General features: G+C 70.2%; 42 protein-coding genes and 1 pseudogene (1 of these 43 only partly in view). 15 read left to right on the top strand and 28 right to left on the bottom strand.

Annotation, left to right across the window (positions count from 1 at the left end):
- Positions 1-110: 110 nt before the first annotated feature.
- Positions 111-1,085, bottom strand: a complete 975-nt coding sequence (locus tag ACWCQM_RS35745) for a TetR/AcrR family transcriptional regulator C-terminal domain-containing protein (protein ID WP_450919231.1) — start codon at positions 1,083-1,085, stop codon at positions 111-113.
- Between the two features lie 158 nt (positions 1,086-1,243).
- Here ACWCQM_RS35745 and ACWCQM_RS35740 point away from each other — a divergent pair, with 158 nt between their 5' ends.
- From ACWCQM_RS35740 to ACWCQM_RS35730, 3 genes and pseudogenes are all read left to right on the top strand, one after another.
- A complete protein-coding gene (locus ACWCQM_RS35740; protein ID WP_450919230.1) occupies positions 1,244-2,344 on the top strand; it encodes an FAD-dependent monooxygenase in 1,101 nt (366 codons plus the stop codon).
- 54 nt (positions 2,345-2,398) lie between these two features.
- Positions 2,399-2,947: pseudogene (locus tag ACWCQM_RS35735) on the top strand (GNAT family N-acetyltransferase).
- 219 nt (positions 2,948-3,166) lie between these two features.
- On the top strand, positions 3,167-3,526 hold the full coding sequence (locus ACWCQM_RS35730) for a hypothetical protein (RefSeq protein ID WP_450919229.1): 360 nt from the start codon (positions 3,167-3,169) through the stop codon (positions 3,524-3,526).
- 35 nt (positions 3,527-3,561) lie between these two features.
- On the opposite strand, the gene ACWCQM_RS35725 is transcribed toward ACWCQM_RS35730, so the two are convergent.
- The 9 genes from ACWCQM_RS35725 to ACWCQM_RS35685 all read right to left on the bottom strand — a co-directional run bounded on the left by ACWCQM_RS35725 (position 3,562) and on the right by ACWCQM_RS35685 (position 15,418).
- Positions 3,562-5,130 (bottom strand): type VI secretion protein, encoded by a 1,569-nt coding sequence (locus ACWCQM_RS35725; protein WP_450919228.1) that lies wholly within the window; start codon positions 5,128-5,130, stop codon positions 3,562-3,564.
- Between the two features lies 1 nt (position 5,131).
- Positions 5,132-6,550, bottom strand: a complete 1,419-nt coding sequence (locus tag ACWCQM_RS35720; protein ID WP_450919227.1) for an ATP-binding protein — start codon at positions 6,548-6,550, stop codon at positions 5,132-5,134.
- An 18-nt stretch (positions 6,551-6,568) separates the two neighbouring features.
- On the bottom strand, positions 6,569-8,119 hold the full coding sequence (locus ACWCQM_RS35715) for an SCO6880 family protein (protein ID WP_450919226.1): 1,551 nt from the start codon (positions 8,117-8,119) through the stop codon (positions 6,569-6,571).
- A complete protein-coding gene (locus tag ACWCQM_RS35710; RefSeq protein WP_450919225.1) occupies positions 8,116-9,438 on the bottom strand; it encodes a hypothetical protein in 1,323 nt (440 codons plus the stop codon). Before ACWCQM_RS35710 ends, ACWCQM_RS35715 begins: the two co-directional genes overlap by 4 nt.
- Complete coding sequence (locus tag ACWCQM_RS35705; RefSeq protein WP_450919224.1) at positions 9,428-10,294, bottom strand: hypothetical protein; 867 nt, start codon at positions 10,292-10,294, stop codon at positions 9,428-9,430. The genes ACWCQM_RS35710 and ACWCQM_RS35705 overlap by 11 nt, the downstream gene beginning before the upstream one ends.
- Positions 10,295-10,478: 184 nt before the next feature.
- Complete coding sequence (locus ACWCQM_RS35700) at positions 10,479-10,787, bottom strand: hypothetical protein (RefSeq protein ID WP_014047394.1); 309 nt, start codon at positions 10,785-10,787, stop codon at positions 10,479-10,481.
- A 356-nt stretch (positions 10,788-11,143) separates the two neighbouring features.
- Positions 11,144-11,782 (bottom strand): DUF402 domain-containing protein, encoded by a 639-nt coding sequence (locus ACWCQM_RS35695; RefSeq protein WP_450919223.1) that lies wholly within the window; start codon positions 11,780-11,782, stop codon positions 11,144-11,146.
- Entirely contained in the window at positions 11,779-12,732 is a 954-nt protein-coding gene (locus ACWCQM_RS35690) for an oxidoreductase (protein WP_450919222.1), read from the bottom strand. The genes ACWCQM_RS35695 and ACWCQM_RS35690 overlap by 4 nt, the downstream gene beginning before the upstream one ends.
- Before the next feature lie 106 nt (positions 12,733-12,838).
- A complete protein-coding gene (locus ACWCQM_RS35685; RefSeq protein WP_450919234.1) occupies positions 12,839-15,418 on the bottom strand; it encodes a polysaccharide lyase family 8 super-sandwich domain-containing protein in 2,580 nt (859 codons plus the stop codon).
- 143 nt (positions 15,419-15,561) lie between these two features.
- Between ACWCQM_RS35685 and ACWCQM_RS35680 the strand changes: the two genes are divergently transcribed.
- Positions 15,562-16,137: a hypothetical protein gene (locus tag ACWCQM_RS35680; protein ID WP_450919221.1), complete on the top strand. Its 576-nt coding sequence runs from the start codon at positions 15,562-15,564 to the stop codon at positions 16,135-16,137.
- An 80-nt stretch (positions 16,138-16,217) separates the two neighbouring features.
- Here ACWCQM_RS35680 and ACWCQM_RS35675 read toward each other — a convergent pair whose 3' ends face one another.
- The 3 genes from ACWCQM_RS35675 to ACWCQM_RS35665 are packed head-to-tail and all read right to left on the bottom strand — an operon-like array spanning position 16,218 to position 17,518.
- Positions 16,218-16,445, bottom strand: a complete 228-nt coding sequence (locus ACWCQM_RS35675; protein WP_450919220.1) for a DUF397 domain-containing protein — start codon at positions 16,443-16,445, stop codon at positions 16,218-16,220.
- Entirely contained in the window at positions 16,438-16,626 is a 189-nt protein-coding gene (locus ACWCQM_RS35670) for a DUF397 domain-containing protein (protein ID WP_450919219.1), read from the bottom strand. Before ACWCQM_RS35670 ends, ACWCQM_RS35675 begins: the two co-directional genes overlap by 8 nt.
- A gap of 10 nt (positions 16,627-16,636) precedes the next feature.
- Positions 16,637-17,518 carry a helix-turn-helix domain-containing protein gene (locus ACWCQM_RS35665; protein ID WP_450919218.1) on the bottom strand — a complete coding sequence of 294 codons (882 nt, stop codon included), beginning with the start codon at positions 17,516-17,518 and terminating at the stop codon, positions 16,637-16,639.
- Positions 17,519-17,687: 169 nt separating this feature from the next.
- Here ACWCQM_RS35665 and ACWCQM_RS35660 point away from each other — a divergent pair, with 169 nt between their 5' ends.
- Positions 17,688-18,152, top strand: a complete 465-nt coding sequence (locus tag ACWCQM_RS35660; protein ID WP_450919217.1) for an ATP-binding protein — start codon at positions 17,688-17,690, stop codon at positions 18,150-18,152.
- Between the two features lie 69 nt (positions 18,153-18,221).
- Here the strand turns inward: ACWCQM_RS35660 and ACWCQM_RS35655 are convergent, their stop codons facing one another.
- Positions 18,222-19,796 carry an adenosine deaminase family protein gene (locus tag ACWCQM_RS35655; protein WP_450919216.1) on the bottom strand — a complete coding sequence of 525 codons (1,575 nt, stop codon included), beginning with the start codon at positions 19,794-19,796 and terminating at the stop codon, positions 18,222-18,224.
- A gap of 82 nt (positions 19,797-19,878) precedes the next feature.
- Positions 19,879-20,505 (bottom strand): histidine phosphatase family protein, encoded by a 627-nt coding sequence (locus ACWCQM_RS35650; RefSeq protein WP_450919215.1) that lies wholly within the window; start codon positions 20,503-20,505, stop codon positions 19,879-19,881.
- 207 nt (positions 20,506-20,712) lie between these two features.
- On the opposite strand from ACWCQM_RS35650, the gene ACWCQM_RS35645 reads away from it, so the two are divergent.
- The 6 genes from ACWCQM_RS35645 (at position 20,713) to ACWCQM_RS35620 (ending at position 28,907) form a co-directional block, all read left to right on the top strand.
- Positions 20,713-21,096, top strand: coding sequence for a hypothetical protein (locus ACWCQM_RS35645; protein WP_450919214.1), 384 nt, complete (start codon positions 20,713-20,715; stop codon positions 21,094-21,096).
- Positions 21,093-22,865 (top strand): alpha/beta hydrolase, encoded by a 1,773-nt coding sequence (locus ACWCQM_RS35640; RefSeq protein WP_450919213.1) that lies wholly within the window; start codon positions 21,093-21,095, stop codon positions 22,863-22,865. The genes ACWCQM_RS35645 and ACWCQM_RS35640 overlap by 4 nt, the downstream gene beginning before the upstream one ends.
- A 101-nt stretch (positions 22,866-22,966) precedes the next feature.
- Positions 22,967-23,422, top strand: coding sequence for a hypothetical protein (locus ACWCQM_RS35635; protein WP_450919233.1), 456 nt, complete (start codon positions 22,967-22,969; stop codon positions 23,420-23,422).
- A 115-nt stretch (positions 23,423-23,537) separates the two neighbouring features.
- Positions 23,538-24,527 (top strand): bifunctional lytic transglycosylase/C40 family peptidase, encoded by a 990-nt coding sequence (locus tag ACWCQM_RS35630; protein ID WP_073743486.1) that lies wholly within the window; start codon positions 23,538-23,540, stop codon positions 24,525-24,527.
- 305 nt (positions 24,528-24,832) lie between these two features.
- Entirely contained in the window at positions 24,833-25,564 is a 732-nt protein-coding gene (locus ACWCQM_RS35625; protein ID WP_450919212.1) for a phosphatase PAP2 family protein, read from the top strand.
- 391 nt (positions 25,565-25,955) lie between these two features.
- Complete coding sequence (locus ACWCQM_RS35620; protein WP_450919211.1) at positions 25,956-28,907, top strand: tetratricopeptide repeat protein; 2,952 nt, start codon at positions 25,956-25,958, stop codon at positions 28,905-28,907.
- A gap of 8 nt (positions 28,908-28,915) precedes the next feature.
- Here the strand turns inward: ACWCQM_RS35620 and ACWCQM_RS35615 are convergent, their stop codons facing one another.
- Positions 28,916-29,095 carry a hypothetical protein gene (locus ACWCQM_RS35615; protein ID WP_450919210.1) on the bottom strand — a complete coding sequence of 60 codons (180 nt, stop codon included), beginning with the start codon at positions 29,093-29,095 and terminating at the stop codon, positions 28,916-28,918.
- A 153-nt stretch (positions 29,096-29,248) separates the two neighbouring features.
- Here ACWCQM_RS35615 and ACWCQM_RS35610 point away from each other — a divergent pair, with 153 nt between their 5' ends.
- Together ACWCQM_RS35610 and ACWCQM_RS35605 are read left to right on the top strand one after the other, a co-directional pair.
- Complete coding sequence (locus ACWCQM_RS35610) at positions 29,249-30,136, top strand: hypothetical protein (RefSeq protein WP_450919232.1); 888 nt, start codon at positions 29,249-29,251, stop codon at positions 30,134-30,136.
- Between the two features lie 99 nt (positions 30,137-30,235).
- Positions 30,236-30,448: a hypothetical protein gene (locus ACWCQM_RS35605; RefSeq protein ID WP_198959595.1), complete on the top strand. Its 213-nt coding sequence runs from the start codon at positions 30,236-30,238 to the stop codon at positions 30,446-30,448.
- Positions 30,449-30,511: 63 nt separating this feature from the next.
- Here ACWCQM_RS35605 and ACWCQM_RS35600 read toward each other — a convergent pair whose 3' ends face one another.
- A complete protein-coding gene (locus ACWCQM_RS35600; RefSeq protein ID WP_450919209.1) occupies positions 30,512-30,859 on the bottom strand; it encodes a metal-sensitive transcriptional regulator in 348 nt (115 codons plus the stop codon).
- Positions 30,860-31,080: 221 nt separating this feature from the next.
- Here ACWCQM_RS35600 and ACWCQM_RS35595 point away from each other — a divergent pair, with 221 nt between their 5' ends.
- Both ACWCQM_RS35595 and ACWCQM_RS35590 read left to right on the top strand, forming a co-directional pair.
- The gene (locus ACWCQM_RS35595; RefSeq protein ID WP_073743490.1) at positions 31,081-31,701 is read left to right on the top strand and encodes a DUF47 domain-containing protein; all 621 of its coding nucleotides are present in this window, start codon (positions 31,081-31,083) and stop codon (positions 31,699-31,701) included.
- 5 nt (positions 31,702-31,706) lie between these two features.
- On the top strand, positions 31,707-32,705 hold the full coding sequence (locus ACWCQM_RS35590) for an anion permease (RefSeq protein WP_450919208.1): 999 nt from the start codon (positions 31,707-31,709) through the stop codon (positions 32,703-32,705).
- A gap of 141 nt (positions 32,706-32,846) precedes the next feature.
- Here ACWCQM_RS35590 and pstB read toward each other — a convergent pair whose 3' ends face one another.
- The 11 genes from pstB to mshD all read right to left on the bottom strand — a co-directional run.
- Entirely contained in the window at positions 32,847-33,623 is a 777-nt protein-coding gene (gene pstB, locus ACWCQM_RS35585; protein ID WP_073743492.1) for a phosphate ABC transporter ATP-binding protein PstB, read from the bottom strand.
- A gap of 37 nt (positions 33,624-33,660) precedes the next feature.
- Complete coding sequence (gene pstA / locus ACWCQM_RS35580) at positions 33,661-34,749, bottom strand: phosphate ABC transporter permease PstA (RefSeq protein WP_450919207.1); 1,089 nt, start codon at positions 34,747-34,749, stop codon at positions 33,661-33,663.
- Positions 34,746-35,738, bottom strand: a complete 993-nt coding sequence (gene pstC / locus ACWCQM_RS35575) for a phosphate ABC transporter permease subunit PstC (protein ID WP_450919206.1) — start codon at positions 35,736-35,738, stop codon at positions 34,746-34,748. Before pstC ends, pstA begins: the two co-directional genes overlap by 4 nt.
- 127 nt (positions 35,739-35,865) lie before the next feature.
- On the bottom strand, positions 35,866-37,002 hold the full coding sequence (gene pstS, locus ACWCQM_RS35570; protein WP_450919205.1) for a phosphate ABC transporter substrate-binding protein PstS: 1,137 nt from the start codon (positions 37,000-37,002) through the stop codon (positions 35,866-35,868).
- Between the two features lie 509 nt (positions 37,003-37,511).
- Positions 37,512-37,925, bottom strand: coding sequence for an NUDIX hydrolase (locus tag ACWCQM_RS35565; RefSeq protein WP_450919204.1), 414 nt, complete (start codon positions 37,923-37,925; stop codon positions 37,512-37,514).
- Complete coding sequence (locus tag ACWCQM_RS35560) at positions 37,922-38,911, bottom strand: CHAD domain-containing protein (RefSeq protein WP_450919203.1); 990 nt, start codon at positions 38,909-38,911, stop codon at positions 37,922-37,924. Before ACWCQM_RS35560 ends, ACWCQM_RS35565 begins: the two co-directional genes overlap by 4 nt.
- Entirely contained in the window at positions 38,898-41,144 is a 2,247-nt protein-coding gene (locus ACWCQM_RS35555; protein WP_450919202.1) for an RNA degradosome polyphosphate kinase, read from the bottom strand. Before ACWCQM_RS35555 ends, ACWCQM_RS35560 begins: the two co-directional genes overlap by 14 nt.
- Before the next feature lie 281 nt (positions 41,145-41,425).
- On the bottom strand, positions 41,426-42,409 hold the full coding sequence (locus ACWCQM_RS35550) for a hypothetical protein (RefSeq protein ID WP_450919201.1): 984 nt from the start codon (positions 42,407-42,409) through the stop codon (positions 41,426-41,428).
- On the bottom strand, positions 42,406-43,299 hold the full coding sequence (locus ACWCQM_RS35545) for an ABC transporter ATP-binding protein (protein ID WP_450919200.1): 894 nt from the start codon (positions 43,297-43,299) through the stop codon (positions 42,406-42,408). The genes ACWCQM_RS35550 and ACWCQM_RS35545 overlap by 4 nt, the downstream gene beginning before the upstream one ends.
- Positions 43,299-43,706, bottom strand: coding sequence for a GntR family transcriptional regulator (locus tag ACWCQM_RS35540; RefSeq protein WP_450919199.1), 408 nt, complete (start codon positions 43,704-43,706; stop codon positions 43,299-43,301). Before ACWCQM_RS35540 ends, ACWCQM_RS35545 begins: the two co-directional genes overlap by 1 nt.
- A 119-nt stretch (positions 43,707-43,825) precedes the next feature.
- Positions 43,826-44,282, bottom strand: the final stretch of a protein-coding gene (gene mshD, locus ACWCQM_RS35535; RefSeq protein WP_450919198.1) for a mycothiol synthase. It continues 473 nt past the right edge of the window; 457 of the gene's 930 nt are visible here — the last part of the coding sequence; its start codon lies off the right edge, out of view; the stop codon is at positions 43,826-43,828.

Below are 44,282 nucleotides of genomic sequence, written 5' to 3'. Positions count from 1 at the left end.
TACTGCAGGGGGGACCCTGTGGGAGAGTAGGACGCCGCCGAACAAATATTACGGACTAGCCCCGTGCCCTTGTGGCACGGGGCTTTTCTGCGTTTACAGGCCTGTGAGGACTACGCGGGGGGCCTTCCCTCGATGACGGGGGCCAGGCCGTCGAGGAGGGCCTTGAGGCCGAGCTCGAAGAGGGTGTCGAGGTGGAGGTCGTAGCCGTCGTCGAAGGAGGAGACCACCTTCGCGAAGGTCGGGAAGCGGCCCGATTCGACCAGGCTCCGGAGGGCGTCGCCGCGGCTGTCCATCCACTGGTCCTCGTCCTGGCCGGTGGTCGCCGCGGCGTGTGCCTCTCGTTCCAGGTGGACGGCCAGCCCTTGTACGTGGCTGTAGAGCAGCACGTGGATGTCGAACAGCGTGGTGGTGTCGAGGCCGTGGCCGTCGAGGGCGCTGAGCGACCATTCGCCGTGGACCATCAGGTTGGGGAGGAGCAGGGGGCGGGTGAGGGACGAGAGCTGGGCGAGCCAGGGGTGCCGTCGGTGCAGGGTCCACAGCGTGCGCGCACCGAGCTCCAGGCGGGCGCGCCAGCCGTCCGGAGCCGTGGCGGGGTAGAACTGTTCGCCGAACGCGGCGTCCGCCATGAGCAGGATGAGTTCGTCCTTGCCGGTCACGTACCGGTAGGGCGACATGGCGGCCACACCGAGCCGGGCGGCGATGCCGCGCATGGAGAGCGCGGAGAGCCCTTCGGCGTCGGCGATGTCGACTGCGGTGCGCACGATCCGTTCCAGTGACAGGTCCGGCTCGGCGGATGGGCCGGGAGGCGTGGTGGTGGGCGTGGCGGGCCGCTTCCCGCGAGTCGGGGTGGTGGGAGTAGCGACGACGGTGCCGGCCCGCGGCTTCGTCTCGACGATGCCTTCCAGCCGGAGCTGCGTCAGGGCTTTCGTGGCGGTGGCGAGTGCGACGCCCCACTCCCTGGCGATGTGGCGGGTCGAGGGGACGCGTTCCCCCGGGCCCAGTTCGCCCTGCTCGACGCGTCGGCGGATCTCGGCCGCGATGCGGAGGTACGGCGGCTGCCCTGAGCCCTCTGTGGCGTGCGTCACGCGGTCTCTCCTTCTCTGCCTGTACTAGTGCAGCCGGTACCGGCGACGACTCCGTCCGCGCGTGAACTGTCCTAGTGCAGACGAGGAAATCACCTGGTGGCGGCTGCGATGCGTACGCCGTACGTTCGGTTGAGCACATCGTACGAGGGGAGATTCTGATGCGCACTGTTCTCATATCCGGTGGCGGTATCGCCGGACCCGCTCTGGCTTACTGGCTGCACCGCCACGGCTTCGAGGTCACGGTCGTCGAGCGGGGACCGGGGGTGAGGCCCGGCGGGCAGGCCGTGGACGTCCGGGGTGTCGCGCTCGACGTGGTCGAGCGGATGGGCCTGCTCGCGGAGGCGCGGCGGGTGCGTACCCGCATGCGCGGCATGTCGGTCCTGGATCCCGAGGGGAAGGAGACCGAGCGCTCCACGGAGATGGCCCTCAGCAGCGGCCGGCTGGACAGCGACGACATCGAGCTGCTGCGCGAGGACCTGGTGCGGATGGTCTTCGAGTGCACGCGGGGGGACGTCGAGTACCTCTTCGGGGACACGATCACCGCACTAGACGAGGGCGCCACCGGTGTGCGGGTGGACTTCGCCCACGCGCCGTCCCGCACCTTCGACCTCGTCGTCGGGGCGGACGGCCTGCACTCGACGGTACGACGCCTGGCGTTCGGTCCCGAGGAGCGCTTCGCGCACCATCTCGGCAGCTATCTTTCGGTGTTCAGCGCGGACAACTTCCTCGCCCTGGAGGACTGGCAGGTGTGGCTGCGCGACGGTGACGTCGGCTTCGGCATCATGTCCGTCCGCGACAACGCGGAGCTGAGGGTGGCGTTCGGATTCGAGTCCGGCCCGCTGCCCCGGGATGCCGACGCCCTCCGCCGCACCATCACGGAGCGGCTCGCGGCGCTGCGGTGGGAGGGGCCGCGGCTGGCCGAGGCGGCCCGTAACGCCACTGACTTCTACTGCGACGCCATGGCGCAGATCCGGATGGACCGCTGGTCGCAGGGCCGGGTGACGCTGCTCGGTGACGCCGGATACTGTCCTTCGCCGCTCTCGGGGCAGGGCACCAGCCTGGCGCTCGTGGGTGCCCATGTCCTGGCCGGCTGCCTGGCCCAGGCCTCCGGCGACCACACGGCCGCCTACGCCCGCTACGAGGAGCGGATGCGTCCCTTCGTCGCCCTGAACCAGTCGCTGGCCACCGAGAACCCCGGTGGCCCCGCAGCCGAGGACTCCGTGGCGCACGCCAAGAACGCCCTGGCGCTGGACGGCTGACGGGCAGGCGTATCTCGTTTGCCGAGGCACTGCCCGCACGGGCACGATCTGCGGATGGACTATGCTGTACGGGCGGTGCGGGCGGATGAGTGGCTGCGGGCCAAGGAGATCCGGCTGGAGGCCCTGGGGGACCCGATGGCGCACCTGGCCTTCCGGGAGACCTACGAGAGCTCCGTGGCCAAGCCTGACGCGTTCTGGCAGGACAGGACGGCGCAGGCCGCCAAGGGTGAGCACGTCTGTCAGTTCATCGCGGAGGCGGCCGACGGCGAGTGGGCGGGGACCGTGTCGGTGCTCGTCGAGCGGCAGGCGGGAGTGCCGGGCTTCGGGGAGGCGGCCGAGGCCGATTAGACCCACCTGGTGGGGGTGTACGTCAGGCCGGGGCACCGGGGGCGTGGGGTCGTGGACGCGCTGTTCCGGGAGGCGATCGAGTGGTCGTGGTCGCTGGGCGGTCCGCCGGTGGAACGGGTGCGGCTCTACGTCCACGAGGCCAACGCGCCCGCCGCGGCGTCCTACCGCCGGATCGGTTTCGTCCCCACCGGAGCTACGCTCCCGGTGGAGAGCGACCCGCCCTCCCTGGACCTGGAGTTCGAGCTCCGCCGCTAGAGCTCGTCGTCGCCGGGGGAGTCGGCAGGCCGTGGCGGTGTCGTCCTGTCGTGCGAAGGTTGTGCCATGGAACCTTCGGCAGTCCGTGGACTCGCTCTGCCCGCTCGACTGACGTCCCTCATCGGACGTGACCTCTGGCGACACCCGGGCGATTCGGCGTTGAGGGAGGTCATCCCATGGTTCGAGGACCCGCTTGCCTTTGTGAGGGACCCGGAGCAGATGGAGTTCGCGTCCCGGTCGCTGGACATGTTCGCCGACGATCCGCACTCCGGCTACTTCGCTGTGGGACGCGGCAGCCGGGCGGAAGCCCCGCTCGACCTGCCGTGGCTCGATGCCGATCAGGCGGTTCTGATCGCCATCACTCGTCGTCCTGGCGACGACGGTGCCTTGGCGCTCGACTACCGCACCGATCCTTCCGACCCACGGGTCGTCGGTAGTGACTTCTGGACGAACTCCCAGGTGTGCGAATGGCGGGTCGTGGCACCTGCCTTCTCGTCCTTCGTCACCAGCCTGGGCCTCTGGAGGGCACCGGCGGAGGACTGCGAAGTCCGCCGCGGGGCATCCGGGACGCGGATGTGATCGCTTCGAGCCCCGCAGTGTCACCGTGCCGCCGGTCAGAGCCGTCCGGCCGCCGGCAGGCGCTCCTGCCAGCGGGCGCGTGCCTGTTCCTCGGAGCGGAGCAGCACGAGTGCGGGCATTCCCTGGTCCTGGCCCGTCGACAGCAGCTCCGGGAGCTGGGGAAGCGGAGCGACCGCGGCGACGTCGTCCAGGACGAGTGTCATTGGTGGGTCGAGCCGACCGTCGGTTGACCGTGCGGCCATGCGGCGGCCGTGCTCGACCACGTGTGAGGCGAGTGCGGTGAGCAGGGGCATCGCACCGGGGTGGTGTCGGGGATCCTCGATGGGCTCACCGACCACATACAGCGTTCCCCCTTCGCGTGCAAAAGATTCCAGTACGAGCGCATCGGCTCGGTGGGGTGTGCAGGCCTCGCGGATGTGGACCGAGGCGAGGGCCGCGAAGGCACGCACGGTCAGTTCCTGGGCGATCTCCCGGCGTTCGGGATAGGCGGTGAGCGCCGACTCCAGCAGTCCTGCGAGCCCGGAGGCGGCCTTGGGATGGGTGCGCAGCAGGCGTACCGGTTCATGGGCGCCGGATCCGGAGGCCCAGCGGTGGACCTGGCGGAAGGGGCGGCCGTCCACGGCCGCGGCGTGCAGCCAGCACTGCAGGAGGGTCTGCGCGGTGTCGGCCATCGCCGCGTCCGCCTTGGCGAGGGGGCGTACGGGGGTGAGGAGCGCGGCGGCGCGTGACGCGGCCGTGGCGGGGTCCTCGCAGCCGGCGGTGGGGGACCAGTGGAGGCGGCCGGGGGTGTCACAGAGGTGGCCGGGGTCGTAGACGAGGACGGGGCCGAGCTTGCTGCGGGCGTCCTTCGTCTCGGCCCAGACGCTGGGGTCGGAGGTCACGACGAGCGCGGGGCCCTCGGCGTCGTGGATGGCCTGGACGACGGCGGGGCGGCGGGTGGCGGAGGAGCCGTACAGGACGTGCGGGACGCGGGGCGTGGGGACGACGGGCGCCGCCGCCTCCTGCTCGTGTCCGGTCACGAGGGTGGACGCCTCGGCCCGGGGTGCCGCCAGGAGGGGCGCTTCCAGGGGCGTTGCATCCGCCGGGATCGCCTTTGCCGGGGCCGGGGCCGGGGCCGGGGCGGGTACGGGAGCGGGCGTCGGGTGGGCTTCGACGGGCCGGGGGTCCCTGGGTGTGCGTACGGCTTCCCGGTGGAGTTCCCTGTCGGGTTCGTACGGGTCCGAGGGGGCGTTCCTCCGCTTCCGTACGAGGCGCCAGCGGGTGACCACGCCCGCCACGAACACGGCCAGGACCAGCAGCACCATCGTCTCGCCGATGAACAGGCCCCAGAACAGGCCGTATCCGGAGAGCTCGCCCGGCGGGGTGTCGGGCCAGGCGCCCGGCAGGTCGGTCGGGTCGCCGGCCAGGGCACGGAGGGCCAGGGGGGTGCGCGCGAAGGTCACACCGTCCGGCCAGGCCCCGTGCGCGAACAGCCCCGCCAGGCCGGTGGCCGTCCAGGCCATGACCGTCAGCCCGAACAGGAAGGCCAGCAGGCCGATCAGCAGGCCGTCCGGGATGCCGCCCTCGCTGCCGCGCCGTGCATCGGATGGTGCCTGGCGTGCCATGTCATGCCACCGTTGACTCGGACGACTCGTTCAGCCGTTGCTGGTGCTCGATCCGTGCCGCTCTCTGCTCCGCCTCCAGCTCCGCGGCTCGTACGTCCTCGGGGAGCAGGTCCGTCGCGGAACCCTCGGTCATTGCACGGTCGGTGAAGACGAGGGGGCGTTCCGCCTCGGTGATCAGGTGTTTGACGACCTGCACGTTGCCGTTGACGTCCCATACGGCGATGCCCGGGGTCAGGGTGGGGATGATCTCGACCGCCCACCTGGGCAGGCCGATGACCTTGCCGGTGGCTCTGGCCTCGTCGGCTTTCTGGGCGTAGATCGTGCGGGTCGAGGCCATCTTCAGGATGGCCGCCGCTTCCTTCGCCGCGGCCCCGTCGACGACGTCGCTGAGGTGGTGGACGACGGCCACGAAGGACAGCCCGAGCCGTCGTCCGAACTTCAGCAGGCGCTGGAAGAGCTGGGCGACGAAGGGCGAGTTGATGATGTGCCAGGCCTCTTCGACCAGGAAGATGCGCTTCTTCCGGTCGGGCCTGATCCAGGTGTGCTCCAGCCATACGCCGACGATCGCCATGAGGATCGGCATCGCGATGGAGTTGCGGTCGATGTGCGAGAGGTCGAAGACGATCAGCGGGGCGTCGAGGTCGATGCCGATGGTGGTCGGGCCGTCGAACATGCCGCGGAGGTCACCGTCGACGAGTCGGTCCAGGACGAGGGCGACGTCCAGGCCCCAGGCCCGTACGTCGTCTATGTCGACGTTCATCGCCTCGGCGGACTCGGGCTTCGGGTGGCGCAGTTGTTCCACGATGTCCATCAGGACCGGCTGGCGCTGGGTGATGGTCTCGTTGACGTACGCGTGCGCGACCTTGAGGGCGAAGCCGGAGCGCTCGTCGAGGCCGTGGCCCATGGCGACTTCGATGATCGTGCGGAGCAGGGCGAGCTGCCCGGTCGTGGTGATCGAGGGGTCCAGGGGGTTGAGCCTGATCCCGTCGTTGAGCGCGGCTGTCGGGTCGAGGCGGATGGGCGTGATGCCCAGCTCCTGGGCGATGAGGTTCCACTCGCCGACGCCGTCCTCGCCCTGGGCGTCCAGGACGACGACCTGGCGGTCGCGGAAGCGGAGCTGGCGGAGCACGTACGTCTTCTCCAGCGCCGACTTGCCGTTGCCGGACTCGCCGAGGACCAGCCAGTGCGGGGCGGGGAGCTGCTGGCCGTACAGCTGGAAGGGGTCGTAGATGTAGCCCTTGCCCGAATAGACCTCACGCCCGATGATCACGCCGGAGTCGCCGAGACCGGGGGCGGCGGTCGGCAGGTAGACGGCCTGGGCCTGGCCCGTCGACGTGCGCACCGGGAGCCGGGTCGTCTCCACCTTCCCGAAGAGGAAGGAGGTGAAGGCATCCGACAACGCGGACAGCGGATCTCGCATGGCGTGACTGCCCTCTCGTTAGCGTCGGATGCCGGTGGCGAACGGCAAGGTGTTCACAAAGGCGCGGTGGTGCTCGCGGTCGCACCACTCCAGCTTCAGATACGACTTGCCGGCCGAGGCCCGGATCGTCCGCTTGTCGCGGGCGAGGGCTTCGGGGGACCGGGACGACACGGTGATGTACCCCACCAGGTTGACCCCGGCCGCGCCGCTCGCGAGATCTTCACCCCGCTGGTCGAGTCGGCCGTGGGCGGCGATGTCGCGGGGGTCGACCGTGCGGTTCATCTTGGCCTGACGGCTCGCCTCGGCGTCGTCGTTGGTCTTCTCCGTCAGCATCCGCTCGATGGCGACCTCGGTGGGTTCGAGGTCCATGCAGACAGCGACCGTACGGATGACGTCGGGTGTGTGGACCAGGAGCGGGGCGAGGAAGTTGACGCCGACCGGGGTCATCGGCCATTCCTTCACCCAGGCCGTGGAGTGGCACCAGGGTGCGCGGGTCGTCGACTCGCGGGTCTTGGCCTGGAGGAACGTCGGCTCGACGGCGTCCAGTTCGGCCGGCCAGGCGTTGCGCTTCGTCATCGCCTGGATGTGGTCGATGGGGTGGTCCGGGTCGTACATCGAGTGCACGAGGGAGGCCAGCCGGCTCTGGCCGAGCGGCTGGCGGACCCGGATGTCGGCCTCGGCGAGACGGGCGCAGATGTCGGTCAGCTCGCGCGCCATGACGACGGCGAGGCCCGCGTCGCGGTCGATCTTCCGGCCGCCCTGGGGGCGCATGGCCCGGGCCATGGCGTTGGCCTCGGCTGCCAGCTCGCGGCTGTAGTGCATGCAGGCGACGAGATAGGCGCGGTGCTGCTCGCTGGAGGTGGAGACCATCGACTGAAGCTGGTCGTACGAGTCCTGGAGCCAGCCGGGAGCGGACCGGTCGCCGCGCTGGGCGACGTCCTTGGCGTGAGCGTCGGGGTCGGCGGGGAGGGTGCGGGCCAGCATCTGGAGGCGCGTCACGAAGCCGTCGCCGTTGGCCACGTGCTTGAGGAGGGTGCCGAAGCGGTCGACCAGGGCTTCCTGGTCCTCGCTGTCGCGCAGACCGACTCCGGGTCCCTCGATCTCGATGGCGGCGGTGACGGTGCGGCGGTCGGCGTGCAGGAGTACGGCGATCTCGTCGGGCCCGAACGGCGCGGCCAGCCAGCTGATCCGGCCGATGCCGGGGGGCGGTCCGATCTCGACCTCGCGTCCGTCGGCGCCGACGCCGGCCTCCATGGCGGAGGAGCGGTACGCGGTGCCTCGGCGCAGGGTGCGCTTGAAGCTGCGGTTGATCTCGAACCACTTGTAGAAGGTGCGGCCCTTGTAGGGCACGTACACGACGGCGAGGGCGAGCATCGGGAAGCCCACGAGGGAGGCGATCCGCAGGGAGAGGGCCGGGACGAGGAGGCCGCTCATCATGCCGAGGAAGGCCCCGGCGATGATCAGCGCGATCTCGCCCGTCTCACGGTTCTTGCCGACGATCGCGTTCGGCCGTGCGCGGCCGATGAGATACGTACGGCGGGGCGCGATCGTGTGGGCCTGGGTCGTCAACGCCCTCCACCTCCTGTGCTCGTGTTACCTGTGCTGCCTGAACCGCCGGCTCGCGGGGAGCGGCTGCCGTGGGGGGTGCCGGAGGTGGGTCCGGACGCGCTGCGGGGCGAGGGGGCGCCGCCCCCGCCGGAGGGGCGGGAGCTGTGGGCGGCGACGCCACCGCTGGCCGGGTTGGCGGGCCGTGCACCGCCGCCGCCTTCCCCGCCGCCGCCACGACCGCTGTGGGTCTTGATGCCCTGGGAGACCAGGGCGGCCGGGGAGCTGATCAGGGCGGCGGCCTGGGAGCCGTCGGTGGCCTGCTTGCGGTTGGTGCGGGCACCCTGGATCTCGTCGCCGAAGCCGGGAACGAAGCGGTAGATCATGGCGGAGGCGAAGATGGCCAGCAGGATGATGGCGAGGCCGGACACGACCGCGGAGAAGGCGTTGGGCCCGTCGTCCGCGGAGAGCGCCCCGGCGAGCCCAAGCACGATCACGATCACGGGCTTCACCATGATCACGGCGATCATGATGCCTGCCCAGCGGCGCACATGGCCCCACATGTTCTTGTCGACGAGTCCGGAGTACACGACGACGCCGAGCAGGGCACCCACGTAGAGCAGGGCGGCCCGGATCACGAGCTCCAGCCAGAGGATGCCGGCGGCGAGGATGGACACGAGCGAGACGACGATCAGCATGATCGGCCCGCCGCCGATATCGGTGCCCTTCTTGAGCGCCTCGGCGAACGACCCGAAGAAGACGTCCGTCTGCCCGCCGGTCGCCGCTGCGATGACCTCGGTGACGCCGTCGGTGGCCGAGACGACGACGTACAGGATGAGCGGGGTGAAGGCGGAGGCCAGGACCGTGAGCCAGAGGAAGCCGATGGCTTCGGAGATGGCGGTGGTGAACGGCACGCCCCTGATGGCTCGCTTGGCCACGGCGAAGAGCCACAGGACCAGGGTGAGGATCGTGGACGCGGCGAAGACGACGGCGTACTGCGTGCGGAAGGTGGAGTTGGTGAAGTCGACGGTCGCCGTGCTCTCCACGGCTTCGCTGAGCTTGCCGACGAGGTAGGCGGCGGCGTCGGCGCAGCCTCGGGCGAGGGAGGTGAGGGGGTCCAGGGCGTCGTCTGTTACGGCGGGGGTGGTACGGGCGCTCCCGCCGGCTTCGCCTTCGCAGTAGTCCTTGGCTGGGCCGACGATGAGGTCGCACTTGTCCTGATCGGACGGACTGGGTGCTGGGGAGGGTGCTGCTGACGCACGGGTGGCCAGGATGACCAGGGTTGCCTGAAGGCCGGCGAAGACAGCACCGGCTTTGAGGGCCAGGCGAGAACTAGCGGGCATAAGTGAACCCTCCGTACTCCTCGACAGCCTTGGCGATCTCGTCGGCATTGGAGGCTGTGCGGTCGGTGTTCACGGGTGCCGGACCGTCCTTCTGGGAGAAACTGTCGACCTTCCAGTCGCCGTCTGCCCATTGGAGCGTCAGCGTCATGGTGAACCAGTCGTTGCTCACGGGGTTGGTCGAGCTGACACCCGCAGTACCGAAAACGCCTGTACACCAGACTTCCACCGTGGCGGAGCTGCCCGAATAGGTGGTCGTCTTCGTCCCGACAGGGGCGGTTCTGGAGACGTAGGTCATTCCAGGGGCTGCTTTGCCCTCTTCGTCAAGGCCGACCTTGTCGAGGAATGCTTTGTCGTAGGCCTGATCGAACCTTGACTCCAGCTCGCCTACTCGGTTCGTGACGAAGATCTGGCGCACGATCTCGCGCCGTCGATCGGGCTGGAGGATCTCGGCAGAGACCAGCGCCACCGCATAGTTCGCCGCCGCGCTCTGCGCCCCCTGCTCGTCGTGTGCGAAGCCGGCCGCGATCGTGCCGTTCTTGCCCTGGACCGGCTTCGTGCCCGTGGCGGCGGTGGGGCCCGCTCCGGCGGCTTCGGGCTTCTTCTCGGCGGCGCCGTCCGAGCCGTCGCCCCCGCCCTGGTTCGCGAACGCGATCGCCGCGATCAGCAGGACCACCACACCCACCGCCATGATCAGCGAGCGGGAGTTCCGGGCGGGGCGACGGCCGTAGCCGTCGTCCTCGCCGCCCCGCGGCAGGCGTGTGCGCGTCTGGCGCGTCCCGCCGAGGGTGCTGTACGCATCGTCCGTACGGCCACCGGGCTCGTTGCCTCCGTAGCCGCGTTCGTCGCCCTGGCTCATGCCGCGTACGCCCCCTCAGCCGTGTGCTGTTCCGCGTAGTACGACCGTAGCGGTGCTGGTTTCCGCGTGGGCGCGGTGTGGTGACTCGACATCAGGGGACGCAACCTCTGCCGGTGGGCGCGACGGATGGATGGTGTGGGGTGGACAGGGCGGGCCTGGGGCAGGGCGGCGGACTGACGGGAGGTCAGACAGCCATGCCGTACACGATGGTGAACAGCGTGCCCAGTGAACCGATGATGAAGACGCCGGTCAGGCCCGCCACGATCAGGCCCTTGCCCTGTTCCGCGCTGAAGGTGTCGCGCAGCGCCGTCGCGCCGATGCGCTGTTTTGCCGCTCCCCAGATCGCGATGCCGAGGCAGAGCAGGATGGCGACCGCCATCACCACCTCGATCATGATGCGTGCCTCATTGCCCAGGGTTCCGAACGGCCCCCAGTTCGGGGCGATTCCGCCGATGATGGTGGTGATATCGCCCTTTTCCGCTGCCAGGATCATGTAAGTCACCGCCCCTGTTGGGTAGTTCGCATCCCGCGCCGTGCGACACGGGTCGGTCTCTATCTTCGCTGATGAAACCGGCATCGCACGACGCCTTCCCGGGTCTCTTTACCCGGATCTCGCACGTTTGACCGGGGGAGCCGCCCTGACCTGCGGCTCGTGTCGGGATCTGCCTGCATATGCATGGTTACTCTGTGTATCACGGGCTGTGACCGCTAGCAACGACGGTGGCCATGGGTTCCGGGTGCGGTTGATGCGTTCACGGGGCGTCGGGCGTTCGTACGCGCTGTTCGAGAGCCGTGAGCGCGCCGGTGGCTTCCGGCCGACGCGTCATCAGATGCGTTTTCGGGAAGGCCTTACGGCGTCGGAGGGCTGAGCACCGTGCGTACGGGGGCCGGGGGCAGGGGTGGCGTCGTCCAGTGGGACGGTGGCTTGAACGCCCGCCAGGAGCCGTCGAAGGGGAAGGTGCCCGATTCCGCGAGCCGGGCCACGCGTTCGCCTTCGGCGCGGATCGACGCGGCTTCGGCGGCGGACCAATAGGCGGGGTGGCCGGTCTTTTCGGCGAACGACCGCTCGTCCTTCCAACGCCAGCTGCGGTCCGGAGCGACGGTGATGTCCAGTTCGTGGTCGGTGACGTCGATGTCGTTGCCGCGGTGGGACCGGTGCTCCAGGTTTACGTACCAGCCGCGGAACTTCCGCCGCCGTCCGAAGAACCAGAACACCGCGTGGCCGGCGCCGGCCGGCTGGTGGATGAGCGCGCTGCCCAGGGGCCACCGGTCGGCGACCGCCGGATACCCCTGGGCGGGCCGCTCCTCGGGCGGAATGTCCCGGAGGTGGGCCCCGCGAGGCAGTTCCGTACGCCACATCGGGGTACCGGTCTCCAGCCACACCAGCTGGCCCGTGTCGGTGCGTTCGACGAGGCGTACGGGTACGGAGCTGCTCAGGTGGCCCCCGATGAAGAGGTTCCAGCGCAGGACCTTCCCCGACCCGGTCATGACGCGAGGAGCGTCAGGTCGTCGGCGGTGAGCCGCAGGGCGCCCGCCGCCACGTTCTCGGCGAGGTGGTCCGGGTTGCCGGTGCCGGGGATGGCCAGCACGTGCGGCCCCTGGTGCAGCGTCCAGGCCAGCCGGACCTGCGCGGGCGTGGCGCCGTGGTCGCGGGCGACGGTGAGGACCGCTTCCCGCTCGGTGCCGCTGACGCCCCCTTCGCGGCCGTCGCCGACGATGGCGAAGAACGGGACGAAGGCGATGCCCTGTTCGCCGCAGCTGCGCAGGAAGGCGTGGTCCTCGGCCGGGGAGCCGATGCCGTACGCGTTCTGTACGCAGACCACGGGGGCGATGCTCCGGGCCTCGGCGAGTTGGTCCGGTGTGGTGTTCGAGATGCCCAGGTGGCGGATGAGTCCGGCGTCGCGGAGTCCGGCAAGGGCGCCGAAGTGCTCGGCCACGGAGGCGGAGGCCTGGCTCTGTGCGAGGCGCAGGTTCACCACGTCCAGGTGGTCGCGGCCGAGCTGGCGCAGATTCTCCTCGACCTGCCCGCGCAGCTGCTCAGGAGTGGCCCACACCCAGTTGCCCGAGGGGTCGCGGCCGGGGCCGACCTTGGTGGTGATGACCAGGTCGTCGGCGTACGGGGCGAGGGCGCTGTTGATGAGCTCGTTGGCGGACCGCAGCCGTGAGAAGTAGAAGGCCGCCGTGTCGATGTGGTTCACGCCGAGTTCGACGGCGCGGCGCAGGACGCGCAGGGCTCGGTCCCGGTCGCTGGGGGTGTTGTCGGCGAAGACGGCGCCGTTCTGGGGGAGACGCATCGCGCCGAGGCCGAGGCGGTTGACCACCAGGTCGCCGAGCTTCCAGGTGCCGGACGCGGACGCGGACGCGGAGACCCGTACCGACGCGGACGCGGATACCGGCGGCGATGCCGGTGCGGTGATCTTGTCAGGTGATGAGGGCATCGTCGGATTCTTGCATCAGCTGATGGTGGGATCGGCGGTTGATGGCATCGGATGCTGATGACATGAACTGCGGACGGGCCGGATGTCGGTCAGCGCCGGTTGATGGTCAGTGCGTTCCGGCCAGAGTCGCCGTGAAGCTGCGGCCGTAGGCCTGATGAGTCGAGACGTCGATGCGGGTGCCGCCGGGGACGTGGCGGACGCGGATTCCTGCATCGGCCGATACGCACCGCAGAGGCCGGCCGTGGAGGGTGACCGAAATACTGCGCCGCTCCGTCGTGGGGTCGGCCACCGCGAGCGAGACGGTGCCGCGCGCGGTGTGGTGGAGCATCACCGAGGCCGGGCCTTCGACCGACAGTCGCCCCGCCCGGTGCGTCCCCGGGGTGAAGGAGTTCGCGGCGGTGATGCCGAGGCCCGTGTGGGCCGCGGCCTGGAGGCGGACCGTGTTGGAGAGCACGGAGAGCGGCCCGTCGGCGTAGGAGGCCAGGTGCCGTGCGGAGGCGTTCGGGACGAGTGCATGGGCCATGGAGGCGGGCGGCTCTCCGGCGGAGTGCTCGTAGGACAGGGTGAAGAGCCGCTTGGTCACCGGTGTGTCCGCGTTGGCGAGGCGTACGAGCCTGCGGCTGCGTGTGACCGTGTCCAGCGAGACGACCGGCGGCGGACCGGACAGGAAGACGTAGCCGACCGCGCTCCCGCTGCCCTCGTCGGCGTACCGCAGCCAGGCCGGTGCGCCCGGTCCGGACCCGTCCCAGGGGGAACCGTCGCGCAGGCCGCCCGTGAGGGTGACCGGGGCGGACTGGTCCGCGATGCGGCTGTCGACCGTGGTGGTCGCGGCGCGCCCCGCCAGACCGGTCACACCCGCCGACAGCACGAGGATCTCGTCGTCGAACATGAACCACGACCGGGTGGCCCCGGCGGCCCGGTAGGAGACGAAGTCCTCGGGCAGTGCGCCCTCCCGCAGGGCGGCGTACGCGGCGTCGTCGGACAGTACGAGGCCGGTCAGGCCGTAGATGCCGAGGCGGGCGCCGCCGGAGAAGGCGTTCGTCGCTCGTGGGAAGTAGACGTAGGTGTTCTGGGACTCGGAGGACGAGGTGAAGCCGCGCTCGGGGTTGTCGTACCAGAGCGTGCCGTACAGCTCGGGGACGCTGAGCCGCGTCTCGACGGGGGCGGTGATCCCAGCGAGGCGGTGGGGCGGGACGGCGGTGAAGTGGTCGATGCCGAACGCCTGTCGCTGATCGGTCCCGGAGAGGTAGAGGTAGTGGGCGCCGCTGCCCTGGAACCACGGCATCAGGTTCTCGCCGCTCATGTACTCGTAGGCGCTGACGCGTGCGGAGCTGCGGGCCAGGGCGAACGCGTAGCCGGGGCGGCGGTGGACGGTCCTGTCCATCGCGTTGAACGCGGTGTGCGAGGCGGTGGGGCAGAGGTCCTTCGCGGGTACGGGGGAGTTCAGGAGGTCCGTGTAGCGGGCGATGCTGACCGGGGAGACGAAGGACACCGGGTCGAGCCCGGCCTTCGAGGTCTGCCGGACGTACTTGACGTAGCCCGTGAGCGCCTCGGCGTCGGTCGCGGCCGTGTGGGCGGACAGGTCGACGACGGCTTCCACCACGGCGGTGACGTCCGTGTAGCCGGTGCCGGTCCGTGAGACCGCTCGGCCCTTGACGATCTCCATCATCCAGCCCTCGAAGATCAGCGGGGCGAAGCCGTCGGTGACCCAGCCCAGCACGGTTCCGACGAGGCTGTCGTCGGGCACGTAACCGGTGCCGTCGAGGATCTTGACGGTCTGGACGATCCGGGTGAGCAGCCCTTTGCCGTAGGAGCCGGTGTACGCGACGGAGGAGTGCTGGACGAACGAGCCGTCGGCGTAGAAGCCGTCGGTGACCCCGTGGCGCGGGTGGTAGGGGTCCACGGTCGAGTAGACGGTCAGCTGGTCGGTGAGGGCCTTGGTGATGCGGGCCTCGTCGCCGAGCAGGGCGCCCTGGAGGATGCGGTTCGTCGTGATGTCGGCGAGGTTCGCGCCGGTGTGGAAGCGCGAGTCGAGGTCGACGTCGCCGTCCTTGCCGTTGCGGAGGTAGGCGTCCATGGAGGCGATGTACGTGGCGGTGAGGTCCGGTCGGTACGCCGCGAGCTCGTCCCTGAGGAGAACGAGGGTCTTGGTCACGTAGGCCGGTATCCCGATCTCCCAGTGGAACCAGTTGCCGTAGTAGCCCTTCGCCTGGTCGCCGAACCAGCCGTCGTGGAGCCTGGACAGGCCGTCGATGACCCGGCGGCGCACCGCTGTGCCGTCGAGCGGGCCGGAGTCGTCGGTTCCGGGGAGCGCGGTGGCGAGGGCGATCTCGTAGAGGTACTGGTACGTCGTGCTCAGGTTCGGGTCGCTGGTGCCGAGGGGTACGCCGGCGAAGAGCTCGTCCGGCCCGGCGCCGTCCATCGCGGTGAGCCGCGCCCGCGCGGTTGCCCGTAGCGAGGCGAGTTTCGGGGCGACCTCGGTGCGGGCGTTCGATTCGGGGGTGCCGGCGAAAATCGCGACGGTGTTGGTGAGCAGGGCGCCCGGGTCTCTGTCCGAGGAGCTGGGCGACGCCTGGGATGCGCCGGGATCACGCCCGGGAGCGGCCTCCGCCCGCAGGGTCCGGGACAGTGCCGAGAGCGTGGCGGCGGGGATCACGGACAAGGCGGAACGACGCGAGAACTTCACCATGACGCTCCAAAGTCCGTTCCGTGAGCGCTTGTTCTCCGGCCGTCAGCCAAGCAACGGCCTGCGGACGATGTCAACGGCCTGGACCGTTGACAGTGTGCTGGGTCTTTCGGACGGAACACCGACGTCGGCACAATGGGCCCGTGGACTTGGTGACCGTCGTGCTTCCCGTGGGCGCCACGCTGGTGGTCGCGATCATGGGCTATCTCCAGTGGCGACGCAGCGAGCGGCGCCAAGCCGTGAACGAGACGGCCCTCCGGGAACTGGCGCAGGCGGATCGGCGCAGTGCCGCCCGAGGACGGTACTACCAGCAGCGGCTCCAGGCCCTTCAGGAGCTGCTCGAACAGCTCCGCGAGCTTGAGATCCAGTCACGCTGGAACGCGGGGGGACGAGACCTGCGGGCCGAGGTGCCGAAGATCAACGCCTTTCTGATCAAGCGCGGCGAGGTGCTGGAGGACGAAGAGCGCCAACTGGCACGGCAGTTCCTGGCAGGGCTGACGTGGATCGACCAGCACCAAGCCGAGGACCGGCTCCGGTGGGACGAGCGGCGGGAACGGGAACGCGCGGCGCACGGCGTCGATATCGGGCCGTACGAGAGCTCCTGGGAGAGCACGGAAGGCCTGGACTGGGTTCCGGAGGCCAACGAGGCTGCGCAGAAGTGGATGTCCGCACGGGACGCACTGGAGGAACGGCTTCGCCAGGCGCTCCAGGGCTTGTGAGCGACCGGCGTACGGGGCCGAGGCGTCGGGCCGCCGCCCGGTCGGAAGGCCGGTCAGGGACCCGGCTGCTGGGCAGGACGTCAGCTGGCGTCGATGTCCGCGAAGTGGTCGAATTCGCCGGCCACGACACCCTTGGCGAACGCTTCCCACTTCTCCACGGTGGTGGTCACCACCGTGCCGGGGTCGCCGGTCTCACGGAGGTGTACGAGCCCTCCGGGGCCGGACGCGATCTCGATCCAGGGCCCGGGGCCCTGCGCGTCGTCGGGGGCGGCGCGGGTCCACGTGAGGTCGTCGGGGGTATCAGCCACGGTCGTGGGTCTCCTTGACGGCGCGGATGAGGGCGGCCCAGGCGGACGGGCTGGTCCGGAGTATCGCGCCGCTGGGGTCGCCGCTCTCGGTGAGGGCGATGGAGCCGTGGCCGGCGGTGACGTGTATGCAGGCTTCGCCCTGGGCGCAGTAGGAGGACTTCTGCCAGTCGGGCCTGGTCATCTTCGATGCCTCATAGTTCTCGGGCGATGGCGTGGATGAGATCTTGCGATTGCTCGGTGGGGAGCGCGGCATCGTCGAGTCGTTCGAGCAGCAGCCGGTACTGGGCCAGCTGCGCTTCGGAGTCGATGAACACCGGGCCGTGGGACTGGTCGAGTTGAGCGGTGTCGAGTGCGGGCACCGGGCCCCGTACGTAGTACACGGACTGGCCGGAACCCGGGTAGTACGTGGCGGAGAACGGGACCACTCTGATGGAGACGTGAGGGCGCTCGCTCAGTGCGAGCAGGTGCCGAAGTTGAGCACGGGCGATGCCGGGGCCTCCGAATCGCATGCGCAGGGCGGCCTCGTGGATGACTGCGCGATACGGGGCGGCGTTGTCCCTGTAGAGGACCGCCTGCCGCTTGACGCGGTACGAGACCCGGTGCTCGATCTCGGGGGGTGAAATCTCGGGCACCGCCTGCCGGTAGATCTCGCGTGCGTGGTCGACGGTCTGCAGGAGGCCTGGAATGTGCATGCTGTGCGCGGCTTGCAGGCCTGCGCCATGATGCTCGATCTCGGCCAGATCGAGGAGCTTGGGAGGGAGGATCTCCCGGTACTCCTCCCACCATCCGCGTGTGCGGTCGGAGGTCATGTCGCAGAGCGCGTTGACGACCCCCTCGTCCACGCAGCGGTAATGGCCGGCCAGCGTACGGACCCTTTCCGGGCTCACGCCTACGCGGCCGGCTTCCATGTTGCTGATCTGATTTTGCTTCACGCCCAGCAGCTGGCCGGCCTGTGTCGCGGTGAGGCCGGCGCGCTCGCGGAGCTTCCGCAGTTCACTGCCGAGGCGTAGCTGGCGGCCTGTCGGGTTGGCTCTCACCGGTCGGTTCGCCTCCTTGAACGCCTCATCACCCACATGGGTGGTAGTTCACGCATCACTCGGCTTTCGGTTAATGCATTAGCCACAGCTGGCTACCTTGAATCCCGGGCCTCCCGCCCGGAAGTACCCCGCTCGACGGAGCGGCCTCGTTACCGGGCCATGCGACACGCACACCTCAACTGCCCCTCCGTGAACGGAGACTTCTATGCCTCTGGCCACCGTAACGCCGCCCTGGGCGTACACCCTCCAACTTCCGCAGGATCCCCGTGGGCCCGGGATCGCCCGGGCAACCCTTCGTACCGTGCTGACGGTGCACGGGATGCGGGATCTCGTCGACACCGCCGAACTGCTGGCGAGCGAGCTGGTCACCAACGCGTACAGGCACTCCTCGGCGCCGTACTCCCTCCGGCTGCGCGGGGCGGGGCGGAACCGGGTGCGGGTCGGGGCGTGGGACTCCAGCCCGGAGATCCCGGATCCGTTCGGCCGGGGCGGGACTCCGTCCCCGCCTGCGGTTCTCGCGGAGCGCGGGCGGGGACTGCACCTTGTGCGGGAGTACGCGGACAGCTGGGGCGCGTACCTGATCCGGGGTGGTCTGCCGGGGCAGAGTGGCAAGGTGCTGTGGGTCGAATGCGCCTGGAAACCGGAGTATCGGTGGGACGGCCCGACGTGACACACGGCGGGGGACGAGGTCTCGCGCCGGGCGCGCAGGACCCCCGCCCCCCGATCCGGCTGGGCAGGATCAGCCGGCGTACCGGGCTTCGAAGGCGCGGAAGGACCGCTCCTGGCGCAGTTCCAGGCCGGCCTTCGGGCTCCGCTCGGCGAAGCGGGCGCAGCGTGCCGACTCCAGGACGCGGCACTCCTCGACGGGACGGAAGCCCTGGCGCACGGGGTCCGGCTGCCACAGGCTGCGGCCGGGCAGGAAGGAGTACTCCAGCGACGCTCGGGAGAGGTCCTTCAGCTCCGGGTAGCCGAGCTCGTACGTACGGGCCGCGCGGCCGTACTCCTGGCCGATGTCACCGCGTGAGACCCCGGGGTCGTCGGTGGACAGCACGACCGGGACGCCGTACTTCCGGTAGACGGGGAACGGGTGCTCGTCGCCCTCGACCTGGAGGATCTGCGCGTTGCTGGTGAGCGGTACCTCCACGGCGATCTGGCGGCGGGCCATGTCGCGGGCCAGGCGCCGCCAGTCGTCCTCGTGCACCAGGTCGACGCCGTGGCCGATGCGTTCGGCCTGGCCGGTGCGTACGGCGTCGTCGATGTGGAAGGTGAGGTCCTCGGGCTTGACCAGGCCGGGGACGAGCTCGCCGGCGTGCAGGGTGATGTGGGCGCGCGGGTAGACCCGGTGCAGGTAGTTCAGCATGCGCATGTGCAGGCGGTAGTCCCGCAGGGAGATCTCGCCGTCCTCCGGCTGGACCAGGTTCACGGCCACGTAGCGCGGGTCCCGTTCGGCGAGCCTCAGACCGAGCGCGATCTGCGTGAAGACGCGTTCCGGGGCGCTGTTGCGGGAGACCTGGGAGATCCAGCGGTAGGTGATCCGGCAGGCGGGGGCAGGCCGGGTGCTCTCGCAGCGGGCGGTCTCGCGGAACTCGGCGTTCGCGGCGTCCGCCGACCGGCCCGCCTCGGCGACCAGCTCGTCCAGCCTGCCACCGGCGAGCAGCTTGCGGTGCAGGGCGGCCAGGTCGGCGTCCCAGCCAACCTCGTCCGCCAGCTTCCTGGCCCCCGAGGACGCGGGAGTGACCATGGTCTCCAGGTACGACTGGTTCTGCGCCACCGCAGTGCCCGCCACGTTGGCGAGCAGCTTCCCGGTGTGCCAGGTCGCGCGGCCGAACTTCCCGAACGTGGCGAAGAAGTGGTCGTGTCCCGACTCGCCCTGCGGGAAGTCCTGCATGGACCAGGCCCGGATGATCTCCTGCCGGAACGCGGCGTCGGTGCGGGCGTCGGCGGCCGGCCGCGTGCCCGCCGCGCACGGCGGCTCGACGGCGGTCATCGTGGCGTCGATGCACAGCCCGTCCTCGGCGGCGAGCTGGATGAGGTACTCCGTCCGTACCGCACCGGAGAGGTGGTTGTGCAGGTCACCTCCCTTGGGCAGATCACGGAAGAAGCGGGCTGTGGCGCCCGGGTGCGCCTCCAGCCAGGCGGCGGTACGGGCCTCGGCGGCGGTCGTCGGCCGGGGCGTGGGCGGTGCGGCGGAGGCGGCACCGGCCGATGCGGCGGGCAGCGAGGTGGCGAGGGCGGTCGCGGCGAGCCCTGCGGCGATCAGCAACCGGCGGGTGCGCGAGGAGCGAAGTGCGGAATTCACGATCACGTTCTGCATGATCACGAGAAGAGGGCCGTGTCACGCCGGGCCGCTCGGACAGCGCCCCGTAAACCATCCGTCCGAGGGACAGGGAACCGGCTCAGGCGCGGAGTTCCGGCGGGAATCCGGTCCACCGGAGGTCCGGGGGGAGGTGGCTCATGTCGTTGACCATGACCAGGGCGGCGGGTCTGCCGGGGGTGTAACGGATGACGGTGAGCGCGGCGTTGGCGTGGTTGAGGCCGAGCCAGCGCCAGGCGGGCGCGTCGAGGGCGTCCCGGACCAGCCAGGCGGCCAGGAACGCGTGGGTGACGACGAGTTCGTGGCGGGGTTCGTCCCCGCCGACGGGCCCCGTGAACCGTGCCAAGGCGGTGCGTGCCAGCTCCGGGCCGCGAGCGCGTTCATCGGCCGGGACCTGCTCCACGAAGGCGACCAGCCGGTCCGCCGAGTCCTCCGGGAGCTCCTGCGGCGGGGGGACGTACGGGACGTAGTCCCCGGCGGGCTCCTCGGCCCGCAGGGGTATGCCCGGGCGCAGTCGTTCGTGGATCAACCGGGCGGTCTGCGCGGCGCGGGGGAGCGGGCCGTGGTGGACGGCCGAGATGGGCGTGGACCGGAGCCGCTCGCCGAGCAGCGTCGCCTGGAGGCGTCCGCGATCGGTCAGTTCGGTCTCGTCGGGCGAGGCCTCGCCGTGCCGGGCGACGTAGAGGTAGCGGGTGGCTGACGCGGTCATGGGGCCTCTTCCGGCAGGTCGTACGGATGCCCGTGTGGACGGTGTGGTCGTCGGGCCGGTTCCCCGTCGCGCGTTCGGGTGATGTCGTCGCGTGCCGGTCCTTGCGGGGACGGGGGTCCGGTCACCGGAGGCGGATGTGCCCGGCGTGTCGGGTACGCCGGGTTTGGCACAGTGCCGCTCCGTGATCGAGGAACGGGGTGAGCGGGCATGGCCGTGGTGCGCAGGCTGAGCGATCTGGCGGGGCCGCCGGGCGGGGGTGACCTGGGGCGGGGGCTGAAGCACAGCGACGGGCCGTGGTTGAGGGCCGCCGGCGGCGCGGACGAACTGGTGGCCCACCTGGGGCCGGTGCGCGGCGAGTTGGCAGCAGCGCACGAAGGGCTCGCGGCGGGCGCGGGCCGGCTGGCGGCGCTCGCGGAACTGGCGGCCGTACGCGAGTCCTGGGAGCGGCGCATCCAGGCCGCGCAGGGGGAGTGCGGCAGCCTCGCGGGCAAGCTGCGGGCCGTGGCACGGGCCCAGGGCGCCACGAACGAGGCCGTGCGCTCCTCGTTCGCCCCGGTGGCGGAGCCCGCTCCGGGCGGTGGGGCGCGGTGACGTCCACGCTGACCTGGGCGCAGTTACGCGACCTGAAGTGCGCCGAGCTGGAGGGCGCGGCGGACGGCTGGGGCAGGTCGAGCAACCGTGCCGATGCGGCGCGGGACCGCATCGAGCAGCACCTGCTGACCGGCCTCCGCGGCTCACAGGAGGGCGAGGCGGCACAGGCGGCGGTCGCACGGCTGCGGCAGCTGGGGCGGAACTTCCAGTACGTGTACACCGAATGCGGGCTCCTCCGTACGACGCTGAACTCCCTGGCCCACGAACTGAAGGCCCAGCAGCGGCTGCTGAGGGAGGCGCTGGACGACGCGGCCTCGCTGAAGTTCACGGTGCACGCGGACGGATCGGTGACCTATCCGGCGGTGGGCGAGGGCCTGATCGACAGCGCGCCGCTGAAGGGCGGCACGGCGTCCTCGACCGCGCCGGCGGGTCTGCTGCCGCCCTCGGGCCTGACCGCACCGAACCCCAATGCTGCGAAAGCGCAGGACATCGCGGACCGGGTGACGGGGGCGGTGCGGACGGCGGGCGAGATCGACTGGCGGTACGCGGGGATTCTGCGTCGGCTGAGGGCGGAGGAAGGGCTGAAGGTCCCGGACTCCACCTGGAAGGACGCCGCGGGCGACGCGGCGGCGGTCCGGGACGCGGCGCGCACGTACCTGAAGAACGCCATCCCGCACGACGCGACGCCTGCGGAGCGGCGTGACTGGTGGGCGGGGCTGACCCAGGAACAGCGCGAGGAGTACCTGGCGGTGTACCCGGACCAGATCGGAAACCTGGACGGGATCCCGGCACTGGTCCGGGACGCGGCGAACCGGGACAACCTGCAACTGCTGATCGGGAAGCTGGAGGGGCGGGACGACGAGAAGTCGATCACGCAGCTGGCGGGGTTGCGGGAGATCGAGCGGCAGTTGGGGGCGGGGACCCAGCCGCCCATGTTCCTGCTCGGCATCGGGGATGAGGGGAATGGGCGGGCGATCGTGTCGTTCGGCAACCCTGATACGGCGAAGAACGTGGCGGCGTATGTGCCGGGGTTGAACACGTCACTGGATGCGGACTTTGCGGAGGCTGACCTTAAGAGGGCTTGGGATACAGCCAAGGGTGCACAGAAGTACGACCATTCCAGCGCTGCAATGGTGTGGCTCGGCTATGACGCACCACAGTTTCCGGACGGACTTGATAGTGCTGATGTAATGGGTGATGAGAGAGCCGAGACCGGAGGCAGGGCCTTCAGTTCGTTCATGGGCGGCCTAAGCGCTACGAATGTGCATGATAACCCTCATATGACTGCCATTGGGCATTCCTACGGTTCACGCACGGTCGGTTCCGCAACTCAGCAAGATGGTGGCATCGTCGGGGTCGACGATATCATTCTGGTCGGCAGTCCTGGCGTGGGAGTGGATCACGCGCGGGATCTGGGAGTGGAAAGGGATCACGTCTTCGTCGGTGCGGCCGAAAATGACTTGGTGACCAAGGCTCCGTCCACAGCTCAGGGGAACATGGCGGCCATCGGGGGGCCAGCGGGGTTTGTAGCCGGGCATCTCCTGGATCGCAACGACGACGATCTTTGGTTCGGCAGGGACCCGGCTAGCGAAGCGTTTGGCGCGCGGCGATTCCACACAGATGAAGGGCCCTCGCTGCTAACCGGCGGATTTGCCGCCCATTCCCAGTACTTCGATGTGGGGCCAGAGCGTGACAGTGCGTCGGCGGACAACATTGCGATGGTTGTCGCAGGGCATGGCAGCAGAGTCAAGACTGAGGAGCGCCGGTGAGGTTTAAGCCCTGGCAAGTTGTGTTCGCCGTGCTGATCTTCGGGTCGCTACTTGGGTGCGCGAAAGACGTCAATTCAGTGAATGGTGGAGAGTACGCCAGCATGGACATGCAAGCAGCTGCGATTCGGGAGGATCAAATTCTCGACGCGGTGTTGGGGGAACTTCGCCCCGCCTTGAGTTGGGCACACGGACCTACTAGCACGGGTACTTGTGATGTCTCTCGGATGCGCACCGTTATGACGGTTATCTCTGCTCAGAGGAGAGGGAATTTTCTTGGGGTCGTGGAGCGATTTTGGCGAGAGGGTGGGTACAGGATCAAGGCGGTAAACAAGGACCAGGAGTTTCCGGCGATTTATGCGCTGACCAAGGATGGGTTCGGTGTCAGTCTGAGCTTCGGTGGCCAAGGCCAAGCGTTCTTCGAGGCTGATAGCCCCTGCGTGGACAAGTCAGAGGTGGCTGATCCCACCACTCCGCCGAACGGTCCCTCGTACGAGGGCATCTACCCCATCCCCCGCCCCAACATCCGCTCCCCCTTCTGGTCCGCCGGCGCCCCCTGACCCCCCGCGACCGCCCCTGACGCCCCCTCATGCCTCCATCCACCCGTATACACCAGCGAATCTCGTCGTGAACCGCGCCCGAATGGGGGATGGTTGGGGTGTGCGGAAATACTGGGTGTTCGTCGGCGGTGGGATCGGGCTGGGCCTGTGCTTCATCGCCCTGCTCCTCGTCGGTACGTACTCCGCCGCCGCCGGGATCGCCGGGGCGAGTGGGGCCGTCGGGCTGGTCAAGGGGGCCGTGCCCGCGCGGTATCAGCCGCTCGTGGAGAAGTGGGGCAATCTCTGCCCGGCCATCAACCCCGCACTGCTGGCCGCGCAGTTGTACCAGGAGAGCGGCTGGAACCCCCGCGCCCAGAGCCACGCCGCCGCGCAGGGCATCGCGCAGTTCATCCCCGGCACCTGGGCCTCGCACGGGATCGACGGGGACAACGACGGGGACCGGGACGTCTGGGATCCGGCCGATGCGATCCCGTCCGCCGCGTCGTACGACTGCGAGCTCGCCGGGTACGTCAAGAAGGTGCCGGGCGATGCGACCGACAACATGCTCGCCGCGTACAACGCGGGTGCCTACCGGGTGATCCGGGCCGGCGGGGTCCCCGCGATCAGCGAGACGCAGAACTACGTGAAGATCATCCGCTCCCTGGAGAAGAGCTTCGCCAAGCCCGTCGGCCGGGTGCAGCCCTCGCAGCAGGCGGCCGGGGCCATCTACTTCGCGCAGAAGAAGCTCGGCACCCCGTATCTCTGGGGTGGGAACGGCACCGCCGAGCAGGGGGGCCGGTTCGACTGCTCCGGGCTGACCCAGGCCGCGTACCGGACGGTGGACATCGAGCTGCCCCGGGTGGCCAATGACCAGTACAACGCCGGCCCGCACCCGTCCCGGGACGAGCTGCTCCCCGGGGACCTGGTGTTCTTCTCGGACGACCTGAACAACTCGCGGGCCATCCGGCACGTGGGGCTCTACGTCGGGGGCGGCTACATGATCAACGCTCCGTTCACCGGGGCGGTGATCCGGTTCGACAAGATCGACACCCCTGACTACTTCGGTGCGACCAGGGTCACGAAGGACGGGGCGGCGGCGCTTCCGACCGAGCTTCCGGAGAGCTGACAGGAAGTCAGCCATGGCCGGAACTCTCCGTGAAGCCTGGGCCCTGAGCTGCGACGATGAGTCACTCTTCGATAACGTCATGGTGATCGTTCGGTGGAGAACGGAACGTACGCAGCGCGTAGGCCGTTCCCTGGACTGGGACAGACTGCGCACGTGACCAAGCGTGACTGTCCAGAGCGGTCCGGCGTGACGGCATGATGGCGTCGCGCGGGCACTGAATCCGCACCGACCACGGGGGTCAGACCAAGGCGACGTACGCCGTTGTGCGTCGCAGCAGCAGCAGACAAGGCAAGGGGCCGTGGCAGATGGCTGGACTCGCACTCGAAGGGTCGAACCCCGACGTCAGCCTGCTCTATGACATCAATGGGCTGGCGAAGGCCGCTCCGACCTGGTTCGACCGGGTCATGGAGTTCGTCGGTGAGTACGGGATCATGCTCGGCTTGGTCCTGGCGGCCCTGTGGTGCTGGTGGAGCGTGCGCAGGCGTGGGACGACCGAGGACTCGGTGACGGCGGTCGCCGGGCTCGTGTGGGCGCCTCTGGCCGCCGGGATCGCGCTGCTGATCAACATCCCGATCCGGGGCTTCGTGGAGCGTCCGCGCCCGTTCAACGACCACCAGGGGCTCGAGGTCCTGGTGGCGGGCAAGACCGACTACTCCTTCGTGAGCGACCACGCCACGATGGCGATGGCCATCGCCGTGGGGCTCTTCGTGGCCAACAAGAAGTTCGGGCTGTACGCGATCGGGCTGGCTCTCCTGGAGGGCTTCTGCCGGGTCTACATGGGCGTGCACTACCCGACCGACGTGATCGGCGGCTTCGCGCTCGGCACGGCCGTGGCCCTGCTGCTCGCCCCGCTCGCGATGATGCTGCTGACGCCTCTGGTGGGGGCCGTGGCCCGCGCCGGGACGGTCGGCAGGCTCGTCCGTTCGGGCAAGGCGGACACCGCGGCGGACGGGTGGGACGAGTCGCGCGGGATTCCCGAGCCGCGCCCGGGTTCCGGCCGGGGTGCCGCGCCCGGCGAGAAGGACCTCGCCGCGTAGCCGGAGCGCTTCGACGACGCGAGGGGGTGTCCCGAAGGGGGCACCCCCTCACGCGTGTCCCGGGCACCCCTCAGGTGTGGGTCCCGGGCTCGCGCGTGTCCTGGGCCCGGAGGCTCACACGCGCACGGGGCCCGGCGCGTCCCGGGCTCCGGCCCCGGACTCACGCGCATCCCGGGCTCCGGCCCCGGGCTCACGCGCGTCCGGCGCGAACGGCGCGTCCGGCGCGTCCGGCGCGAACGGCCGAGTTTGCTGAGAATGGCTGAGATCGATCGTTCCGGGGCCGCCGCCCCCGTGACGGGGCATCATGTCCCGTGATCCGGGGGTGGTGTGGATGGCAGGTCGGCGGCCGTCGCGGCAGGAAGTCAATCGGCGGCGTGAGCGTACGGGGTTCGTGGGGCGCCGTAACGAGCTCGCGGTGTTCCGGGAGACCTTCGCGAGGGACCCGGAAGAGGCCGACTTCCCGTTCCTTTTCCATGTGCGCGGCAACGGGGGCGTGGGCAAGTCCACCCTGGTGCGTCAGTGGGAGGCCGCGGCGCGGGAGCAGACCTCCGTCGTCACGGCCTTCGTGGGCGACGACGTGCACGACGCGGTCGAGGCGATGGAGGCCGTCAGCGTCCGGCTGGGCCGGCAGGGGCACCCGCTGAAGAGGTTCGACAAGCAACTGGCGACCTACCGTCAGCGCCGGCACCAGGCCGAGGGCAGCGTCCCGGCCGCGCAGCCCGCGCCCGGTGAGCCGGGAGCGGCGGAGCCCGGCCCGTCACCGGCCGGTACGGTCGCGGCCCAGGTGGCGCTGGCCGGGCTGGGCGGGCTGGTGCCCGGGGCCGGGGCGCTGGTCGGGGCCGTCGATCCGCAGCAGGTGGCGCTCGGCGCGGACCGGGTGCGGGCGATGCTCAACACACGTCTGCGCAGCCATGACGACGTGCACCTGGTGATGAATCCGCTCGCCGGCCTCGCCCCCGCCTTCCTCGACGACCTGACCGACGTCGCGGACCGCTGCGAGCGGGTGGTGCTGATCTTCGACGTGTACGAGAGGACCGGGCCGGTCCTCGACGCCTGGCTGCGGACCATCGCCTTCGGGGACGAGTACGGCAGCCTGCCCGTCAATGTGCAGATCGTGCTCTCCGGACAGCTGCGTCTGGACACCAGGGTCTGGGGCGACTGCATGGGCCAGGTCACCGAGGTCTCCCTCGACGTCTTCTCCGAGGAGGAGGCGCGCACGCTCCTCGCCGCCCACGGGGTCACCGACGAGGCCGGCATCGAGCTGGTGCTGCGGCTGTCGGGGAGGCTGCCGCTGCTGGTGGACATGCTGGCCCGGAGCGATCCGGGGAGGAACGCCGGCATCGGCGATCCGTCCGAGACCGCGGTCGAGAGGTTCCTGAAGTGGGAGCCGGACGAGGAGCGGCGCGAGGCGGCGCTCGCCTGCGCGCTTCCGCTGCTGGTCGACGAGGACGTCTACCGCGGGGTCGTCCCGGAGGCGGCGGGCGGGAGTTACGCCTGGCTGCGCGGCCTGGCCTTCGTCTCTCCCCAGGACGGCCGCTGCCGCTACCACGACGTCGTACGCGCCGCGATGCTGCGGCTCCAGCGGACCCGGTCGCCGGCCCGGTGGCAGGAGGCGCACATCCGCCTGGCCGATCTGTTCGGGCGGTGGCGCCTCGCGGTGGAGGCGGACCTCGGCGGTGACTCCGACGAGCACTGGGGCGACGCCGCTTGGCGGGAGCACCGGCTGAACGAGACCTATCACCGGCTGTGCGCGAATCCTCGTACCGCCCTGCCCGACGCGCTCCGCCAGAGTGCCCATGCCGTCGGTCTCGACGCGGCCACGCTGCGTCGTTGGGCGCAGATCCTCGGCGGCGCGGGCGTCGACAGCGACTCGGAGGCCCTCGTCTCCTGGGGCCGGCGGCTGGAGGCCGTCGCGGAGCAGGAGAAGCCGGGTGTGGCCGCGCTGAGCATGCTGCTGCGCGCGCCCGAACTGGACACGGCGGGGCGGGCGTTGGCGTACACCATCCGGGCCGAGGAGCACCGGGACGTGGGGGACGACGAGAAGTCGCTGCAGGACTGCGTGGAGGCAGTCGCCCTCACGCCGGACGATGCCCGCCCTCATGCGGGGCTCGGGGAGACCTACCGCGTCCTCGGCCGCCACGAGGAAGCGGTCGCCGCCTGTTCCCGTGCGGTGGAGATCGAGCCTCGCCACGCGCTGGCGTACGGCAGCCGGGGTGACGCCTACCGGAATCTGGGGCGCCACGACGAGGCCTTCGCCGATTTCGCCCGTGCGATCGAGATCGATCCGCTGTACGCCTGGGCGTTCGCCAGCCGGGCGCGGGTCCACGAGGCGCTGGGCGCGGACGAGGAAGCCCTGGCCGACTACACCCGTGCGATCGAGATCGATCCCGGCTACGGGTGGGCACTCGGGAGCCGGGGGTGGCTCTTCGAGCGGATGGGAAGGTACGACGACGCCCTCGCGGATTTCGGCCGTGCGATCGAGATCGATCCGGTGTACGCCTGGGCGTTTGCCAGCCGGGCGCGGGTCCACGAGGAGATGGGGAGGCACGGGGACGCCCTGGCGGATTTCGGCCAGGCCATCGAGCTGGACCCGGCGTACGCCTGGGCGCATGTCGGCCGGGCGCGGGTGTACGAGGAGATGGGGAGGCACGACGAGGCGTTCGCGGATCTCGCCCGTGCCATCGAGATCGATCCGCTCTATGTCTGGGCGCACGGCAGAAGGGCGCAGACGTACGAGGCCATGGGAAGGCACGGGGACGCCCTGGCCGACTACACCCGTGCCATTGAGCTCGACCCGCAGTACATGTGGGCTCTCGGCTGCAGGGGCGAGGTGTACGAGCGGCTCGGCCGGCGGGAGGAAGCGCTGGCCGATCTCACCGCGGCCGCCGGGCTCGATCCGCGCTCCGACTGGATCCTGAACTCCCGTACCCGGGTCCTTCTGTCGCTGGGCAGGCACGAGGAGGCCCTCGCCGACTGCGTTCTGGCACTGGAGGTCGATCCGGAGGACGGCTGGAACCACTTCTTCCACGGCCTCGCGCTGTGCGTGGCGGGGTCCCGCCGGGAGGGGGAGGCGAGCCTGGGGCGCGCCATGGGCATCTTCACCGCCGCCGCGACGGGAGACCGCGAAGCGGTCGCGGAGGCGTACGGCGGCCTGGTCGTGGTCCACTGCGTCCTGCTCGACGAGGGCGGGGCCCTCGCCCGGTGCGACGAGCTCCTCGCGCTCTCGCCCGGCGGGAAGCCGGTCAGGGAGAAGACCGAAGAGCTCGAACTGCTCGGCAGGATCCTGCCGGAGGCGGGGCCGTGCTTCGAGCGGGCGATCCGGCGGCTGCGCGAAGCGCTGTAGGGCAGTCCTCAGCCGGGCGACCCGAGGTGCTCCCGCGCGTCGGTGCGCGCTCGGTCGCGGGAGCGTCTGGCCGGGCCCGACCAGCCGCAGACGCAGCGGGCCAGACAGAACGAACCCCGTTCGACGGTGGTGGTGCTGTGCGCCGGAACGGGGTGGTGGACCGGTGGGTCCGGGAGGTCCTGATACACGGTTCAACCGTACTGGGAACTCCGTCCGGTGGCCCGGGAGTGGGCCGATCGGCTTCCGTAAGGGCCCCCGTGGCGTGACGAGGTGCCCCGGCCGTCGTTAGGCGAGGCGGGCGGGAACTCGGTCAGGTGTACGTCGTTGAGGGTTGGCAGGCGATGGTGGTGCGGCAGCACAGGTGCGGAGGCGGGGCACTGGCTGTGTGCGCCCTGGCCGTCGCCGGCGTGATGACGGTGGGTACGGGATGCTCGGGCGCGGGTGGCGCTGCCGGTGACGGGGCGGGTGAGCGCGCCGTGGCCCGGGAGTGCCCGGCGGGCGGTCCGGCCGCCGTGGTCAGGGGAGCCGCCGAGGGGCTGGCCGGTGCGGGCAGCGCCGAGACGCGTACGTCGATGGAGACCGCCGCGGGCGGGACCCGGGTGACGATCCGGGGCGAGGGGGCGTACGACTTCCGCAGGCAGCTGGGCCGGATCAAGGTCGTCCTGCCCAAGGACGCGGCGGGGGCCGACGAGCACCGGCCGATCACGGAGCTGCTGGCGCCCGGGGCGCTCTACATGAAGAACCGCGGGGCCGGGGTGCCCGACGACAAGTGGGTGCGGATCGACACGACGGCCCTGGAGGACGGCAATCTCGTCACCGGCGGTGTGACCGATCCGACGGCCGCGGCCGAGCTGTTGCTCGGGGCGGAGAAGGTGACGTACGAGGGGCGGACGGAGCTGGCCGGGGTGGCGGTCCGGCACTACCGGGGGACGGCGGACATCGGGCGGGCGGCGCGGGCGGCTTCGTCCTCCTCGCGGGCGGCGCTCACCGCCGCGGCGAAAGGGTTCAGCACGGACACGGTGCACTTCGACGCCTATCTGGATGACGAGGGCCTGCTGCGCAAGGTGCGCCACCATTTCACCTTCGCGACCGAGGGCCCGGGGGTGCCGGTGGTGTCGACGATGCTGCTCTACGGCTTCGGGGTGCCGGTCTCCGTGGCGCTGCCGCCCGAGGAGGACCTCTACACGGGCCAGGTGCAGCAGGGGCGCGGTGGCCCGGAAACGCCGTAGGGGGGAGGCCGAAATGGTCCGTCCGTGCCATGCGCGGTCCGTACCACGGTCCCTACGCTAGGGAGTCGGTGCGCCAGGAGTCGGCGACAGCAGAGAGAGGTGACGCAGGTGGTGACGCTCAGCGCTCCGAACGCTCAGGACTGTGTGGCTCTCGCCGAGATCGAACTGTGCGGCGAGCTCATGATCGCGGCGGCGGACGCGATCGAGGACCGGCTCAGTTCCGACCGTATCGACGAGGTGCTCAACGTCGGGACGGACACCGCCGCCGAGCCGGCGCCGACGATTCCCCGCCAGGCACGCCACCGAGGGTGACGTTCCCCTCCCTGGTGCCATCCTCCCCGGCGCGACCCCCGGCACCCTCCGCCCTCGCGGCTCTCAGGTGCGCAGGAGGCGGGCGATCGCCTTCGTGGCCTCCTCGACCTTCGCGTCGATCTCGTCGCCGCCCTTGACGGCGGCGTCGGCGACGCAGTGGCGCAGATGCTCCTCCAGGAGTTGGAGCGCGAACGACTGGAGGGCCTTGGTGGAGGCCGAGACCTGGGTGAGTATGTCGATGCAGTAGACGTCCTCGTCCACCATCCGCTGGAGGCCGCGGATCTGGCCCTCGATGCGGCGCAGGCGCTTGAGGTGCTCGTCCTTCTGGTGGTGGTAGCCGTGGATACCGCGGTCGTGGTCGGTGACGACCGCGTCCGTACCGGCTGCCCCGGCGGCCTCGGTGGTGGTCATGGAGTCCTCCCGTTGTCCTCTTGGCCTGCGGTGAGCGTGCCGTTCTGTGGCCTCTGTATACCCCTGCCGGGTATATCGTAACGAATCCAGCCGAAACGTGACCGGGGGTCCGTGCTGATCACTGTGCCCGATGCGCGACACTGAAGAACGCCGGTTAGCCGTGGCCGGATGATGCGCCTAGCATCAGCCTGACCGAATCCAAAGCACCCCGAGGACCCCACGTGCGCTTTCGTCTGACCCCCAGGGAGACGAGCTTCTACGACATGTTTTCCGCGTCCGCGGACAACATCGTCACGGGCTCGAAACTCCTGATGGAACTGCTCGGGGCGGATTCTGCCTCCCGAGTCGAGATCGCGGAGCGTATGCGGGCAGCGGAGCACGCGGGGGACGATGCCACCCACGCGATCTTCCACCAGCTGAACTCCTCCTTCATCACGCCGTTCGACCGCGAGGACATCTACAACCTCGCCTCGTCGCTCGACGACATCATGGACTTCATGGAGGAGGCCGTCGACCTGGTCGTGCTGTACCAGATCGACGAGCTCCCGAAGGGTGTCGAGCAGCAGATCGAGGTGCTGGCCAGGGCGGCGGAGCTGACCGCCGAGGCCATGCCGAGTCTGCGGACCATGGACAACCTCACCGAGTACTGGATCGAGGTCAACCGCCTGGAGAACCAGGCCGACCAGATCCACCGCAAGCTGCTGGCGCACCTCTTCAACGGCAAGTACGACGCCATGGACGTGCTGAAGCTCAAGCAGATCGTGGATGTGCTGGAAGAGGCGGCTGACGCGTTCGAGCACGTCGCCAACACCGTGGAGACCATCGCGGTCAAGGAGTCCTGAACCTCGTGGACACCTTTGCGCTGGTCGTGACCATCGGGGTCGCGCTCGGCTTCACGTATACGAACGGCTTCCACGACTCGGCGAACGCCATCGCCACCTCGGTCTCCACCCGGGCGCTGACCCCGCGTGCGGCTCTGGCGATGGCCGCTGTGATGAACCTCGCGGGCGCCTTCCTGGGCCAGGGGGTCGCCAAGACCGTCAGCGAAGGCCTGATCGCCACGCCCGAGGGCCAGAAGGGGATGGGAATCCTCTTCGCGGCGCTGGTCGGCGCGATCATCTGGAACCTGATCACCTGGTACTACGGCCTGCCGTCCTCGTCCTCGCACGCCCTGTTCGGCGGCATGGTGGGCGCGGCGCTGGCCGGCGGGACGATGGTGCACTGGGACGGCGTGCTGTCCAAGATCGTCATCCCGATGTTCCTGTCGCCGGTCATCGGCCTGGTCGTCGGCTATCTGGTGATGGTCGGCATCATGTGGATATTCCGGAAGACCAACCCGCACAAGGCCAAGCGCGGCTTCCGGATCGCACAGACGGTCTCGGCGGCGGGCATGGCGCTCGGTCACGGTCTGCAGGACGCCCAGAAGACGATGGGCATCGTGGTGATGGCGCTGGTCATCGCTGATGTCGAGGGCCCGAACGACGAGATCCCGGTCTGGGTGAAGATCGCCTGTGCGGCGATGCTGTCCCTCGGGACGTACGCGGGCGGGTGGCGCATCATGCGGACGCTCGGCCGGAAGATCATCGAGCTGGATCCGCCGCAGGGGTTCGCGGCCGAGACCACCGGCGCCTCGATCATGTTCGGCTCGGCGTTCCTCTTCCACGCCCCGATCTCCACGACTCATGTCATCACCTCGGCGATCATGGGTGTCGGCGCCACGAAGCGTGTGAACGCGGTGCGCTGGGGAGTGGCCAAGAACATCATCCTGGGGTGGTTCATCACGATGCCCGCGGCGGCTCTGGTCGCCGCGGCGAGCTATGGGATCGTCGTGCTGCTCTTCGGCTGACGGCCGGTCCGCGAACGGCCCGGCCATCGGTCCGGGAATGGGTCCGCCCCTGCTCTCCTGTGGAGAGCAGGGGCGGACCCTTTGCCTTGTGGTGGCACCGCCATGCAGCACCCCAAGGCCGTCTGTGGCCAAACGGAAGGCCTAGCCGAAGCGGCCCGAGATGTAGTCCTCGGTCGCCTGCACCGACGGGTTGGAGAAGATCCGCTCCGTCTCGTCGATCTCGATCAGCCGGCCGGGCTTGCCGACCGCCGCGAGGTTGAAGAAGGCCGTACGGTCCGAGACGCGTGCCGCCTGCTGCATGTTGTGCGTCACGATGACGATCGTGAAGCGCTCCTTCAGCTCGCCGATCAGGTCCTCGATGGCGAGCGTCGAGATCGGGTCGAGCGCCGAGCAGGGCTCGTCCATCAGCAGCACCTGCGGCTCGACGGCGATCGCGCGGGCGATGCAGAGGCGCTGCTGCTGACCGCCGGAGAGGCCGGAGCCCGGCTTGTTCAGGCGGTCCTTGACCTCGTTCCAGAGGTTGGCGCCCTTGAGGGACTTCTCGACGATGTCCGACAGCTGGCTCTTGCGGTACGAGCCGTTCAGCCGCAGGCCCGCCGCGACGTTGTCGAAGATCGACATGGTCGGGAAGGGGTTCGGGCGCTGGAAGACCATGCCGACCGTGCGGCGCACGGTGACGGGGTCGACCCCGGTCCCGTAGAGGTTCTCGTCGTCCAGCAGCACCTTGCCCTCGACGCGGCCCCCGGGGGTGACCTCGTGCATGCGGTTCAGGGTGCGCAGGAAGGTGGACTTTCCGCAGCCGGACGGGCCGATGAAGGCGGTCACGGAGCGGGGTTCCACGGTCATCGAGATGTCCTCGATGGCCTTGTGGGAGCCGTAGTAGGCGGTGAGTCCGCCGACGTCGATGCGCTTGGCCATGTGAATCACTGCTTCTTTCGGGTCGCTGATGGCCGCGTCAGCGACCGGTCTTCGGGGCCTTCCAGCGGGCGATGCCGCGGGCCACGAGATTGAGGATCATGACGAAGGCGATCAGCACCAGGGCGGCTGCCCAGGCCCGGTCGTAGGAGGCGGCCTCACCGATCTTGTACTGCTCGTAGATGTAGAACGGCAGCGAGGACTGGGCGCCTTCGAAGGGGTTCGTGTTGATCAGCTGGCTGCCGAAGACCAGCAGGATGATCGGCGCGGTCTCACCGGCGATGCGGGCGATGGCCAGCATGACGCCGGTGGTGATGCCGCCGATCGCGGTCGGCAGGACCACCTTCAGGATGGTGCGCCACTTCGGGATGCCCAGGGCGAGGGAGGCCTCGCGGAGCTCGTTGGGGACGAGCTTGAGCATCTCCTCGGTGGAGCGGACCACGACCGGGATCATCAGGATGGTCAGGGCCAGGGCGCCCATCAGACCGGACGGCTCGATGTTCGCGATCAGCATGATCGACAGGATGAAGAGGCCGGCCACGATGGACGGGATGCCCGTCATCACGTCGACGAAGAAGGTGACGGCGCGGGCGAGCGCGCCCTTTCCGTACTCCACCAGGTAGACCGCGGTCAGCAGGCCGAGCGGGGCGGAGATCACCGTGGCGATCCCGACCTGCTCCAGGGTGCCGATCAGCGCGTGGTAGACGCCGCCGCTGGCCTCGGAGCCGAGGACGCCGGCCATCGAGTGGGTGAGGAAGTAGCCGTCGAGCCGCTCCGAGCCGCGGCTGATCGTCGTCCAGAGCAGCGAGGCGAGCGGGACGACGGCGACCAGGAAGCAGACCCAGACGATGCTGGTGGCGAGGCGGTCCTTGGCCTGGCGCTTGTTCTCGACGACGGTGGTCGCCACGTACGAGATGGCCAGGAAGAGCAGGGCCGCGATCAGGCCCCACTGGACGCGGCTGTGCCAGCCGGCGGCCGTGCTGATGCCGATCGACAGCGCGATCGAGACGGCGGCGAAGCCGAGCGGTGCCCACCGGGGGAGGCTGCGGCTGCTGAGGCCGGACGGGCGCGGTTCCGGCGAGGTGTGCGGGCGCTTGTCCTGGACGCCGGTGGTGGTTGCGTGGCTCATGCGTTGGCCCCCGAGTACTCCTTGCGGCGGGCGATGATGAGCCGGGCCGCGCCGTTGACCAGCAGGGTGAGGACGAAGAGGACGAGGCCCGAGGCGATCAGGGCGTCGCGGCCGAAGGCGTCGGCCTCGCCGAACTTCGCGGCGATGTTCTGGGCGAAGGTGCCCCCACCCGGGTTGAGCACGTGCAGCGAGATGAGGAAGCTCGGCGACAGGACCGTGGCGACGGCCATCGTCTCGCCGAGCGCGCGGCCCAGGCCGAGCATCGAGGCGGAGATGATGCCGGAGCGGCCGAACGGCAGGACCGAGAGGCGGATGACCTCCCAGCGCGTGGCGCCGAGGGCGAGCGCGGCTTCCTCGTTCATCTTCGGGACCTGGAGGAAGACCTCGCGGCTGACGCTGGTCACGATCGGCAGGATCATGATCGCGAGCAGGATGCCGACGGTGAAGAGCGAGCGCGCGACACCGACCTCGGTCTTCTCGAAGAGGTAGGTCCAGCCGAAGAACTGGTCGAGCCAGAGGTTCAGGCCCTCCAGGTACGGCACGAGGACGAGTGCGCCCCAGATGCCGTAGACGATGCTGGGCACGGCGGCGAGCAGGTCGACGACGTACGCGATCGGGGCGGCCAGCTTTCGCGGCGCGTAGTGCGAGATGAAGAGGGCGATGCCGACAGCGATCGGAACCGCGATGACCATTGCGATGATCGAGCTGACGACGGTGCCGAAGAGCAGGACCGCGATGCCGAAGACCGGCGGGTCTCCCGCGGGGTTCCAGTCGAAGGTGGTGAAGAAGTTCGCTTCGTCCTTCGAGATGGCTATCGCGGCCCGGTAGCTGAGGAACACGGCGATCGAGGCCATGATCACGAGCAGCAGAATGCCCGAACCCCGTGAGAGGCCCAGGAAGATCTTGTCGCCTGCGCGCCCGGCCGAGCCTGCGCGCTGTTGTCGGGCCGGCGGGGCCGGTGGGATGTCGATCGGTGTGGTGGAAGCCATGATCTTTCCGGTCTGTGTGGGGGAGCTGGCGCTCCCCTGGCGGCGGTGCACCGGATGGGGATGGTGGCCGGGGCGGTCCGGGGGGTGTTCCGGACCGCCCCCGCCCTGTGCGTCGTGCGATGCGTGGTTACGAGAGGGCGCTGATGGTCTCGCGGACCTTGGCGTTGATCTCGGCCGGGATCGGGGCGTAACCGGCGTCCGTCAGGACCTTCTGGCCCTCGTCGGAAGCGGTGTAGGTCAGGAAGGACTTGACCGTGCCGAGGGTCTCGGCCTTGTTGCCGGCGTCGCAGACGACCTCGTACGTCACCAGGACGATCGGGTAGGCACCCTCGGCCTTGGTGGTGTAGTCGAGGTCGAGCGCCAGGTCCTTGCCGGTGCCCTTGACCTTGGCTGCGGCGATGGCCTTGGAGGCGTTCTCCGAGGTGGCCTTGACCGGGGCGGCGCCGCCGGTGTTGATGTCCACCGTGGTGATGTCCTGCGAGGAGGCGTAGGAGAGCTCGAAGTAACCGATCGAGCCGTCGACGGCCTTCACCTGCGAGGCGACACCGGAGGAGCCGGACGCGGCCTGGCCACCGGGGGCGGGCCACTTCTTCTCGGCCTCGTACTTCCAGTCGGCCGGGGCCGCGGCGTTCAGGTACTTGCCGAGGTTCTGCGTGGTGCCGGAGTCCTCGGAGCGGTGGAAGGCCTGGATCGCCTTGTCCGGGAGCTTGACGCCCTCGTTGAGCTTGGCGATCGCGGGGTCGTTCCAGTTCTTGATCTTCGAGTCGAAGATCTTGGCGAGCGTGGAGGCGTCCAGCGTGAGGCTGTCGACGCCCTCGACGTGGAAGCCGATCGCGATCGGGCCGCCGACCATCGGGAGGTTGATGCCCTGGCCGGTCTTGCAGATCTTCTTGGAGTCCGCGACCTCTTCGGGCTTCAGCGCCGAGTCGGAGCCGGCGAAGCCGACGGTGCCCTGGTTGAAGGCGACGATGCCCTCGCCGGAGGAGGACGAGTTGTAGTTGATCTCCACGCCCGAGCAGGCGGCCATGTAGTTCTTGACCCAGAGGTCCATCGCGTTCTTCTGAGCGCTGGACCCGGAGGCACGAAGCTGGCCCTCGGCGCCGTCACACTTGATGTTCGACGCGGCGGCGCTCGTCTTGCTGCCGCCCTCCGTCTCGGTGCCGGTGTTGTTGTCCGAACCGCACGCCGTGAGGACCAGGGCGCCGGAGACGGCGAGGGCACCGAGCGCGGTGGCACGAAGCCGGTTCTTGCGCTGAAGCTTCACTTTCGGGGTGTTCCTTCCAGGAGCCGCCGCGGTCGTAGGTGTGTGGCGGCGTGCGATGAGGAAAGGTGCGGTGGCTTGGTGCCGTGCACCGTGTACGTCCGAAATTAGGCAGAACAGGTGAAGCGGCCTACGGAGCAGAGTGAACGGAAGGTGAACCGTGCTGGGCGGGCTGGTTCCGCCGCGTGGCGCGGTGCTCCGGGGGCGCGGAGCTGCCCCTGAGCGCGGGGCGGAGCAGCCGGCGGCCACCGGCCCGGCCGCGTCCGGCAGCCGAGGGCCGGCCCGTGTCCGCAGGTCACGGGCCCGGGGCGCCCCCGGGCAGCCGGACACCCCGGGCCCCGGGCCCCGGTCCCTGGGCAGCCGAGGTTGCGGGGCGGGCCCCGTCGTGGGACAGCCTCGGGTGGCGGGGCGTGCGCGCGTGCTGGGCAGCCGAGGGCGCCGGGCGCGCGGGCCGGGTGGCCTCATGCGCGGGGCGGACTCATGCGCCGGGTGGGCGAAGGTGCCCGGTGGACTCAGGCCTCGGACGTGGAACGCAGGAACGCGTCCAGCTGGATGCGGTCGTCCGGGCGGGAGAGCCGGGCCCGGGCGGTGTCGGGGGAGAGCCATGCCAGCCGGTCGACCTCGTGGTTGGGCACGAAGGCGCCGTCGGCCGCCTCCGCCTCCCAGTAGCTGACCTCCTTCGGCCGGCCGTTGGCCATGTAGAAGGCCGTCGGCAGCGCCGCTCCCGGCACGCAGTGGTGGCCCGTCTCCTCCAGCACCTCGCGCAGGGCGGCCTCCATCGCCGTCTCGCCGCGCTTGAGCTTCCCCTTCGGGAAGGACCAGTCGTCGTAGCGGGGCCTGTGGACCAGACAGATCTCCAGGCCCCCGTCCTCCGGGTCCCGGCGCCACAGCACGCAGCCGGCCGCCAGGACGGTGCCGCCGCTCATGGCGCGGTCACGGCCGCGGCGTACGGCCAGGTCTCCCGGAACACGCCGCGCGCCGCCTCCACCTCGTGCCGCTGGTCGGCGTGGAGCACCCCCAGGGCGTACGCCGTCGCCGGGGCGATGCGCGGGGTGCGGGCCGCCGCCGAGGCCGCGGCGGCTGCCTCGGCCGCGTCCCGGTGCAGGTCGAGCGCGTGACCGGGGCCGGCGAGGGCCGGGTCGGGTGCTCCCCGTACGACCTCGTGGGCGTATCTGTGCAGCCGGAGCAGCAGGCGGGCCTGGTGCCAGAGGGCGTCGTGGGCCTCGTTGTACGGCTCCGCCGACTCGTCGGGCGGCAGCGCGGCCACCGCGTCCAGCATCCGCTGCTCGGCCAGCTCGGCGGGGCTGTGCAGCACATCGGAGGCGGGTTCGGCCGCCGTGGCCGAGAGCGGGACCTCCGAGGCGAGCAGGGCCACGGCGTCGGCGACGGCGTGGAAGCGGGACGACCCCAGCGCCTGGAGCGCCGCCGAGTGGGCGCGGGTCCTGGCGAGGGTCAGCCGGCGCTCCAGCAGGGCTCCGGCCCTGGCCGCGCCGACGCCGAGCGCCGCGCGCTCCTTGTCGCTCTCGGCCGGGGCGTCCCCGGGGGTCCGGGCCGCAGGGAGGGCGGCGCCGGAGAGCTGGTGCAGGGCCTCCAGCAGCCGGCCGAGCCGGGTGGCGTACGCGTGCTCCCGGGCCAGGGTGCCGGAGAGCCAGGCCAGTTCCGTGCGGAGCTGGTCGGCCCAGACGGGTTCGAGCGCCCCCCGGAAGGTGTGCAGCGTGCCGCTGATGCGGCGGGCCGCGCGGCGCAGGGTGCGGGCCGCCTCGTCGGCACCCTGGGTGCCGGCGTCGGCCGGGGCGTTGTGCTCGCCGTGCAGCCGCAGTCCCCGCAGGAAGGAGGCGGCCTGTTCGCGCAGGTAGGGCGCGAGGACCGCTTCCGCGGAGAGCGTCGTCGTCGAGTGGTCAGGGCGTCGCACGCCGGCGCCTCCGGGCGTCAATGAGCATCTCTTGTACGTGCCGCAGCGGCTGGCCGTCCGCGTCCGTGGAGTGCCGGGTCCAGTTTCCGTCGGGGCCCAGGTGCCAGGAGGAGGTGGTGTCGGACATGCCTGTTTCCAGGAGCCTGCTGAGCGCGGCGCGATGCGCGGGATCGGTGACGCGGACCAGTGCTTCGATCCGGCGGTCGAGGTTGCGGTGCATCATGTCGGCGCTGCCGAACCAGACTTCGGGCTCGCCTCCGTTGCCGAAGGCGAAGACCCGGGAGTGTTCGAGGAAGCGGCCCAGTATCGACCGGACCCTGATGTTCTCGGAGAGGCCGCTGACGCCGGGGCGGATCGCGCAGATGCCGCGTACCCAGATGTCGACCGGCACACCCGCCTGCCCCGCCCGGTAGCAGGCGTCGATGATCGCTTCGTCGACCATCGAGTTGACCTTGATGCGGACGTACGCGGGCCGTCCCGCGCGGTGGTGGGTGATCTCCTTGTTGATACGGGCGATCAGTCCGTCGCGCAGGGACTTCGGGGCGACCAGCAGCCGGCGGTAGGTCTCGCGGCGGGAGTAGCCGGAGAGCCGGTTGAAGAGGTCGGAGAGGTCCGCGCCCACCTGCGGGTCGGCGGTGAGCAGGCCGAGGTCCTCGTACAGCCGGGCCGTCTTGGGGTGGTAGTTGCCGGTGCCGACGTGGGAGTAGCGGCGCAGGGTGTCGCCCTCCTGACGGACGACCAGCGACAGCTTGCAGTGGGTCTTGAGCCCGACGAGGCCGTAGACGACGTGGCAGCCGGACTCCTCCAGCTTGCGGGCCCACTTGATGTTGGCCTGCTCGTCGAAGCGTGCCTTGATCTCGACGAGCACGAGGACCTGCTTGCCGGACTCGGCGGCGTCGATCAGGGCGTCGACTATCGGGGAATCGCCCGAAGTCCTGTACAGCGTCTGCTTGATGGCGAGGACGTCCGGGTCGCCCGCCGCCTGCTCCAGGAAGGCCTGGACGGAGGTGGAGAAGGAGTCGTACGGGTGGTGCAGCAGCACGTCGCGCTCGCGGAGGGCGGCGAAGATGTCGGGCGCGGACGCGGACTCGACCTCGGCGAGGTCGCGGTGGGTGCCGGCGATGAACTTGGGGTACTTCAGCTCGGGCCGGTCCAGCGAGGCGATGCCGAACAGTCCGGTGAGGTCGAGCGGGCCCGGCAGCGGATAGAGCTCGGTCTCGGAGATCTTCAGCTCGCGCACGAGCAGGTCCAGGACGTACGGGTCGATGGACTCCTCGACCTCCAGGCGGACCGGCGGGCCGAAGCGGCGCCGCATGAGCTCCTTCTCCAGGGCCTGGAGGAGGTTCTCGGCGTCGTCCTCCTCGACCTCCAGGTCCTCGTTCCTGGTGACCCGGAACATGTGGTGGGCGAGGACCTCCATGCCCGGGAAGAGCTCTTCGAGGTGCGCCGCGATGATGTCCTCTATCGGGACGTAGCGCTGCGGGGACGCCTCCAGGAAGCGGGTGAGCAGCGGCGGTACCTTGACGCGGGCGAAGTGCCGGTGGCCGCTGACCGGGTTGCGCACGACGACGGCGAGGTTGAGCGACAGCCCCGAGATGTACGGGAACGGGTGCGCGGGGTCGACGGCCAGCGGCGTCAGCACGGGGAAGACCCGCTGCCGGAAGAAGGTGAACAGGCGGGCCTGCTCCTTCTCGGTCAGGTCGGGCCAGCGGACCAGCTGGATGCCCTCGTCGGACAGGGCGGGGGCGACGTCCTGCTGGTAGCAGGCGGCGTGCCGGGCCATGAGCTCCCGGGAGCGGGTCCAGATCAGGTCCAGGACCTCGCGGGGCTGGAGCCCGGACGCGGAACGGGTGGCGACGCCGGTCGCGATGCGGCGCTTGAGACCGGCGACGCGGACCATGAAGAACTCGTCCAGGTTCGAGGCGAAGATCGCCAGGAAATTAGCCCGTTCGAGTAGGGGTGTGGCGGGGTCCTCCGCGAGCTCCAGCACCCGTTCGTTGAACGCGAGCCAACTGCGTTCCCGGTCCAGGAACCGGCCGTGCGGAAGCTCGTCGCCGTCCGTCTCCGGCTCGTAGGCGTCGGCGTCGTTGTCCAGATCGGGGTCGAGGTCGGCTGCTGTGGACAGGCCGGCGGGCACCGAGCCCGCCACGGCGTGCGGCCGGTGCGCGGCGAGCGAGCCGACCGACGGCTGGGCGGGCTGGACCGGGACCTCGGAGCTGGGCTGCTGGCTCATGGACCTATTCTTCCGCGTGTTCGGCTCAACAGGCGCGTCGGAGCCGTTAAAGATCGCGGAAGGAGCGGGGCCGGCCCCCGGACCGGGGCCTCTCGCGTTGCGGGGGGTGGGCACAGCTGGCTGCATCCCGTGAGGGTCGCAAGCCCGTCTGAATGGCCGGTAACGATGACATGACGTACAGGAAGCGGTGTGACTGCGGTGCCGTCCCGGTTCTCGCCGTCCTCACCGTAGGTGAACCCCCTGCCCGGACTCCCCCCGGGGCCCGGACAGGGGTGGCTGGATCAGCCGTGGAGCCGGCGCAGCACGCGGAAGGCGAGCGCGAGGGCCAAGGCGGCGAGGGCGAGCAGGATGCCGGTCTCGACGAGCTGGAGGGGCCAGAGGTGCGAGCTCGGGTGGTAGTCGGCGAACGTGCCGATGATGTCGTGATCGGCCAGGCACCGGTTTTCCTGGTGATCGTCGATGCGCGGCCAGCACACGTCGATGGGCAGCCGGCGGCCGTCGGTGGTGAGGCGGCCGACGTCGACCACCCAGGCGTCGAGCGGAACGCCGGAGACCTTGACGCCCTCGGAGCTCTCGGTCCGCAGGGGCCAGAGGCTCGCCCGGAGGGAGTTGAGCGCCACCATCACCGTGCCGGTGACGACGGCGGCCAGCGACATCGCGGCCACCGTGCGATGCACCAGCAGGCCGGTGAGTGTGCCCACGGCGACGCCGAGCAGCGTGTAGGCGATGACGGCGGGGACCGTCGCGACGAAGACCGGACCGTCGAACCAGTCGACCGTGAAGTCGGTGGCCGTCTGCGTCTGTGCCCAGCCGAGGACCGCGGACAGCACGGTCACGCCCGCGACGAGCAGGACGGTGGGCACGGCCAGCTTGGCCGCCAGCCAGCGGGCGGGTGTCACGGACTGGGTCCAGGCCATGCGGTAGGTGCCGCTCTCCAGCTCCCTGGCGATCAGGGGCCCGGCGACGAACGCGCTGATGATCCCGGGCAGAACGGTCAGAGCCAGGGCGGCGTACATGAGCACGCTGCTGAACAGGGACATCGACCCGTTGAAGTCCACGATCCGCTGGTCGCACTCGGGGCCGGAGACACCCGAGGCCTCGCAGTCGCCGGCGTCGAAGCCGTCGATGAGATGGGATGTCCACAGCGCGAAGCCGATGAGGGTGATGGCCGCGGCCAGCGCGAGGACGCCGGCGACCCGCAGGGTGCTTCGGTGCTGGCGGACGACCACGCGGACGGGGCCGCGCAGGGGGGTGAGTGTGCTCATATCGCGGCGACCTCCTCGCGGGCGTGCGCGCTCGGGGTGAGCAGCGGCGGTGCCTCCGGCGAGCGGAGGTGGGCCAGCAGGAGCTCCTCCAGTGAAGGCTCCGTGACGTCCCAGGCGGCGGGGTCCACCGGGCCTTCCTTCCGTACGAGCGCTGTGAGCTGACGCCCCGTCGTGCGGGACTCGACGACCGTGTGCGGGGCGAGGTCGCGGACCTGGCCCGTGACCAGGGCGTGCGCGGCGACGATGTCGTCGCTCTCGCCGCCGAGGCGGACCCGGCCGCCGTCGACGAGCAGGAGGTAGTCGCAGGAACCCTCCAGCTCGGTGAGGATGTGCGAGGACATCACGATGGTGGTGGAGTGCTCGGCGGCCTCGGCCATCAGCAGCCCCATCAGCTCGTGCCGCGCGAGCGGGTCGAGGTCGGCCATCGGCTCGTCCAGCAGCATCAGTTCGGGCCGCTTGCCGAGGGCGAGGGCCAGGGCGAGCCGGGTGCGCTGCCCGCCGGAGAGGGTGCGGACCTTCGCGTCCCGGGGGAGTGAGCCGGCGATCCGGTCGGCGGTCGCCCGGTCCCAGCCGGCGGGGTTGAGCTCGCCCCCGGCCCACAGGGTGTCTGCCACGGTGAGCTGCGGATACAGCGGCTTCTCCTGCGCCACGTAGGCGATGCGGGGACGGGCTTCGGCGGGCGTGGTGCCGAGCACCCGCACCGAGCCCTCGGTGGGCCGGAGCAGGCCGGCGGCGAGGGTGAGCAGGGTGGACTTCCCCGCGCCGTTGGGCCCGACGAGGGCGCATATGCGTCCGGCGGGCAGCCGGAACGAGCAGTCGCGCAGCGCCCACCCGCGCTTTCGCCCGTACGTCATGCCGAGGCCGTTCGCCTCGATCGCGGCGCCTGTCATCAGTGCTGGTCCCCCTTGTATTCGCTGTTCAGTACGTCGGTGAAGAGCGCGCTCGCGTCGTCCCTGTCCAGTCCGGCGGCGCGGGCCCTGCGGGTCCACTCGGCGAGCTCGGCGCGCAGCGGCCGGTCGGTGGTGAGCGCGGCGCTGCCGAGAGTGCGGCGGACGAAGGTGCCGAGGCCGCGGCGGGCTTCGACGAGCCCTTCGCGCTCCAGTTCGCGGTAGGCCTTGAGCACGGTGTTCGGGTTGACCGCCGTGGCCTCGACGACCTCGCGGGCCGTGGGCAGCCGGTCGCCCGGCTCCAGCACACCGAGGCGGAGCGCCTGCTTGGTCTGCTGCACGATCTGGAGGTAGGTGGCGACGCCGCTGCGTCGGTCGATGCGGTACTCGACCGCTGCGGACTCTGCCATGTTCACCACCCTTTCACTAATTGAGTAGTGAAAGGGTGGCGTAAGGAAGGGGCGGCGTCAAGTGACGCCGCCCCTGGGGGGTGTTGTGCCTGCCTGCGGCCCGTGCGCGTGGTGCCCGCTCAGGACTCCGTGCGGTACATCAGGTCGACCTCGTGCGTGGCGAAGCCCATCCGCTCGTACACCGACAGGGCCGCCGGGTTGTCGGCGTCCACGTAGAGCATCGCCGTGGGCAGTCCCTGGGCGGCCAGGTGGCGCAGGCCGATCGCGGTGAGCGCCTTGCCGAGGCCGCCGCCCTGCGCGTCGGGGCTGATGCCGACGACGTACACCTCGCCGAGCTCCTCCTCGGCGTGCGTCTTGGTCCAGTGGAAGCCGATGATCTCGCCGTCGCGCTCGGCCAGGAAGAAGCCCGTGGGGTCGAACCAGGGCTCGGCCTTGCGGTCGTCCAGGTCCCGCTGGGTGAGGGAGCCCTGCTCGGGGTGGTGGGCGAAGGCGGCGCTGTTCACGGCGAGCCAGGCCTCGTCGTCCTGGCCCGGCACGAAGGTGCGCACGGTGACGCCCGGCGGGAGGACCGGCTCG

Source organism: Streptomyces sp. NPDC002125 (genome assembly GCF_053593715.1).
This window is presented reverse-complemented; position numbering and strand designations above follow the sequence as displayed.

Bases quoted from the DNA above. Each gene is read 5' to 3' on its own strand.
- ACWCQM_RS35540 (WP_450919199.1), bottom strand. From the start codon at position 43,706: ATGGCAGAGTCCGCAGCGGTCGAGTACCGCATCGACCGACGCAGCGGC.
- ACWCQM_RS35635 (WP_450919233.1), top strand. From the start codon at position 22,967: ATGGACATGCAAGCAGCTGCGATTCGGGAGGATCAAATTCTCGACGCG.
- ACWCQM_RS35660 (WP_450919217.1), top strand. From the start codon at position 17,688: ATGCCTCTGGCCACCGTAACGCCGCCCTGGGCGTACACCCTCCAACTT.
- ACWCQM_RS35690 (WP_450919222.1), bottom strand. From the start codon at position 12,732: ATGCCCTCATCACCTGACAAGATCACCGCACCGGCATCGCCGCCGGTA.
- ACWCQM_RS35545 (WP_450919200.1), bottom strand. From the start codon at position 43,299: ATGACAGGCGCCGCGATCGAGGCGAACGGCCTCGGCATGACGTACGGG.
- ACWCQM_RS35600 (WP_450919209.1), bottom strand. From the start codon at position 30,859: ATGACCACCACCGAGGCCGCCGGGGCAGCCGGTACGGACGCGGTCGTC.
- ACWCQM_RS35555 (WP_450919202.1), bottom strand. From the start codon at position 41,144: ATGAGCCAGCAGCCCAGCTCCGAGGTCCCGGTCCAGCCCGCCCAGCCG.
- ACWCQM_RS35625 (WP_450919212.1), top strand. From the start codon at position 24,833: ATGGCTGGACTCGCACTCGAAGGGTCGAACCCCGACGTCAGCCTGCTC.
- ACWCQM_RS35725 (WP_450919228.1), bottom strand. From the start codon at position 5,130: ATGGCACGCCAGGCACCATCCGATGCACGGCGCGGCAGCGAGGGCGGC.
- pstB (WP_073743492.1), bottom strand. From the start codon at position 33,623: ATGGCCAAGCGCATCGACGTCGGCGGACTCACCGCCTACTACGGCTCC.
- ACWCQM_RS35550 (WP_450919201.1), bottom strand. From the start codon at position 42,409: ATGAGCACACTCACCCCCCTGCGCGGCCCCGTCCGCGTGGTCGTCCGC.
- ACWCQM_RS35645 (WP_450919214.1), top strand. From the start codon at position 20,713: ATGGCCGTGGTGCGCAGGCTGAGCGATCTGGCGGGGCCGCCGGGCGGG.
- ACWCQM_RS35670 (WP_450919219.1), bottom strand. From the start codon at position 16,626: ATGACCAGGCCCGACTGGCAGAAGTCCTCCTACTGCGCCCAGGGCGAA.
- pstC (WP_450919206.1), bottom strand. From the start codon at position 35,738: ATGGCTTCCACCACACCGATCGACATCCCACCGGCCCCGCCGGCCCGA.
- ACWCQM_RS35740 (WP_450919230.1), top strand. From the start codon at position 1,244: ATGCGCACTGTTCTCATATCCGGTGGCGGTATCGCCGGACCCGCTCTG.
- ACWCQM_RS35610 (WP_450919232.1), top strand. From the start codon at position 29,249: ATGGTGGTGCGGCAGCACAGGTGCGGAGGCGGGGCACTGGCTGTGTGC.
- ACWCQM_RS35700 (WP_014047394.1), bottom strand. From the start codon at position 10,787: ATGATCCTGGCAGCGGAAAAGGGCGATATCACCACCATCATCGGCGGA.
- ACWCQM_RS35565 (WP_450919204.1), bottom strand. From the start codon at position 37,925: ATGAGCGGCGGCACCGTCCTGGCGGCCGGCTGCGTGCTGTGGCGCCGG.
- ACWCQM_RS35650 (WP_450919215.1), bottom strand. From the start codon at position 20,505: ATGACCGCGTCAGCCACCCGCTACCTCTACGTCGCCCGGCACGGCGAG.
- ACWCQM_RS35720 (WP_450919227.1), bottom strand. From the start codon at position 6,550: ATGCGAGATCCGCTGTCCGCGTTGTCGGATGCCTTCACCTCCTTCCTC.
- ACWCQM_RS35695 (WP_450919223.1), bottom strand. From the start codon at position 11,782: ATGACCGGGTCGGGGAAGGTCCTGCGCTGGAACCTCTTCATCGGGGGC.
- ACWCQM_RS35655 (WP_450919216.1), bottom strand. From the start codon at position 19,796: ATGCAGAACGTGATCGTGAATTCCGCACTTCGCTCCTCGCGCACCCGC.
- ACWCQM_RS35705 (WP_450919224.1), bottom strand. From the start codon at position 10,294: ATGAGCCAGGGCGACGAACGCGGCTACGGAGGCAACGAGCCCGGTGGC.
- pstA (WP_450919207.1), bottom strand. From the start codon at position 34,749: ATGAGCCACGCAACCACCACCGGCGTCCAGGACAAGCGCCCGCACACC.
- ACWCQM_RS35710 (WP_450919225.1), bottom strand. From the start codon at position 9,438: ATGCCCGCTAGTTCTCGCCTGGCCCTCAAAGCCGGTGCTGTCTTCGCC.
- ACWCQM_RS35730 (WP_450919229.1), top strand. From the start codon at position 3,167: ATGGAGTTCGCGTCCCGGTCGCTGGACATGTTCGCCGACGATCCGCAC.